The sequence below is a fragment of the Serratia sp. LSHTC3 genome (genome assembly GCF_057197125.1).
The window spans coordinates 1,186,554-1,242,882 of the sequence record NZ_JBXUNP010000001.1; the positions used below are offsets into that span (position 1 = coordinate 1,186,554).

Genomic DNA, 56,329 nt, shown 5'->3' on the forward strand with positions numbered 1-56,329 from the left:
GGGCAGACTGGCATCAACGTGATCACCCGTATCATGGGTCTGTTGTTGATGGCGCTCGGGATCGAGTTTATCGTTACCGGCATTAAGGCGATATTCCCCGGCCTGTTGTAATACCCTTTGTTTAGCCGCGCACCTTTCGCCTTGGCGCGGCTAAAATTAATTTTAAAGTTTAAATTATTTATTGGTTCGCATTATTATAGTGCACAGGATGAATAAAATTTATGCGGTTGCACTCTTATGTTGCATAAATCTCATGTTGCTGTGCAAAAAAAACGCTAAGCGTTATTTCAGACACTTTTCTTCCCCCATTTCCGCGCGTTTTGCCCCCGTTCAACGGTAAAGCTGTTGTTAAATTAATCACATCATTCTGTGGGGCTTGTCTCACTTTCATCCAGGTGTTATTAGTGATTAACCGACCATAGGCAGGTGTTTGTTCTTTGAATGTCCGGATTGTTAACTGAATGTTTCTTTGTGCGGTAATGAGATTGCGTTGATGGTTTCAAATGAAATGATTTCGTCTTTTTTTTCTTTAAAATCATAGCGATGATTTTGTTTCTCCGCGTCCTCGATCTTGGGGGCCGGATCGGGCTTCGTGCGATAAAAGAGAATTGCTTAACATTTTCGTAAAATTTATTGGCTATGGAATTTGGCTTCTGCTAATTTCCGAGCAACTTTCCCGTGGTCAATTAACTGAAATGCGCCATAAAAACGGGAATGATTTTTGCTGGTATCCGTTTATTTAGAATTCTTATAAACACTTCACAAACTTCGATAAGCGATGCTTGTCGGTGAAAAGGAGCCTCGATTATGCAGCAAACCCTGAAGCGCACTTCTTTGACCTTGTTGATTAGCGGCGCGCTGAGCGTCGGCGCCATAAATAGCAGTTTGGCGGCGGAAGTGCCGGCCGGCGTTCAGTTGGCGCAGCAGCAGAATATTGTGATCAACAACGGCAGCGAAGTGGCTTCATTGGATCCGCATAAGGTCGAGGGCGTACCGGAAAGCAATATCATTCTTAACCTGCTGGAAGGGCTGGTGAGCACCGACGCCAACGGGCATGTGGTGCCGGCGGCGGCGGCGAGCTGGGAAAACCAGAATTATCAGCAATGGACCTTCCACCTGCGCCCCGGCGCGGTGTGGAGCGACGGCAGCCCGGTGACCGCGCAAGACTTCGTCTACAGCTGGCAGCGCCTGGCCGATCCGAAAATCGCCTCGCCCTATGCCAGCTACCTGCAGTACACCAAAGTCGACAATATCGACGATATCCTGACCGGTAAGAAGCCTCCACAGGCCCTCGGCGTCAAGGCGCTGGACGACCAGACGCTGCAGGTGACGCTGAGCGAACCGGTGCCGTATTTCATCAGCATGCTGAGCCACACGTCGCTCAAACCGGTGAAACGCGCGGTAGTGGAGAAATTCGGCGACAAATGGACGCTGCCCGCCAACTATGTCGGCAATGGCGCTTACCGTCTGAAAGAGTGGGTGGTGAACGAGCGGATTGTGCTTGAGCGCAGCCCGAGCTACTGGAACAACAAGCAGACGGTGATCAATCAGGCGACCTTCCTGCCGATTGCTTCCGAAGTCAGCGACGTCAACCGCTTCCGCAGCGGCGAGATCGACATCACCAACAGCGCCATTCCGCCGTACCTGTATGTCAAAATGAAGCGCGAAGTGCCCGAGCAACTGCACGTTAACCCTTATCTGTGCACTTTCTATTACGAACTCAATAACCAGCGGGCGCCGTTCACCGATCCGCGGGTGCGTACGGCGGTGAAGATGACGCTGGATCGCGACATCATCGCCAACAAGATCATGGGCCAGGGGCAGATCCCGGCCTACAGTTTCACGCCAACCTTCACCGAAGGCGCCAACTTCACGCAACCCGCCTGGGCCGGCTGGAGCCAGGAACAGCGCAACGCCGAAGCCAAGAAACTGCTGGCGGAAGCGGGTTACAGCGACGCCAAGCCGCTGAAGTTCTCGCTGCTGTACAACACCTCCGATCAAAACAAACAGCAGGCGATCGCCGCCGCGTCGATGTGGAAGAAGAACCTCGGCGCCGACGTCACGCTGCGCAATCAGGAGTGGAAGACCTCGCTGGAAAGCCGCCATCAGGGGCAATACGACGTGGCGCGCGCCACCTGGTGCGGGGATTACAACGAACCCAGCGCCTTCCTGAACCTGGTGCTGTCCAACAGCAGCATCAATACCGTGTTTTATAAGAGCCCGGCGTTCGACGCCATCATGGCCGCCACCCTGAAGGCGCCGGATGAGGCCGCGCGCGCCGCGCTCTATCAGCAGGCAGAAGCGCAGCTGGACAAAGACTCCGCGTTGATCCCGGTGTATTACCGCGTCAGCGCGCGGTTGATTAAGCCGACGGTAGGCGGGTTCACCGGCAAAGATCCGCTGGACTATACCGACGTTAAAAATCTTTACATTATCAAGCAGTAAAGGGGTATTCCTCACGCCGAGGCGCTGGGGGATATAGGGAAGGCCGGCCGCCGCATTCGTTCCGCGGCGGCGGGAAAACAGAGTCCGCTTACGGGCAACGCAGGTTCCACGAAGAGCCTGTGATAATAAAAACTGGAGTCGATAAGTATGACCAACATCACGAAGAAAACCCTCATTGCCGCCGGCGTCATCGCCGCGCTCGGCATCACAGCAACCACCGGCGCTTTCGCCGCCGACGTTCCTGCGGGGGTGCAGCTGGCGGATAAGCAAGAAATCGTCAAAAACAACGGTTCCGAAGTGCAGTCGCTGGATCCGCATAAAATCGAGGGCGTGCCGGAAAACAACGTGACCCGCGATCTGATGGAAGGCCTGGCGAACAACAGCCCGGACGGTTCCATCGTGCCGGGCGTCGCGGAAAGCTGGGATAACAAGGATTTCAAAGTCTGGACCTTCCACCTGCGCAAAGACGCCAAATGGTCCAACGGCAAGCCGGTGACGGCGCAAGATTTCGTCTACAGCTGGCAGCGCGTAGTGGATCCGAAAACCGCGTCGCCTTACGCCAGCTACCTGCAGTACGCCCATGTGGAAAACGTCGATGACATCATCGCCGGTAAAAAAGACAAGTCGACGCTGGGCGTGAAGGCCATCGACGACCATACTTTCCAGGTGACCCTGAGCGAGCCGGTGCCTTATCTGGTTGAAATGACCCCGCACTACGCCATGAAGCCGGTTTATAAAGAGGCGGTGGAGAAATTCGGCGAGAAGTGGACGCTGCCGGCCAACTACGTCAGCAACGGCGCCTACAAACTGAAAGACTGGATTGTCAACGAACGCATCGTACTGGAACGCAACCCGGAATATTGGGATAACGCCAAAACCATCATCAATAAAGTGACGTTCCTGCCTATTTCGTCGGAAGTGACCGACGTTAACCGCTACCGCACCGGTGAAATCGACATGACCTACAACAACATGCCGATCGAACTGTTCCAGAAGTTGAAGAAAGAGATCCCGAAAGAGGTGCACGTCGATCCTTATCTGTGCACCTACTACTACGAAATCAACAACCAGAAGGCGCCGTTCACCGATGCGCGCGTGCGTGAAGCGCTGAAGCTGGGCATGGACCGCGACATTATCGTCAACAAGGTGAAAAACCAGGGCGATCTGCCGGCCTACAGCTTTACGCCGCCATACACCGACGGTGCCAAGCTGACCCCGCCGGAGTGGTTCGGCTGGACGCAGGAAAAACGCAACGAAGTGGCGAAGAAACTGCTGGCGGACGCCGGCTACGGCCCGGGTAAACCGCTGACCTTCTCCCTGCTGTACAACACGTCAGACCTGCACAAGAAGCTGGCGATCGCCGCCGCCTCCATCTGGAAGAAAAACCTGGGCGTGGACGTGAAGCTGGTGAACCAGGAGTGGAAAACCTTCCTGGATACCCGCCATCAGGGGACCTATGACGTGGCGCGCGCCGGCTGGTGCGCCGATTACAACGAGCCGAGCTCGTTCCTGAACATGATGCTGTCCGACAGCAGCAGTAACACCCCGCACTACAAGAGCGCCGAGTTCGACAAGCTGATGGCCAACGTGTTGACCGCGAAGACCAAAGACGAGCGCGCCGATCTGTATCAGAAAGCGGAAGTTCAGCTGGATAAAGATTCCGCCATCGTTCCGCTGTATTACTATGTGAACGCCCGTTTGGTGAAACCTTACGTCGGTGGCTACACCGGCAAAGACCCGCTTGATAACGTGTACGACAAAAACCTGTACATCATCAAGCATTGATACGGTAAGAGCCGGCGGCTTGGCCGCCGGCCCATGTTGAGAATAATAAGCCGTTATCAGGCTGTCGCACAGGGTTAGGGCAATGCTTAAATTTATACTTCGTCGCTTGTTGGAAGCGATCCCGACACTATTTATCCTTATCACCATCTCATTCTTCATGATGCGCCTGGCGCCCGGCAGTCCATTTACCGGGGAACGCGCATTGCCGCCGGAAGTCATGGCGAATATCGAAGCCAAATATCATTTGAACGACCCGATCTGGAAACAGTACGGTCATTATCTGGCGCAGCTTGCGCAGGGAGACTTCGGCCCGTCCTTTAAATACAAGGATTATTCGGTCAACGATTTGGTGGCCAGCTCTTTCCCGGTCTCCGCCAAACTCGGTCTGGCCGCGTTTCTGCTGGCGGTGGTGCTGGGCGTGAGCGCCGGTGTGATCGCCGCGCTGAACCAGAACACCAAATGGGACTATACGGTGATGGGGTTCGCCATGACCGGGGTGGTGATACCCAGTTTCGTGGTGGCGCCGCTGTTGGTGCTGATCTTCGCCATCACGTTGAAATGGCTGCCGGGCGGCGGCTGGAACGGCGGTGCGCCTAAGTTCATCATCTTGCCGATGGTGGCGTTGTCGCTGGCCTATATCGCCAGCATCGCCCGTATCACGCGCGGCTCGATGATTGAAGTGTTGCACTCCAACTTCATCCGCACCGCGCGCGCCAAAGGCTTGCCGATGCGTCGCATCATTTTCCGCCACGCGCTGAAGCCGGCGCTGTTGCCGGTGCTGTCCTACATGGGCCCGGCGTTCGTCGGGATCATCACCGGTTCAATGGTGATCGAAACCATCTACGGTCTGCCGGGGATCGGCCAGCTGTTCGTTAACGGCGCGCTGAACCGCGACTACTCCCTGGTGTTGAGCCTGACCATTCTGGTGGGCGCTCTGACCATTCTGTTCAACGCGATCGTCGATGTGCTGTATGCGGTCATCGATCCGAAAATCCGTTATTAATCTGGAGCACGCGAATGATGTTGACTAAAAAGAACAGCGAAGCTCTGGAACACTTCAGCGAGAAGCTGGAAGTGGAAGGGCGCAGCCTGTGGCAAGACGCGCGTCGGCGTTTTATGCACAACCGCGCGGCGGTCAGCAGCCTGTTCATACTGGCGCTGATCACACTGTTTGTGGTGCTGGCGCCGATGCTGTCGCAATTCGCCTACGACGATACCGATTGGGCGATGATGTCCGCCGCACCCAGCGTTGAATCGGGGCACTATTTCGGCACCGACTCCTCCGGGCGCGATCTGCTGGTGCGCGTGGCGATCGGCGGGCGCATCTCGCTGATGGTCGGCGTGGCGGCGGCGCTGGTGGCGGTGATCGTCGGCACCCTGTACGGCGCGATGTCCGGCTATCTGGGCGGCAAGATCGACTCGGTGATGATGCGCCTGCTGGAGATCCTCAACTCCTTCCCGTTCATGTTCTTCGTGATCCTGCTGGTGACCTTCTTCGGCCAGAATATCCTGCTGATCTTCGTGGCGATCGGCATGGTGTCGTGGCTGGACATGGCGCGTATCGTGCGCGGCCAAACCCTCGGTCTGAAGCGCAAGGAGTTTATCGAAGCGGCGCTGGTGTGCGGCGTCTCCACGCGCAACATCGTGCTGCGGCATATCGTGCCGAACGTGCTCGGCGTGGTGGTGGTGTATGCCTCGTTGCTGGTGCCGAGCATGATCCTGTTCGAATCCTTCCTCAGCTTCCTGGGGCTGGGTACGCAGGAGCCGCTGAGCAGCTGGGGCGCATTGCTCAGCGACGGCGCCAACTCAATGGAAGTTTCACCGTGGTTGCTGCTGTTCCCGGCGGGTTTCCTGGTTGTCACTCTGTTCTGTTTCAACTTCATCGGCGATGGCCTGCGTGACGCCCTCGACCCGAAAGATCGTTAAGGAGTGCCACCATGAGCACCATTGAACATCCTGAGCTGCAAACCGCCGTCGGCGTTAAAGCGTCGCCGCTGCTGGACGTGAAAGACCTGCGCGTCACGTTTTCCACCCCGGACGGCGATGTGACGGCGGTGAACGATCTGAACTTCGATCTGCGCGCCGGTGAAACGCTGGGCATCGTCGGCGAATCCGGCTCCGGCAAATCGCAGACCGCGTTCGCCCTGATGGGGTTGCTGGCCAGCAATGGCCGCATCGGCGGCTCGGCCAAATTCAACGGCCGCGAAATCCTCAACCTGCCGGAAAACCAGCTCAACAAGCTACGGGCCGAAGAGATCTCGATGATCTTCCAGGACCCGATGACTTCGCTCAACCCCTATATGCGCGTTGGCGAACAGCTGATGGAAGTGCTGATGCTGCATAAGAAAATGAGCAAAAGCGAAGCCTTCGAAGAGTCGGTGCGCATGCTCGACGCGGTGAAAATGCCGGAAGCGCGCAAGCGCATGCGCATGTATCCGCATGAGTTTTCCGGCGGCATGCGCCAGCGCGTGATGATCGCCATGGCGCTGCTGTGCCGGCCGAAGCTGCTGATCGCCGACGAGCCGACTACCGCGCTGGACGTGACCGTCCAGGCGCAGATCATGACGCTGCTCAACGAGCTCAAGCGCGAGTTCAACACTGCCATCATCATGATCACCCACGATCTGGGCGTGGTGGCCGGCATCTGCAACAAGGTGCTGGTGATGTACGCCGGCCGCACCATGGAATACGGCAGCGCGCGTGAGGTGTTCTACCAGCCGAGCCACCCGTACTCCATCGGGTTGTTGAACGCGGTGCCGCGCCTCGACGCCGAAGGCGAAGCGTTGCTGACCATTCCCGGCAACCCGCCGAACCTGCTGCGGCTGCCGAAAGGTTGCCCGTTCCAGCCGCGCTGCCCGTACGCCATGGAACAGTGCGCGAGCGCTCCGCCATTGGAGCAATTTGGGGAAGGGCGCCTGCGCGCCTGCTTTAAACCGGTGGAGGCGTTGGTATGACAGCGGTAACCGACAAGAAAGTACTGCTCGAAGTGGCCGATCTGAAAGTGCACTTCGACATTCATGACGACAAGCAGTGGTTCTGGCAGCCGCCGAAAACCCTGAAGGCGGTCGATGGCGTTACGCTGCGGCTGTTCGAGGGGGAAACCCTGGGCGTGGTCGGCGAATCCGGCTGCGGCAAATCCACCTTCGCGCGCGCCATCATCGGCCTGGTGAAGGCCACCAGCGGGCGCGTCGCCTGGCTGGGTAAAGATCTGCTGGGCATGAACGACGCCGACTGGCGCAAAACCCGCAGCGATATCCAGATGATCTTCCAGGATCCGCTGGCTTCGCTCAACCCGCGCATGACCATCGGCGAAATCATCGCCGAGCCGCTGCGCACTTACTACCCGAAAATGCCGCGTCAGGAAGTGAAGGACAAGGTCAAGGCGATGATGCTGAAGGTCGGCCTGCTGCCTAACCTGATCAACCGTTATCCGCATGAGTTCTCCGGCGGCCAATGCCAGCGCATCGGCATCGCGCGCGCGCTGATCCTCGAACCGAAGCTGGTGATCTGCGACGAGCCGGTTTCCGCGTTGGACGTGTCGATTCAGGCGCAGGTGGTAAACCTGCTGCAGCAGCTGCAGCGCGAGATGGGCCTGTCATTGATCTTTATCGCCCACGATTTGGCGGTGGTGAAGCACATTTCCGATCGCGTGCTGGTGATGTATCTGGGCCATGCGGTGGAGCTGGGCACCTATGACGAGGTGTACCACAATCCGCAGCACCCTTACACCAAGGCGCTGATGTCGGCGGTGCCTATTCCGGATCCGGACAAGGAGAAGGAAAAGCAGATCCAGCTGTTGGAAGGGGAGCTGCCTTCGCCGATCAACCCGCCGTCCGGCTGCGTGTTCCGCACCCGCTGCCCGATCGCCGGGCCGGAGTGCGCCAAGACGCGTCCGCTGCTGGAGGGCAGTTTCCGTCATGCGGTTTCATGCCTGAAGGTCGATCCGCTGTAATGCGCCGCTAGCCGGCAACAAAAAGCCCCGCTGACTCAGCGGGGCTTTTTTTATCCGAAATATGAGCGGCGAATCACTCTTTCCACAGAATGTGGCACAGCTTGTGGTCTTTCTCGCGGCAGATCAGCACGCGGGCGAACACGTCGTTGATCGGCTCGCCGTCGCTGTCCGCCAGACCGATCACCACTTCGGCGAAGAAGTCCGGATTCAGGTCGTAATCCACGTGCTCGCTCCAGTCTTCGGAGGGGTCGTACAGTTCTGCGCCGCCGCGCTCTTCAAACTGCAGATTGAACAGCAGAATATCCGCCGGATCCAGATTGTCGCCGGCCAATTCGAGGAAGATGTCGTAGGCCTGTTCCAGCGTTTCGTCTTCGGTAAGGCGGTTATTCAAATCCATAAAAAAATCCTGATAACAAATGATTTGGCGTTATTAAAGCACGCTCGCTGCGGCTTTTACAGCAGCGGGCTGAAAAAGTAGAACAGGCGTTCGACCAGGCGATGCCAGAACGGCCGCTTCAACCACTCTTTGGCGTTCAGCAGCTTGGAGCGGGCGATGTAATCTTCCTGCACGCAGGCCAGATCGCTGCCGAAGCCGTCGTCGTCGATCACCAGGGTGATCTCGAAGTTGAGCCACAGGCTGCGCATATCCAGATTGACGGTGCCGACCAGGCTGAGCTGGCCGTCGACCAGCACGCTCTTGGTGTGCAGCAGGCCGCCTTCGAACTGATAGATTTTCACGCCGGCTTCCAGCAGCTCGGAGAAGAACGCCCGGCTGGCCCAGCGCACCATCATCGAATCGTTGTCGCGCGGCACGATGATGCTGACCTCAACGCCGCGCAGAGCGGCGGTGCAGATGGCGTGCAGCAGATCGTCGCTCGGCACGAAGTACGGCGTGGTCATGATCAGCTGCTCGCGCGCGGAATAGACCGCGGTCAACAGCGCCTGGTGGATCATCTCCTCGGGGAAGCCGGGGCCGGAGGCGATCACCTGAATGGTATGGCCGCTTTCCTGCTCGAACGGCATGATGTTGACGTCCGGCGGCGGCGGCAGAATGCGCTTGCCGGTTTCAATCTCCCAGTCGCAGGCATAGACGATGCCCATCGTAGTGGCCACCGGGCCTTCCATGCGCGCCATCAGATCGATCCATTGGCCGACGCCCGCATCCTGCTTGAAATAGCGCGGGTCGACCATGTTCATGCTGCCGGTATAGGCGATGTAGTTGTCGATCAGCACCACCTTGCGGTGCTGGCGCAGATCCATGCGGCGCAGGAATACGCGCAGCAGGTTGACCTTCAGCGCTTCGATTACTTCGATGCCTGCGTTGCGCATCATCGCCGGGTAGGGGCTGCGGAAAAATGGCAGGCTGCCGGCGGAGTCCAGCATCAGGCGGCAGTGTACGCCGCGCCGCGCGGCGGCCATCAGCGATTCGGCCACCTGATCGACCAGGCCGCCGGGTTGCCAGATATAGAACACCATTTCGATGTTGTGGCGCGCCAGCTCGATGTCGCGGATCAGCGCTTTCAACGTGTCGTCGGTAGTGGTGAGCAGCTGCAGCTGGTTGCCCTTGACGCCGTCGATGCCCTGGCGGCGGTTGCACAGCTGGAACAGCGGTTCGGCGACTTCGCTGTATTCGGTGGCGAAGATGCGGCGGCTCTCTTTCAATTCCTTCAGCCAGCGCGCGGTCGACGGCCACATGGCCTTGGCGCGCTCGGCACGGCGCTTGCCCAGATGCAGTTCGCCGAACGATAAATAGGCGACGATGCCGAACAGCGGCAGAATATAGATAACCAGCAACCAGGCCATGGCAGAGGGAACCGCACGGCGTTTCATCAAAATGCGCATCGTCACGCCGGCGATCAGCAGCCAGTAGCCGAACACCATGAGCCAACTGATTACGGTATAAAATGTTGTCATAAAGGCGAAAAATCCCGTTCGCAAACCACCAATGATGAGTGTACGCACAGATCGGGCAAGGCGAAACCTTTTATCGGCGCTTATGTTGCATAAATATGATGAAGTTAAGGCACTTGCCGAAATTGAAAGGGCGGCTTTTGCCCGCGTGGCGTCCGCTGTGCCGCCGATAACGGCGGCTTGGATCGCGGGCGGAAAGGGCTATAATGCCCGCGGTTGGCATTAGACGAACGAGTGACGGAATTATGAGACGCAGTAGAAATGAAGTGGGCCGCTGGCGCATGTTGCGGCAGAGCCAACGTCGGCGGCATCGCTGGCTGGAACGCCAGTCGTGCAGCAATCGCCATATTATCCGGGTGCGGCGCCGCCTGGACGATCAGCATCGGCGCGCGCTGCTGTTTGCGGTATCCTGCGAGTGGTAAAAACGAAAACAGTCCCGTAAGGGACTGTTTTGTTATGGCATCTGAGTTATTTGCCCAAATAGGCGTTGAGCATCCAGACCTGTTTTTCCTGCTCTTTGATGTAATCGCTCATCAGCGACGCGGTGCCTTCGTCGCCGGCGTCTGCCGCCACCGTCAGCAGCTCACGCTGCTGTTGCAGCAAGATTGAATACCCTTCCAACAGGCCGCGCAGCGTACCCTTATCATCGGTCACGTTGGTGTGTTCCTTGATGTCGGCGGTTTTCAGATAATCGCTGAAAGCGTGACGCGGCTGCGAGCCCAACGTCAGAATACGTTCCGCCAGCTCATCTACCTTGGTCAGCAGATCGTTATATGTCTCTTCGAATTTCGCGTGCAGTTCAAAGAACTGCGGGCCGGTAATGTTCCAATGATAGCCGCGCACGTTCATATACAGCACCTGATAGTTTGCCAACAGCGCATTGAGCGCCTCGGCGAGTTTTGCCGATTGTTTACTGTCAAGGCCGATATGGGTTTTCGCTGCTTTCTTTGCCGTTGCCATAATAATCTTCTCCTGATTATTTGTTCCGATAGTAGACAGAATCAATTTCCATAGCTGTTACAGTAACCGGATTTATCGCAGGGTTAAATACGATAACAGGCATTATTGCCATCGCTCAAACCGATGACGATAAATCCGCCGAGCAAATTGCCGAATCAGTTTACGCAGGTTCCGCAGGCGAAAAAAGCCGCTTTTCTCGGTTACTTGCGCAGCGCCAGTTTTACCACACCTGCGCCCAGCGCCATTAACAGCGCGGCGGCGATCAGTACCGAAATAAAGGCGCGATCAAAGGCCAGACGCGCCAGTTGCGTCAACTGCTGCGCGCGATCGGCCGCCATTCCGGCCGCCAGGCGCAACGCTTCGTCGATGCTGTCGTAGGCTAAATCGCTGACCGGCAGCTCCGCCGGCAGCGCCAGAGTGTGGCTGTAAACCGCCGTCATCAGCCCGCCGAGCAGCGTCACGCCCAGCACGCCGCCCAGCTCGTAGGAGACGTCTTCGATGGACGCCGCCATGCCGGATTTCTCCTCCGGCGCGTTCAGCATGATGGCGGTGGAAGCGGCGGTGATCACGCCGCCGAGGCCGAAGCCCACCAGCGCCAGGCTCACCAGCTGCGGCGCTATGCCGCTCTGAGACAACAGGGCGAGGGCGGCAATGCCGAAGGCGGTCAGGGCGAAACCGCCGAGGATAATGCTGCGTTCGCCGTAGCGCGGCAGCAGCAAACCGGCCATCGGCCCCGCCAACGCCGAGGCCAGCGGGATCGGCAAGATGAACAGCGCCGCCTGCAGCGGACTGAGGCCGAGCACCAGTTGCAAGCGTTGGCTGAGCACCAGCTCGACGCCGATCAGCGCCACCATCGACAGCAATGCCACGCCGATGCCGCCAGCGAACAGCCGGTTGCGGAACAGAGAGAAATCGATCATCGGGTGGGCGCTGCGCTGCTGACGACGCACGAACAGCGCCAGGAACAGGATGCCGATCAGGGCCGCCGCGAGCAAGGCGCTGACGTCAGGCGCCGGCTTGCTCAATTCTTTCAGCGCATAGATAGCGCCGACCAGGCCTATCATGATCTGTATCGAGCCGACGATGTCGGCGGGGCGCGGGTTATCGCCGCCGCAGCGCGGGATCAGTTTCCATGCCAACGGCCAGACCAGCAACACCACCGGCACATTGATCAGGAACACCGAGCCCCACCAGAAATATTCCAACAGCAGGCCGCCGACCACCGGGCCGATGGCCGCGCCGCCGGAGGCCACCGACGCCCAGATGCCGATCGCCAGCGCGCGTTCGCGTTCGTCGGTAAAGACGTGGCGTACGATGGACAGCGTGGCGGGCATCATCATTGCCGCGCCAACGGCGAGGAATACCCGCGCGGCGATCAGCCACTCGGCGGTAGGCGAGAAAGCGGCGCACAGCGACGCGACGGCAAACACCGGCAGCCCGGCGAGAAACAGCCGTTTATGGCCGATGCGATCGCTCAGCATGCCGGCGCCAGGCAACAGACCGGCCACCACCAACGGGTAGGCGTTGACGATCCAGAGTTTTTGCGAGGCGCTGGCGTCCAGCGCCTGGGTTAAACGCGGCAGAGCGGTATAGAGCACCGTCATATCGATGACGATCAGGAACAGGGCGCTGGCGACCATCGTCAGGATCAACCAGCGGTTCTTGGCGTACATAAGTCATAATCCAGTTAAAGTAGGCGGCGCGAAGGCGCCGCCATTCGGGTAACCCATCCGGCGATGCCGGATGATATACTGGTGATAATATATATCCATACGTTCGTATTGAAAAGAAGGGTTTCTTAATGGGACGTCAACGCAGCATCGATCGCGACAAGGTTTTGGACGCCGCCGAAGAGATCGTCGCCACTCAGGGGGCCGCCGGTTTGACCATCGACGCCGTCGCCAAAGCGATGGGGATCTCCAAGGGCGGGGTGCAGTACTGTTTCGGCAGCAAAGACGCCCTGATTGACGCCATGTTCGATCGCTGGGGCAGTGCCTACGAGACGCTGTTCGCCGCTATCGCCGGTGACGATCCTTCACCGCAGACCGGCGTGCGGGCGCATATGCTGGCGACGCAAAGCTCGGATCAGACCGCCAGCGCCAAGGCCGCCGGGCTGATGGCGACGCTGATTCAAACGCCGGAGCATCTGGCGAGCACGCGCGAATGGTATCGCAGCCGCATCGCCGGTTTGGATTTGACGACGGAAGAAGGCAAGCGCGCGCGCCTGGCGTTTCTCGCCACCGAAGGCGCCTTTATGCTGCGTTACTTTGGTTTGATGGATATCGATCAGGCGGAATGGGAAGCGATGTTCACCGATATGCAGGCGTTGATTTTAACTGAGGGTGCCTATCGCACTGATAGCTAGTAAAGCCCGCAGTGAAAGGCGTATGTTTATCGCACAAGATATTCCCTCGAAGAACTTTTTAGCCAGCCACTCCGTGCTGGCTTTTTTTTGTTTGCAGGCAAGCGCCCCAGCGGGGCCCCCTGAAGGCAGGGGGCGGGGGAAATTATTTACGGGCGTCCAACAGCGACTGGGCGTTCTCTGCGGTAACGACGGTCCACGGGATGTAGTAATGCTTTTGCGTGCCGCCCTCCCATTTCAGATCCTTGGCATATTGCTTCCAGATCTCCGACTGCGGTTGATAGCTTTCCCCTTTCACGGCGCGCAGCGCGACGTCGATGGAACCCTGCATCTGGCCTTTGGCATCTTGCAGAATAGAGACCATTTCACCGGCCTGCACCGCATGAATCGCGTCGGAAACGCCGTCAACGCCGGCAATCGCGAAGTCCTTCACATTCAGGCCGGCGCCTTTGATCGCCTCGATAGCGCCCAGCGCCATCTCGTCGTTTTGGCCGATCACGCCGTTGATTTTGCCCCGGTGTTTCTGCAGCCAGTTTTCCATCAGCGGCTGCGCTTCCGCGCGTGACCAGTTGGCCGTTTTACGTTCAAGTACCGTGACCTGGCCGACGCCGCACTCGGCAATCGCTTTATCATTGCCCTTGCCGCGCTGGATCTCGCCGCTGCCGCCTTTCGGGCCTTCGATAATCACCACGTTCACCTTTCGGTTCTTGCAGTCGAGTTTGTCCAGGACGGCTTTGGCTTCCAGGTATCCCCCCAACTCGTCATTAGACACTACTTCAGACGTCATCGCGTCCGTGTTCAGGCGCGCGTTGGTGACCACCACCGGAATTTTGGCTTCGTTGGCATTAGTGACGATATCGATATTGGCCTCAAAATCCATCGGGTTGACGATAATGGCATCGGCGCGCGTCTGGATAGCGGTGGCGGCCTGATCGTTTTGCACCGAGGCATCATAACGCCCATCGTAGAAGGTCAGCACGGCTTCGCCGCTTTTCACCGCCGGGTGCTCCTTGCCGAACCTTTCCATCAATTGCACGAACTCGGCTTTGTTGCCGTACATCAATACCGCGATTTTTACCGGGGCGGCCTGAGCTGCCGACAGGCTACCGAGCATCATGGCAGAGGCAAACAACGCTATCTTGGTCTTATTCATGGTTTTCTCCTGGTAGAGTTGGGTCTGATGTTATTAATCGCGCTGTTGCTTACGCGATGGGTCGAGCAAGACGGCAAGAACGATCAATGCGCCTTTGATAATTTGTTGGTAATACGATTGCACGCCGAGCAGATCGAGGCCGTTATTCATCACCCCGATAATCAGCACGCCGAAGAAGGTGCCGACCAGCGTACCGACGCCGCCGGCCATGCTGGTGCCACCGATCACCACCGCTGCGATGGCGTCCAGCTCATACCCTGCGCCGGCGTTGGTCTGCGCCGAACCGGTGCGTGCGGTGAGGATCAGGCCGGCGATGCCGGCCAGCGCGCCGCACAGCGTATACACCAGTATTTTGATGCGCGTGACGTTAATCCCCGAGGTGCGCGCGCTTTTCGGGTTGCCGCCGACGGCGTAGATGTAGCGCCCGAAGAGGGTTTTATTCAGCACCAGCCAGGCGAGGGCGAACAGCACGATGAAGATAATGACCGGCACCGGAACGCCGCCGACATAACCATTGCCCAACCAGCGGAAATCGCTGTTCAATTGCGAAACCGGATTGCCGTTGGTGGTCAACATGGTTAAACCGCGCGCCGCAGAGAGCATGCCCATGGTGACGATAAAGGGTTGCAGCCGGTAGCGAGCCAACACGGTGCCGTTCACCAGGCCGCAGACGATCCCGATGCCCAGCGCCACGATCAGCGGCACCATGACGGCGGTCGCGGTGTCGCCGATAGCCAATCCGCTGTTGTTGGTGGCGAAGCGGGCGGCGACGATCCCGCTTAGCGCCAGCACCGAGCCCACGGAGAGATCGACGCCGGCCGTAATGATGACGAAGGTCATGCCGATCGCCAGAATGCCGTTGATCGAGACCTGGCGCAGGACGATCAGGGTGTTTTCATTGCTGAGAAAATAATTGCTGCTCCAGGCCCCCTGGGCGACCTGATATTCGCCAATCAGCGCCACGATCAGGCACAGCGCGAAGAAGGCGATGATAATGCCGTATTTGTGCATACGGCGCTTATTGCGGGTGAAAAATGAAATTCCTGGTGATAAGGAGTGGGCGCTGCTCATTTTTTTTCTCTCTCTGTTAAACCGCAAGTTTCATCAGTGCTGCCTGGGTCGCATCGGCTGCCGAAAGCTCACCGGCCAACTGCCCGTCACGAAACACCAATATGCGATCGCTCATGCCGATAATTTCCGAAAGCTCGGAGGAAACCATGATGATCCCCTTGTTTTGCAAGGCGAACTCCGACATAAATCGATAGATCTCTTTCTTGGCGCCGACGTCGATGCCGCGCGTCGGCTCGTCGAGCAACAACACCTCCGGATCCAGCAGCGCCCAGCGGCCCAGCACCACTTTTTGCTGGTTGCCGCCGCTCAGGTTGCCCACGGGCTGTTCGCCATCGTGGGTTTTAACGTTGAAGCGCTGGATCATGTCGCGGGTTCGCGCTTGCTCCCGTTTCTCGCTGACGAACCCCATTCGGCTGATGCCGGCAAAAGAGGCGATATTGATGTTTTCACTGACGGAACGGCACAGCACCAGGCCGGTTTCCTTGCGATCTTCCGTCACGTAGGCAATGCCGCTGTCGATGGCCTCTCGCGGGGAATGGCGGTTCAGCGTCTTGTCGCCCAAACGGATCGTGCCGCTGTCGGCATGCTGAATGCCGAAGATAAGATCGAGAAATTCGCTGCGGCCCGATCCCACCAGCCCGTAGATGCCCAGGATTTCACCGTGCTTAAGCTGCAGGCTGATATCCTTTATCTTGCTGCGCCAACACAGGCCGTTGACCTCCAGCAAGACCTCTTCGCCGGGCTGATTGAATTTGGCGAACTCGCTGTCGTACTCGCCGCCGATAATGTGTTCGATCAACTGTTCACGGGTAATGTCGGCGATATAGCCTTCATGGATATAGGCGCCGTCGCGGAAAATGGTGTAGCTGTCTGCAATTTGAAATATCTCTGACAAACGGTGAGAGACGTAAATAATGCCTTTACCTTTCGCCGCCAATTGCTGAAGCGTCTGAAAGATTTTTTGCGCATCCTCCTCGCCAATCGCCGAGGTGGGTTCATCCATGATGATGATGTCGGCATTGGCATGCGACAGCGCTTTGGCGATCTCGACCAGCTGCTGCTCGGCGACGCTCAGGTTGCGCATTTTCTCTCGGGCGTCGATCTTGAAATCGAGTTCCTTGAGCAGGCTGGTGGTGCGTTGATTGAGCGTGGCGAAATCGACGAACCCCAGGCGTCTCGGCTCACGGCCCAGCCAAATGTTTTCGGCCACCGTCAGATCCGGGATCGCGCTCAGTTCCTGCTGCACGATGGCGATGCCGGCGTTGAGGGCTTCCCGGGGATGATGAAATTCACAGCGTTGGCCATTGATAAAAATGTCGCCGCCATCGGGTTGAATAAAGCCCATCAGAATGCTGAGAAAGGTGGATTTACCCGCGCCGTTGCCGCCGCACAGGGCATGGATGGAACCACGCCGCAGGCAAAACTCCGCATTCTTGAGCGCCACGACCGGGCCAAAGGCTTTTCTGACGCCGCTGACCTCCAGCAGGTAGGCGGGCGCTTGCGTATGGGGATCTCGCGTCACAGTTGCACCTCCGGGTAGGTCTGCTGCAAGCGTTGCAGGTACCGTTGATAAAGCGTCTCGTATTGCGCCCGTCTGCCGGCATGTGGCCGTGCGCGTGTGGCCTCATCCAGCGCAACGAAACGTTGGCACAGTTCGGACAGCAACGCGCCGGCATTCCGCAGCGGATCGTCGGCCAACGTCGTCGCCCACATCGCCTGAATGGCGCCGCCCAGCGCAGCGGTCTCTTTGGCTTTCAGACAGACCACCGGGCACCCCATCACGTCCGCGACGATTTGTCGCCAGGCGGCGCTGCGAGCGCCGCCGCCGGTGAGGCGGATCTCGCGCGCTTCAATGCCCTGACGGCGAAACAGCTCGATGCCATAGCGCAGGCCATAGGTAGCGCTTTCGACCACCGCCAGGCAGAGATTGGCGCGGGTAAAATTGTCGCTATCGAGGTTATGCAGACTGGCGCGCGCGTGAGGCAACGGCGGAACACGCTCGCCATTGAAGAACGGCAGCATCTCGACACCGCCTGCGCCGGGTGAGGCCTGCGCCAATAAACCGTTAAAGCCGGCAAGGTCTTCGTCCAGCAGCGTTTGTACCGCGGTGGTGGCCGAGGTGACATTCATGGTGCAAATCAATGGCAGCCACCCGTTGGTGCTGGAGCAGAAGCCGGCAATCATGTCTGATTCCGCCGCGACGGGGGCGGCAGACCAGGCGAATAGCGTGCCGGAGGTGCCCAGGCTCAGGGTGAGGGTGCCGGCCTCGATGTTGCCGGAACCGATGGCCGCCATCATGTTGTCGCCGCCGCCGGTCGATACCCGCACCGTTGGGCTGAGGCCGAGTTTTTCCGCCGCGGCGGGGCGCACCGTGCCGATGCAGCACTCCGCATTTTTGAGCGGCGGCAGGGCTTGCCACAGACGGCCGCTGTCGTCGATGAGATCGACGGCGGCTTTGCTCCAGCTACGGGTGCGCACATCGAACAACCCGGTGCCGGAAGCGTCACCGTATTCCGCTACGCGCTCTCCGGTCAGCCAGAAGTTCAAATAATCATGAGGCAACAATACGGTGTGCAGTTTTGCCCACAACGCCGGATGGTGTGTCTTGAACCAAAGGATTTTTGACGCGGTATAACCGGTGGCGATCCGCAGGCCGAGTGTTTCCAGCGAGCCGTTGGCACCGCCGAGCTGCTGCAGGAGCCGTTCGTTTTCCTCTGCGGTTTCGGTATCGCACCACAGCTTGACGCTGTGCAGCACGTTGCCGTCTGCGTCCAGAGGTACAAACCCATGTTGTTGGCCCGAGACCCCCAGAGCATGAATCTCCCGTGCATCAACGCCGGCGTTAGTCACGGCTTGGCGAAAAGCGATGACCAGCGCCTCAATCCACCAGTCGGCCTCCTGTTCGCGCCGGCCATTGGCTTGGCTGATGAGACGGTGAGGGGCGTTGCCCTCACCGAGGATCACGCCCTGTGTGCTGTCGACAATCACGACTTTCGTGCCTTGCGTACCGCAGTCTATGCCAGCATAGAGCGCCATAGGATCACTCCATTTCCAGCATGATTTTGATGTCCGAGGCATGTCCCGCCGCCGCGCGCTCGAAGGCGGCCACGCTGTCGGAGAACTTGTAGGTTTGGCTTATCAACGGCTGGACGCGCAATTTGCCGCTGCTCAACAGCCGCAGCGTGCGCGGGTACATGTTGGCGTAGCGGAAAATGGTCTTGAAGGTGATTTCCTTGGCCTGCGCGGCGACGATATCCATCGGCGCGGCATCGATCGGCATGCCGACCAGCACGGCGGTCGCTCCTGGCGCCGCATGTTCGGCCAGCGTAGCGATGGCCGGTTTTGCGCCGCTGCATTCAAACACGACATCGGCGCCATTGCCGCTGGTGAGCGCGGCCACTTTCCCCGCCAGGTCGCCGGTTTTGATATTGACGGCGTGCAGCCCCTCATAACTGGCCGCAACGGCGAGTTTTTCGTCAAACAGGTCGCAAATAATGACGTCCGAGCAGCCGCCCGCCAGCGCCGCGAGAGCGGTGACCACGCCGATCGGCCCGGCGCCGATCACCAGCGCGATATCGCCGGGTTTGATCCCGGCTTTGGTGGCTGCTTGCATGCCGATGGCTAAGGGTTCCACCATGGCGCCTTCGGCGAAACTGACGTTGTCCGGCAATTTGAACGTGAAGGCGGCGGGGTGGATGACGGTTTCGCGCAGGCAGCCGTGCACCGGCGGCGTCGCCCAGAAGCGCACGGCCGGGTCAAGGTTGTAAATGCCGGCGCGCGTCTGCGCCGAGTTGAGATCCGGAATGCCGGGTTCCATGCAAACGCGATCGCCGATACTGAGGTGAGTGACGTTTTTACCTGTCGCGAGCACCACGCCAGAAGCTTCATGGCCGAGCACCATCGGGGCGTTAACCACGAACGGGCCAATGCGGCCATGTTGGTAATAGTGCACATCACTGCCGCAGATGCCCACGGAATGAATTTTTATCTGCACATCATCGGGCCCCAGCGTTTCGGCAAGCTGGACGTCCTCGATAGCGATTTCCCCCGCCTTGGCCAACACTAATGCTTTCATATTGCCTCCTGGTGAATCATTTTTATGGTAACGATATCATTTCAATGCGGCGATAGTGGGCTAAAGCGGGTGGTTAAACTGTGATCGATGTTGGAATTACTCGATGGGAGTTAATTTTGCTGGTGGGTTGTTATTCAATATGGGGATGAAGATCACAAAATCGGCGATGTAATGACGGTTTTAATATCAGCATTCTGATATCGATACCGTTACCTTGCAGGGGAAATGATGAACAAACAACAACGTGCCATAGCCGCTACGCTGGAATATTTGCGCGAGGCGGACATCGTTCTGACCGAAGAAGAGCAGCAACGTATTGAAATTGCGACGTTTGGCTTGGCCGACTATCCTGTCTCAGGGCTGCAGCTGCTGACCTATGTCAACTCGCCTCGGTATTGTGCGAAAGAGTTGGTGCTGTTTCCTGAGCAGACTTGCCCAGAGCATTTGCATCCTCCTTTTGCCGGCACGCCCGGCAAGCAAGAGACGTTTCGCTGCCGTTGGGGCGAGGTGTTTCTGTTTATCGACGATGAAAACCTGACGCTTAATGACGCCGGCGGTGAACCGGTATGCCGGGTGCCGGAAGGCGCGGAGCAGTGGTATACCTGCAATCGCTATATCCTCTTGCGGCCTGGCGAACAATACACCATCGCGCCCAATACCCGGCACTGGTTTCAGGCTGGAAAGCGGGGGGCGGTGGTGTCCGAGTTCTCTTCCGAGAGCCGTGACGAGCTGGATATCTTTACCGATCCCCGGATTAACCGGCTGGCAGGCGTAAACCATTAGCGCCACGATGAAAGTTCTGTCATGATGTTGTTAATGGTACAAAATGATAACCTTAAGCTAAGGAGCTGCATTTGGCGGTGGGGCGAGGACGGAAAGCGACGCTGGCTAGCGTGGCCGCACAGGCAAACGTCAGTAAAATCACCGCGTCGCGGGCATTTTCACAGCCGGACAAGGTTCATCCGGAAACGCTGCGCCGCATTCGGGAGACCGCTGCCGAACTCGGTTATGTGGTCAATGCTGCGGCGCGCAACCTGCGGGCGAAAAGCAGCAGAACCATCGGCATCGTCAACCCTGATATGGCCAACCCGTTCTTTGGCGGCCTGACGCGGTTGATGACGCTTGAAGCGCAAAAAATGGGATATGACACCCTGGTGTTCGATTCCTATGAGTCTCAGGAAAGCGAAGACAGAATCATCGACAAACTGATTGGCTACAACGTCGATGCGATCATTCTCTCGGTCATTTCCAACGATCATCTGTACCAGCCTTCCTATCTAAAGCGGTTGGAAACATTGAATATCCCGGTGGTATTGATCGACCGTGAGCTGGACAATCGCCACTGCAGCGGGGTGTATATCGATAACTTGGACTGCGGCCTTCAGGCGGGGCGCTGGCTGCTGGAACAGAAAGCGCAGCGGGTGGTGGTGGTGTCCGGGCCGGAGAACTCCAACGTCGCACGGGACAGGGTTACAGGGCTGCAGGCGGCGCTGCAAGGGAAAGTGGCGTCGTTTGAAGTGCTGTATGCCGATTTCTTTATGGATGTCGCCTGGCAAGAGACGAGCCGTTGGCTGGCCAATCACCGCGCCCCGGACTTTTTCGTTGGCTGCAATAACCAGATCTCCCTGGGCATTATCAAAGCCTGCATCGAACACCGGCTGCCGTTGATGCAGGAGGTGTCGCTGTTCAGCATCGATGAGGTTTCACATGCCGAGATCTACGGTTTTCATTTCCCGTGCGTGTCACACGACTTGCAAGAGATCGCCTGGCAAGCGTTGAATCTGGCGATCCGTCGTATTGCCGACCCCGAGATCAAGCCGGGCAAGGTGGTGGTGCGGGGAAAACTCGTCGCATAACGGCGCCGCCTTTCGCCTTATCCGTCATTTTTCAGCGCGTTGCGCTGTTTTGGGCTCATCCCGCCCGGCGGGACGGATTAGCAGCCATAAACCGCTTCCCGCCACCGCCGCGCCTAGCAGCATGGGCCAGGAAAGGGGTTCATTGAACATTAACCCTGCCCAGCAGAAGGTGACGAAGGGGCTGAGAAACAGCAGGCTCGTCACGCGCAGCGCAGAAGTGAGCCTTAGACAAAACCAGTACAGACCGTAGCCGGCCAGCGTCGCCAGTAGCGCGGTCCAAAGCACGCCGATCACAAACCCCGTCGTTACCGTTGGCAGCAGCGGGCCTTCCGCGCCGGCCATGGCGGCGAAAGCCAGCGCGGAAACCGCGCTTTGTATCCCCAGCGAGGATGGCAAACTCATTGCTTGCGTCTGCGGCAGCCGTTCCTGCCACAGCGTTGCCAGCGCCAGCGCCAACATCCCCGCCAGCGGCAACAGGTAACTCCACAATGGGGCATCTCCCCATGAGATGGCGCTGCCGGTCGCCAGCGTTACCCCGCTAACCCCCAGGGCTAACCCGGACCAAACGCGGCCATCGGGCAAGCGGCGTTGCAACAGCATGCTCAGCAGCGCGGTGCCGAGCGGGAGCAAATCGGCGATGAGCGCGGCCAACCCGGCCGGCACGCCATATTCGATGCCTTTGCTGACGCCGGTCAGGTAACCGGTCATGGCGAGCAACCCAATCCCGGCGTGAACAGCTATCGTCAGCGGAGATGCGCGCCTGATGGCGCGCACACTAAGCGGCAGCAACGCGAACGCGACCACCACGCAGCGCCAGAACGCCACCAGCAACACCGGCGCGTAATCGGCGGCGAAGCGGATGCCGACGAAGCCGGAGCTCCAGGCCACGATCAGCAGGACCTCGGCCGCAGCCAGCCAGAGGGCGGCTTTGCCTCGGTGGGAAGAGGGGCGAAATGGTGGCAGGGACATGATGGTCACCTCCTTTCCGCCCGATGGTAGTGAGTGGCTATAATTTAATAAATCGAATAATTTTCGTTCAGTTGTTTAATGGAGTTAAATCATGCGGCCGACATTGGATATCGATCTCTTGCGCACTTTTCACGCTATTGCGCGTTTGGGGCAATTTCGCGCGGCGGCGGCATTTGTCAATCGCAGCCCCGCCGCCGTGAGCGTGCATATCCGGCGCCTGGAACAGGTGGCGGGCGGCCGCTTGCTGGAGCGTGACAATCAGTCCGTGGCGTTGACGCCGCTGGGCAACAAGCTGCTGGCTTCGACGCTCGGGCTGTTGAGCGCCCATGACGATATTCTGCGGGAACTGCGGGGCGCGCCGCTAAGCGGCCATATCAAATTGGGGTTGCCTGATGAGTACGCTTCCCATGTGATACGCCATATTTTGCCGCGGTTTGCCGACAGTTTTCCCGCGGTGGAACTGGAGGTCTCTACCGCTGCCAGTCAGGCGCTGGCGGAACAAGTTGGCCGTAATCGGCTGCATCTCGCGCTGGTGGTTCAACCCTCGGGGAAACCGTGCCAGACACCGCTCGCGGTGACTGCGCCGGTGTGGGCCGGAGGCCGTTCGCTGGCGCTGCAGGCTAACCGGCCACTGCCGCTGGCGTTGCATGCCGCCGATTGCCCTTATCGTGAGGCTATGATCGATGCATTGACCAGGGCGGGAAGGCGTTGGCGAGTGGTTGTGAGCAGCCCTTCGGCCAGCGTGGTGGCGGCTGCCATCGAGGCAGGATTGGCCGTCACGCTGCTCGACCGCGCACGGGTTTCGGCGGCGATGCGGATACTCGACGAATTGCCGTCGGTCGCACCACATGAAGTGCAACTGCTCCGTTCTGCCACGGCCGCCAGCCAACCGGCGGTGGCGGTGCTGGAAAGCGTCATCGGCGAGTATTTTCAGAGCGGTGAACACATCGTGCCGTAAACGCGGCCAAACCTATGTGGGCCGCTTCACATTCTGCAACCCAAACAGCACAGCCGCATTGCGATCCAAAATGGCATTCACGTCTTCCTCCGGCAAACCCGCTCGCCGGATGTCGTCGACCGTGGTTTGAAACAGTTCGCCCGGCTGGAATGGAAAATCGGTGACGAACAACAGTTTCTTTATGGGCGTCGCCTGGCAAGAGACGAGCCGTTAGCTGGCCAATCACCGCGCCCCGGACTTTTTTGTTGGCTGCAATAACCAGATCTCTCTGGGCATCATCAAGGCCTGCATCGAATATCGGCTGCCGTTGATGCAGGAGGTGTCGCTGTTCAGCATCGATGAGGTTTCACATGCTGAGATCTACGGTTTTCATTTCCCGTGCGTGTCACACGACTTGCAAGAGATCGCCCGGCAAGCGTTGAATCTGGCGATCCGTCGTATTGCCGACCCCGAGATCAAGCCGGGCAAGGTGGTGGTGCGAGGAAAACTCGTCGCGTAACGGCATGTCTCTGCCTTTGTATGGAGGGGATAAAAGGAGCAGAAGAAGGCCATCCAATAGACCGGTATGTTCGGTGGGCAATAGAACAACACTCCCGCTATTGATGCACGGTTCATTCGTTCATAGAGTTATATGGCTGTATATAAATACAGTAACTCTATGAGGATAATATGATGAATACCTGCCCTGATATCGCTACGTTACGAAACACTCTTCCTGGCGCAGTCGGCGAATTGATCGCTGTGACCGCATATTACGGCGATTGGAATGCCGGCAATCGTCAGCCTCTCGGCGGCGGTATCTTCGTCGCCAAAGCACAATCGACACCGATGGATGATGGCGGGATGTTCATCCGCCCCAACGCCGCTTGGTTGTGGGTGCGCGTCCTGGACGTTGCCGGCACGGTGTCGCCTTATATGTTCGGTGCGAAAGGTGACGGTATTTCAGAGGATGCCGCTGCCATTCAAGCTGCTCACGATTACGCCAGTTCGCAGGCTGTATCCAGCGGTTCACGCGTATTGAAAAACGGGAATCTGCAGTTCGGGAGCGGGCAATTTAAATGTACGGAAACGCTGAAGCTGGATTTGAAAACCGTCGATTACGATTTCTCCGGCGCCTTGCTGGATTTTAGCGCCATGACACAGGGCAACGCCACCGAACGTAAAATCGCGATTCAATGGCAGAACAACGCCGGTTATACCCAGGGCAATCTCAGCGTGAAAAATTTGCGTATGATTGGCCCTGGTGCCAATTCATTTGTCGATGGCATGACGTTTTCTACTTCGCTCTCGGCTAGCTATGGTCGCAATTCGTTGACCTTTATCGGGGGTGGGATCGAAGGTTTTGCCTATGGCATAACCGGCACTACCGATTTCTACTTCCTGCGCATGTATGGCTTTAGTTTCAATCACTGCGACATTTGCTATTACTTCCCCGACAATACTTCCAACTCCGGTGAAGAAATGAATTTCCACAGCTGCATTTTCGCTCAGAGCAATTGCGGTGTGAAATTACAGGGGGGCTACAGCTATTTCTTCAACTGTTCCTTCGATTACATTTATGGTAAAAACGGGCCGCAAACCTCCTCCAGCCATGTCGGAAAGTATATGCATATCGAGGGGGGGCAACATATTTTCCGCGATTGTCACGTTGAAGGCTATGGCCCGCAAAATTATATCCTGAACATCCCGGATGCCAAAAGTTGCAAAGTCAACGTTATCGGCGGTCTGTTTACCTTCAAAGCCGGCGGTAGCCCAACGGCCTATCCGACAACCTCTAACCCATTCTATGTGGGTGATTTGGCGCGAGTGGTCTTTGATAAGGTCAATATTGGTCAGATGCAACAAGGTGGTGACTCCAACGTCAGTGGTTGGATTGATGGCACGGGCTCTGTCTCTTTGCGTAATACGCAATTGCCTATCGCCTGGCCTTATCTGTTAACTCAGGTGCGAACCGATACCGCCGTACAGGACAATTGGCTGGATGGCACGACGTATAGCAACGGTAGCGACAAATGGACTGAGGAAGTTTGGGTTCTGCCGCCGGGAGGCGTTAATACGGTGCGCAAATCTCGCTACGGGTGGGGTACGACTAACAGCACCAATTTCAGCCTTATTCGCCAGGCCGGTTTCGTTTCATTGGGGCGCAACGCGGCCGCTGGTAATGGTGTGTTCCAGGCGGTGCTGGGAACCATCAGCCTGAAAGGTTACGGCAGCGTTATTCACCATGTTCGCGCCAACACTTACGCGGGTGATGGGCAACGCTGCCAGGTCAAAATCCTATGGGCGAAGCTGCGCGAATATGGTCCGCAACAAGACGTGGAACCCCAAATTCTCAAGCAGCAAACCGGTCACGTTTACACCTATCAATTTAGCGGCAATGAATCCGATCTGAAGAGCGTTATCATCCCAGGCCAAATGCAGGGTTATCCTACGCAGCCTCCCGCCTTCGAGCGAGCGCCGGACTGGGCTACGCACGCTTTCTTGCTTATTGACGTCACCGAAATGAAAAGCAACTTTGACCTGCGCATTACGGATGTTTACCTGCGACAGGTCTGACGCAGTTTCCCAACATTGACCGGTTCACGACATGTCGCACATCCCGTTATTACGGGGGATGTGCGACATTGAGGACGCAGCGTTTTGCGCGGCTGTCGCTGTCCTGCGTGAAGCACAACGTGAAAGAACCGTATAAAGCCCACTTGAGCTAACCGAAATCCGGGGCCGGAATGGAGTCTCCTGCCCGTTACTGAATGAGGACGGATCTTCAGTCCGCACCCAGCCCAAACAGCGCAGCCGCATTGCGATCCAAAATGGCGTTCACGTCTTCCTCCGGCAATCCCGCGCGCCGGACGTAGTCCACCGTGGTTTGAAACAGTTCGCCCGGCTGGAACGGGAAATCGGTGCCGAACAACAGCCGCTCTGTGCCGAACGTCGCTGCCGCCGCTTGCAACGCGGGCACCTGATCGTGGCCTACCGTGTCGTACCACATGCGCAGGGCGGCGCGGCTCGGGGGTTCCGGCGTATTCGGCGCTTCCCACGCGACGGTTTGGTCGAGGCGTTCCAGTGTCATCGGCAGCAGGCCGCCCAGGTGTGGCACAATGATTTTCATTTCCGCAAAGCGTTGGGGGATGCCGTTGAGGATAAAGTGCATGGCGGCGACCGTGTCTTCGATCGGCGCGCTGATCGACCAGGTTAAAGCGTAATCGGCGATGAGCGGCGAGTGCACGCCGCGGCCAGCGGGATGAATGGCCAGCACGCTGCGGCGATGGTTGAGTTCCTGATAGAGTGGCTCGAACAGTGGGTTGGCGATAGACAGCCCGAGCACCGAGGTGGTGATACACGCGCCCAGCATGCCGAGCTGGGTCAAGGCTCTGTCCAGCTCGCGTAACGCAGCGTCGATATGCGGCAGCGGCAAGGAAGCGATGGCCCGGAAGCGGGCGGGATAACGCGCTGCCAGCTCCGCATATTCATCGTTGATCCGGCGCGCGGCATCAACGGCCGCCTGCTCGTCTTCCAGGTGCGGCGACAGCGGCGTCGCCGACAAGATTTGCATGTCGATGCCGGCGCTGTCCAGCAGAGCGAAGCGGGCTGCCAGCTCGCGATCGCTGCGGCCGGCGCCCAATTGCCGATAGGCGGCGACTTCGTGCAGGCCATGAGATTGCAAAAGATCCAGATACTCAGTGCTCCACAGGTGAGCGTGAACATCGAGTCGCATCGGTCGATCTCCCGGAGTACGCGGCGATGCCGCTGGTTCAGGAGAGTATAGGCGGGCGGTGCGACAGCCCCTGGAGGGAAGGCATTTTTTCTACCGACGGGAGCGGGCGAGAGCACGCATTGATCCGGGAACGGTGCGCTGCTCCCGGTCAGCTAATGAGGTCAGAATACCTGTTTGAACGGTTTCACCGTCACGTCGGCGTAGACGCCGGCGGCGATATAGGGATCCTGCTGCGCCCAGGCCTGGGCTTCCGCCAACGAGGCGAATTCGGCGATCACCGTCGAACCGGTAAAGCCGGCGGCGCCGGGATCGTTGCTGTCGATGGCCGGGTTAGGGCCGGCGACCACCAGACGGCCGGCGTCGCGCAGCGCCTGCAGGCGCGCCAGGTGTGCCGGGCGCACCGCCAGACGGTTTTCCAGCGAATTGGGGACGTCTTGCGCGTAGATCAGATAAAGCATGTTTCACCTTTAAAATCATGGCTATAAAACGGTGCTACCAAGGTAGCGCAAAAGGCGCGGCAGGGGAACGGCATAGGGCGAATTTCCCGGCGGATTGGCGCTTATGCCTTGAAGCCGCTACTTTTTATTCGTATAGTGCGGCGCGCTTAAACTGATATGCCATTGAGGTGAGGACATGACGGAACTGGTAAGGGAAAAACTCGATTTGCCGGCGGGCAAAAACAAACTGCTGCTGCATTCGTGCTGCGCGCCCTGTTCCGGCGAGGTGATGGAAGCGATTCAGGCCTCCGGGATCGAGTATGCCATTTTCTTCTATAACCCCAACATTCACCCGCAAAAAGAGTATCTGCTGCGTAAAGAAGAGAACATCCGTTTCGCTGAGCAGCACGGGGTGCCGATTATCGATGCCGATTACGACACCGACAACTGGTTCGCCCGCGCCAAGGGGATGGAGAATGAGCCGGAGCGCGGCATTCGTTGCACCATGTGTTTTGATATGCGTTTCGAGCGCACGGCGCTGTATGCGCATGAGCATGGTTACGACACTATCTCCAGCTCGCTGGGCATCTCGCGCTGGAAGAACATGCAGCAGATCACCGACTGCGGCATCCGTGCGGCGGAAAAGTACCCCGATCTGGTGTACTGGGATTACAACTGGCGCAAGAAGGGCGGTTCGTCGCGCATGATAGAGATCAGCAAGCGCGAACGCTTCTATCAGCAGGAATACTGCGGCTGCGTCTATTCGCTGCGCGACACCAACCTGCACCGTAAGGCGCAAGGGCGGCCGCTGATCAAGCTGGGCGTGCTTTACTATGGCGATGAAGAATAACGCTGACTCACCGAAATTAACCCGCTCCGGCGGGTTTTTTACTTTTTGACGCCTGGCCAGTCGTTAATAAAGCGTGTCGCCCCGGCGGTAAAAAAGCAACGGCCAGGTTAATATCCTTATGAGTTTGCTGGTTTTCGCCGCGCATACTGACGATTAAAGCGATAGTTTGCCTTTCGTTATTGAATATGATTGCTATTTGCATTTAAACTTGGCGAACCAGAGGAAACAGAATCATTATGCCGCTAAAAAAGATGTTCCTTAATCGCCGTATATCCGTGCCTTTCGTCTTGTCCGTAGGCCTGCACAGCGCCCTGGTGGCGGGATTGCTTTACGCTTCGGTAAAAGAAGTGGTGGAGCTGCCGAAGCCAGAGGACGCGCCGATCAGCGTCATGATGGTCAATACCGCCGCGATGGCCGAACCGCCGCCGCCGGCACCGGCCGAGCCGGAGCCGCCGCAGGTCGAACCTGAGCCGGAGCCAGAACCGGAACCTATTGTGGAGCCGCCGCCGAAGGCGATTGTGAAGCCGGAGCCGGTCAAGCCGAAACCGAAACCCAAGCCGAAGCCGAAGGTCGAAAAACCGGTGAAACCGGAGCCGAAAAAAGTCGAGCCGCGCGAACCGTCGCCGTTCAACAACGACTCGCCGGCCAAGCCGATCGACAAAGCGCCGGTGAAACAGGCGCCTGCCGCGCCGGTGCAGGGCAACTCGCGCGAGCTCGGTCCAAGGCCGATCAGCCGCGCCAATCCGCTCTATCCGCCGCGGGCCCAGGCTTTACAGATCGAAGGCAGCGTGCGGGTGCAGTTTGATATCGACAGCGACGGGCGCGTCAGCAACGTGCGCATCTTGTCGGCCGAACCGCGCAACATGTTTGAGCGTGAAGTGAAGCAGGCGATGCGCAAATGGCGCTATGAAGCCAAAGAAGCGAAAGATCGCACCGTCACTATCCGCTTCAAGTTGAACGGCACCACCGAATTGAACTGAGTTTGGTCATACCAAAAAGAAAGGGTCGCCTCGGCGACCCTTTTTGCATTTGCAGTGTAGCGTCAGTTTATTCTTCGAAGCCGACGCGGAAATTCATTTTGCCCTCAGGCAGCGCGCGCGAGTTGCCTTCCGCATCGACCGCCACATAGGTGAACACCGCTTCGGTCGCCCGGTAGCGCTGGCCGATCGGGGCGGAAGAGACTTTTTTGACCCACACTTCGATATTGATGGTGATCGAGCTGCGTCCGGTGCGGATGCAGTGCGCATAGCAGCAAACCACGTCGCCTACCGCCACCGGTTTCAGGAAGGTCATGCCGTCTACGCGTACCGTCACTACGCGCCCTTCGGCGATCTCTTTTGCCTGGATGGCGCCGCCGATGTCCATTTGCGACATCAGCCAGCCGCCGAAGATATCACCGTTGGCATTGGTATCGGCCGGCATCGCCAGCGTGCGCAGCACCAGCTCGCCGCTGGGTAAAGGTCGTTGTTGTGTCATAGCAGTCTGCTTTTAAAAGGAGGGAATAACATCATACTGCCCGCGGCAAGCGCCGCAGGCATTAACAATTTTGTAACTATTTTTTCTGTTCTTCCGGCATGTGCCGGTAAATATAGATACCGCTGAGGAGGGTGAAGACCAATGTCAGCACCGTCAGGCCAAAGACTTTGAAATTGACCCAGACGCTTTGCGGCAGCCAGAAGGCGACATAGATATTCGCCAGGCCGCAGGCCAGGAAGAAGACCGCCCAGGCCAGGTTAAGGTTGCTCCACACTTTGTCCGGCAGCGTCAGCTCTTTACCCAGCATGCGCTGAACCAGCGGTTTTTTGAGCACCCATTGGCTGATCAGCAGCGCCAGCGCGAACAGCGCGTAAATCACCGTGACCTTCCATTTGATGAACAAATCGTTGTGGAACACCAGCGTCAGGGTGCCGAACACCAGCACCATCAGGAAGGTGATCAGCGTCATCTTCTCGACCTTGCGGTATTTCACCCAGGTGAACACCAGCGCCAGCGCGGTGGCGACAATCAACGCGCCGGAAGCGACGTAAATGTCGTACAGCTTGTAAAAAGCGAAAAAGACAATTAGCGGGAGGAAATCAAGAAACTGCTTCATAAATCAATCCATCATCTGTTCATCGGCCGACTATACCGGATTCGGCGAGCTCTGTGTACCGCCGGGCGCTGCCGATTATCGGCGTTTGGCCGGCGGATTTCTGCCGCGAAAGCAGGAATTTGCATAAACTTACGCAAGAAAGCGCGGGCGCATTGCCAGCGCGGGCCGCAGGCCGCATAGTAAGCGTCATAATAACCAGATAATTTACCGCGGAAAACAGCATGCAGTGGAAATCTCTCCAGGCCCTGACGCCTGGTTTGACGCATTTATTGGGCTATCAACGCAGCTGGCTCAAGCCGGATATTCGCGCCGGTCTTTCCGTCGCCGCCGTGGCGTTGCCGGTGGCTATCGCCTACGCAGAGTTGGCCGGGGTCAGCCCGGTGGTGGGGCTCTATTCCTGCGTCTTGCCGATGGTGGCCTATGCGCTGTTCGGCTCGTCACGGCAGCTGATCGTCGGGCCCGATGCCGCCACCTGTGCGGTGATCGCCGCGGTGGTGACGCCGCTGGCGGCGGGCAATATGGAACGCCATTGGCAATTGACCATCATGATGACCGCCATGATGGGCGGTTGGTGCCTGCTGGCCAGCCGGTTCAAGCTGGGGGCGCTGGCGGATCTGCTGTCGCGGCCGATCCTCAGCGGGCTGCTGAACGGGGTGGCGATCACCATTATCGTCGATCAGATCGGCAAGGTGTTGGGGTTTACGATGCGCCCGGCACAGTTGATCGAGCGCATCTACGCGCTGCCCGGTAACCTGCTGCACAGCGACTGGCTGACGATGGCGGTGTCGTTGCTGACGCTGGTGACGCTGCTTGGATTTAAAAAATGGCGGCCTAATTGGCCAGCGCCGCTGTTCGCTATCGTGCTGGCGGCGTTCGTGACCTGGGCGGGCGGCCTGCAGCAGCATGGCGTGGTGACGGTGGGCGGTTTCAGCGGCGTGCTGCCGATCGTCCAGTGGCCGGACTTCCAGCCCGGTTTACTGCGCGATATGGTGATCCCGGCGCTTAACCTGGCGGTCGTGAGCTTTGTCAGCATGATGCTCACCGCCCGCAGCTTCGCCGCCAAAAACGGTTATGAGGTGAACGCCGACGCTGAGTTTCGCGCGCTGGGACTGGTGAATATCGTCTCTGCGCTGTCGCAAGGTTTCGCCATCAGCGGCGCAGATTCTCGCACCGCGGTGAATGACGCCAACGGCGGCAAGAGCCAGTTGGTGTCGATCATCGCCGCCGCTGTCATCGCCTTTGTCTTGCTGTTCCTGATGGCGCCGCTGCAGTTTATTCCTGTGGCGGGATTGGGTGTGGTGCTGATGTATGCGGCCTGGTCGCTGCTGGACATCCGCGGTATCTGGATCTTGCGCCGTCGCAACGCGCAGGCGTTCCGCCTGGCGCTGTTTACCTTCCTCAGCGTGCTGCTGGTGGGCGTGATCAGCGGCATCGGGCTGGCGGTGTTGCTGGGGCTGATGCAGTTTCTGCGCACCGTCTTCCGGCCGACGGAACAACTGCTGGGCGTCAACGATGAAGGTATGATCCATTCCATGGGCAATAACAATGGGGTGAAGGCGGTACCTGGCGTCATGATGTATCGCTTCAATTCGCCGCTGACCTATTTCAACGTGGCGTATTTCAAACGCCGTATCCTCAATTTGGTCGACGGCACGCCGTTCCAGCCACGTTGGGTGGTGGTGGATGCGGTGGCCAGTTTTACCCATGCCGATATCAGCGTGCTGGCGGCCATCGATGAACTGAAACGCGATCTGTTACAGCGTAACGTAAGGCTGGTGCTGGCGGGGCGTCGCACCGAACTGACGCGTTGGTTCCGCATCAACCGCTTAGGGCGCGATAAAGAGTTGATTTTGGTGCCGGATCTGTACCTGGCGCTGAAGCTGATTCAGAGTAAGGAGCAGGCGGAAGCCGCCGTGGTGGGGTAAACAAAAAAGGGGCACGCCGAAGCGTGCCCCTTGGTTTTTGCTTACGCCGGCGTTAGCCGCGCAGCAGCATATACAGCCGGAACAGGTAGATCAGCAGCAGGGCGGAGACCAGGTTGCTCAACGCGGTCAGCACCACGCTGGCGACGTTCGGCGTCAGCACCGACAGATGGCTCACCAGGAACAGCACCAGCAGCTTAGCCGCCAGCCACAGCATCATCGCCGGCACAATCACGCGCGCATTGGCGAAGGCCAATTTGCTGCTCAGCTTGAGCGAAGCGAACACGCCTTTTTTATCGACGGAGGCGATCACCGGCGCCAGCGCGAAGGCGATAGCCATCAGCACGCCCGGCACCACAAACAGCGTCAGGCCGAGCTGGATCAGCAGGGTGCAGATAAACAGCAGCAGCAGCAGGCGCGGCAAGTCGGGCGCCGAGGCGCCGAGCGCGCGCAGGGCGCTGGTGCGTTGCCCTTGCGACACCAGACGGATCAGCGTCAGCATCCCGCCGACCAGCAGCACGTTGCCGACCAGCGCAGAGAAGGTGGCGGCCGCCGACACTTTCAGCAACACCATCTGCTGTTCCGGCGTCATCTGCTGGATCACTTCCTGAATGCCCATGCCGGTAGACGAGGCGAAATCGCTGGTGGTGGCAGCGAGCGTCGCCAACTGTTCGGCATCAGGGCTGAAGGCCTGATTCAGCAGCACGGAGATAAACGCCGTCAACAGCGCCAGCATCAGGATGCTGGCCAGTTGGTTGCGTAAAAAGTTAAAACTGTCACGGTACAAAGCGTTGGCCGTGATAGGCATGCAGACTCCTTGGCGTCGGGAAAACAGAGATAAATCAGTGGGTGATTGTACCCTGTTCCACGCCGCTGTGGCACCCCGCGAATTGCACTACGCCTATTTCTTCAACGATCGTCGTCTCAGGCAGCGAAAGCGGCAAGGGCACCGGCAACGGCGGCAGGCCGTAGCGTTCCCGGGCGCGATCGCAGGCTTCGTTGCGCAGGCCGTTTTCACCGGACTGATCGAACTCCCTGCACGGGCTGGGCCGATTAAGGTAGATCGAGCAGGAAACGGCTTTACCTATTTCACCTTCCAGCGCGCTGCAGCGGGGGGACTTGCTGTTGGTCCCCTGCATGCAGCGCAGGAACGGGGTCAAAGGCTCTGTTAAGGAAAGGGGAACGGTGCCGCCGCCGTCTTCGGCTTCGGCCCAATAGAATGACACTCGAAAATAACCGCAGCATGCGCCGCAGCTGACACAGGGATTAAGGATTTCGCTCATCTTGATTGCCCACCGACTCCTCACGGCACCAACCAAAACCAACACGGAAAATGAAATTACCTCAGCCGCATTTTTCTCCGCAACAGAAATTTGAACATGTAGATAATTTGCAACAAAATCGATTTTTTGATGCAGATCAATCCTTGATTTATTAGACGGTTAGGTAACCTTGTTTTTAGTGGGATTTTAAATTTTTACACATAAGATGTGATCTCGATGGGATCACAAATACCCGAAAGTAGGTATATTCCCCCCTCGAGTGATTAACCACACAAATGGAATGGATAATGAAAAAGACAACTCTGATGGTATTGGCGACGATGATGGCGCCTATGTTGGCAAGTGCGCATCAGGCCGGTGATTTCCTGTTCCGCGCGGGCACCGCGACGGTGCGTCCAAATGCAGGTTCGGACAACGTGCTGGGGTTGGGTTCGCTGGATGCGAAAAACAACACCCAGCTCGGTCTGACCTTCGGTTACATGGTGACGGACAACATCGGCGTTGAGTTGTTGGCCGCGACGCCATTCCGCCACAAGGTTACGCTGGGCGGCACTGATTTGGCGACCGTTCACCAACTGCCGCCTACGCTGATGGCGCAATACTATTTCGGCGACAAGCAGGATAAGCTGCGTCCTTACCTGGGCGTCGGCGTTAACTACACCACTTTCTTTGACGAGAAATTCAACGACTACGGCAAAAGCGCCGGGTTGAGCAACCTCGATCTGAAAGATTCCTGGGGCGTGGCGGCGCAGGCTGGCCTGGATTACAACCTGGATGAGCACTGGATGCTGAACATGTCGGTGTGGTGGATGAACATCGAAACCAAAACTCGCTTCAACGATGCGAACGGTGGGCACCACAGCTTCGATACGCGTCTGGATCCGTGGGTGTTCATGTTCGGGGCGGGTTACCGCTTCTGATGAAGGCCACAAACAGGGAGGCGTTGCGCCTCCCTGTGTCGGTATTATTTAAGTTGCATCACGTTTTCAACAGATTTCACGCCGGCAACGCCGCGAGTGACCTGCACCGCACGATTGGCGTCATCGCTGGACGTCACGAAACCGCTCAGCTGAACGCGCCCTTTAAAGGTTTCCACGCTGATCTCACGTGACTTGATGTTTTTATCCGCCAGCAGTGCCGATTTCACTTTGGTGGTGATCACCGTGTCATCGATATAACCGCCCGTTCCCTCAGATTTCGCCGTCGGCGCGCAAGCGCTCACCGCGACCGCCACAACGGCGGCCATGCACAAGGCCGAAAGGGTTTTAAAAAGCTTCATAAATTACTCTCCATGCAATGTTATGGTTGAAACTCGTACGGTTTTTCGCCGCAGCGAGCGCATTCCCCAAATCAAACGAAGAAATGCATAGCGAACAAAGTTCATTGTGAGACAAGACCTGCGTTTGTTCAAATTTTTGCTGTAAATAAATGGAACAAACTTTGAGGGGAAACAAGCTGTTAAAGCGAGCGCCGGCGGGGCGCTCGCTGGAGAGGATCACGCCCGGGTGGCGCGCTTCATATTGCTGACGAAGGCCGCCAGCCTGGTCAGCATCTCCGCCGGGTTGGCATGGTGCTGTTCGATGATTTTGACGATGGCCGAGCCGGAGATCGCGCCGGCGGCCCCGGCCTGCAGCGCGGCCTTCACCTGCTCGGGCTCGGAGATGCCGAAGCCCTGCAGCGGCGGCGCGGCGTGATACTCGCGCAGCTTGTTCACCAGGTGATGCAGCGGCAGCTGCGCCCGGCTTTCGGTGCCGGTGACGCCGGCGCGCGACAGCAGGTAGGTATAGCCGCGGCCGTGCGAAGCGATTTCGCGCAGCAGATCGTCATCGGCGTTCGGCGGGCAGATGAAGATTGGTGCGATACCGTGACGAGCGGCGGCGGCGCGGAACGGCGCAGACTCTTCAAACGGCACGTCGGCGACCAGCACCGAATCCACGCCCACTTCGGCGCAGCGTTGGTAAAACCCATCGATGCCTTTATGGAACACCAGATTAGCGTACATCAGCAGGCCGATGGGAATGTTCGGGTGCTTCTTGCGGATGGCCGCCAGCATCTCGAAGCATTGAGTCGGCGTGACGCCGGCGGCGAAAGCGCGCAGCGTCGCGCTCTGGATGGTTGGGCCATCCGCCAGCGGATCGGAGAAGGGGATGCCCAGCTCCAGCGCGTCCGCGCCGGCTTCGATCAGGGTGTCGATAATCTGCAGCGACAGCGTCGGATTAGGATCGCCCAGCGTCACGAACGGGACGAAGGCGCCTTCCTTGTTGCTTTCCAGGCGTTTGAACAGTTGCTGATAACGTTCCATCAGATTTCTCCCCGTGCTTTCAAAATGTCGTGAACGGTAAATATGTCTTTGTCGCCGCGGCCGGACAGGTTGACCACCAGGATCTGTTCTTTCTGCGGCGTTTCACGGATCATTTTCAGCGCGTGCGCCAGGGCGTGTGAGGATTCCAGCGCCGGGATGATGCCTTCATGGCGCGACAGCGCCTTGAACGCTTCCAGCGCTTCGTCGTCGGTGATCGACACGTATTCGGCGCGGCCGATACTGTTCAGGAAGGCGTGCTGCGGCCCGACGGACGGGAAGTCCAACCCGGCGGAGATTGAATAGGATTCTTCAATCTGGCCTTCGGCGGTCTGCATCATCGGCGCTTTCATGCCGAAGTAGATGCCGACGTGGCCATGCTTGAGCGGCGCGCCGTGCTGACCGGTTTCGATGCCCAGACCGGCGGGTTCCACGCCGATCAGACCCACTTCGGCGTCATCGATAAAATCGGCGAACATGCCGATGGCGTTGGAGCCGCCGCCGACGCAGGCGATGACGGCATCCGGCAGGCGGCCTTCGCGCTCCAGCACCTGCGCTTTGGTTTCTTCGCCGATCATGCGCTGGAATTCACGCACGATGGTGGGGTACGGGTGCGGGCCGGCGGCGGTGCCGAGCATATAGTGGGCGGTTTCATAGCTGCCGGACCAGTCGCGCAGCGCTTCGTTGCAGGCGTCTTTCAGCGTAGCGGAGCCGCTGTGCACCGGGATCACTTCCGCGCCCATCAGCCGCATGCGGAAGACGTTCGGCGACTGGCGCTCAACGTCTTTGGCGCCCATATAGATGCGGCATTTCAGGCCGAGCAGCGCGCAGGCCAGCGCCGACGCGACGCCGTGTTGGCCAGCGCCGGTTTCCGCGATGATCTCGGTTTTGCCCATGCGCTTGGCCAGCAAGGCCTGACCCAGCACCTGGTTGGTCTTGTGTGCGCCGCCGTGCAGCAGGTCTTCACGCTTCAGATAAAGCTTGGTGTTGCTGCCGGCGGTGAGGTTTTTGCACAGCGTCAGCGCCGTCGGGCGGCCCGCGTAGTTCTTCAACAGATCGATAAATTCCGCCTGAAACGCCGGATCGCGCTGGGCGCTGACAAAGGCTTCTTCCAGTTGTTTCAGGGCCGGCATCAGAATTTGCGGCACGTATTGGCCACCAAATTCGCCGAAGTAGGGGTTAAGCAGCGTCATGAGAGTTCCCGTTATTATCCGTTATTAATATAGAGCCGTATTCAGTAGGCGCGCAGGGTCTGGAAGACCGAGGCCAGGCGCGCGGGATCTTTGATGCCCGGTTCGCTTTCCACGCCGGAGTTGAAGTCCAGCCCGGCGCAGCCGAGCTTGGCCGCTTCGACGCAGTTGTCGGCGCGCAGGCCGCCCGCCAGCATCACGTTGGTCAGATCTTCGCCTTGCAATACCGACCAGTCGAAGCGTTGGCCGGTGCCGCCGGCGCCGTTGTCGAGCAGGTAGCGATCGACATGCTGCAGATCGCGCGCCGGCACCCGATCTTTCACGCTCAGCACTTTCCAGATGCGGCAATCGGCCGGCAAACGGGCGCGCAGGGCGCTGATATAGGCCTGGTCCTCCGCGCCGTGCAGTTGCACCGCATGCAGCCCGAGGCGCTCAACGGTCAACGCCACGGTATCGAGCTGGGCGTCGCAGAACACGCCGACATACTTCAGCGGCGCGCCGGAGATCACTTCGCGGGCGCGGGTGATGTCCACATAGCGCGGCGAACGGCCGACGAAGATTAGCCCGCCGTAGATGGCGCCGGTCTGATAGGCGGCGGCGGCGTCCTGCGGACGGGTCAGGCCGCACACTTTGTTGTCGCCGAGGATCACGCGGCGCACGGCGGCGCGCAGATCGGGTTCCGACATCAGCGCGCTGCCGATCAGGAAGCCGTTGGCGTAATGGCTCAGTTCGCGGATCTGCCCATAGCTGTTGATGCCTGACTCGCTGATCACCGTCACGCCATGCGGCACGCGCGGCGCCAGCTGGCGGGTGCGGTTCAGATCGATGCTCAGATCGCGCAGATCGCGGTTGTTGATGCCGACCACGCGCGCTTCCAGCGCGATCGCGCGCTGCAGTTCTTCTTCACTGATCACTTCGGTCAGCACGCCCATATTCAGGCTGTGGGCTACCGCCGCCAGTTGGCGATACTGGTCGTCGGTCAACACCGACAGCATCAGCAGGATGGCATCGGCCTGATAGTAGCGCGCCAGGTAAATCTGATATGGATCGATGATAAAGTCTTTGCACAACACCGGTTGGCTGACGGCTTTACTGACCAGCGGCAGGAAATCGAAGCTGCCCTGGAAGTATTTCTCGTCGGTCAGCACCGAGATCGCCGAGGCGAAATCTTTATACACCGTGGCGATCTCTACCGGATCAAAGTTCTCGCGAATCAGCCCTTTGGAAGGCGAGGCCTTCTTGCATTCGAGAATGAAAGCCGTCCGGGTGCCCTGCAGCGCGTGATAGAAACTGCGTTCACTCGGCACGATGTCGTTCTGAAAGCCGGCCAGGGGCTGTTGCTGTTGTCGCGCCGCGATCCATTGCGCTTTGTCGCGGACAATCTTGTGTAGCACGGTTTCCTGCATCATTTATCCTCTTGCCGCCAGTGCGATGACACGCTCATAGGCCTGCCCGCTGTTGATCATATCCAGTGCCTGCCGCGCATTTTGGCGCAGGTCTTCATGTCCGAATAACTTCAGAAGCAACGCGACGTTGGCCGCGACCGCCGCGGCGTGCGCCGGCTCGCCTTTACCTTGTAACAGCCGCGCCAAAATGTCACGGTTTTCTTCCGGCGTACCGCCCAGCAAGGCTTCCAGCGGATAGGTTTCCAATCCGAAGGACTGCGGCGTGAGCTGGTAGCTGCTGATTTCGCCGTTGTTCAATTCCGCCACGTGCGTCGGGGCGTGGATCGCCACCTCGTCCATGCCGCCGCCGTGAACCACCGCCGCACGCTGATAACCCAGCACGCGCAGGGTTTCGGCAATCGGCAGCACCAGTTCCGGGCTGTAAACGCCGATCAGCGCCAGCGGCGGGCGCGCCGGGTTGATCAGCGGGCCCAGCACGTTGAACAGTGTGCGGGTCTTCAGCTGCTGGCGCACCGGCATGGCGTGACGAAAACCGGTGTGGTACTGCGGCGCGAACAGGAAGCACACGCCAAGATCGTCCAACGCCTTGCGCGCCTCTTCCGCCGGCAGATCCAGACGGATACCGAACGCCGCCAGCAGATCCGAAGAGCCGGAACGGCTAGAGACGCTGCGGTTGCCGTGTTTGGCGATCTTCGCGCCGCACGCCGCCGCCACGAAGGCGCTGGCGGTGGAAATATTGATGCTGTTGGTGCCGTCGCCGCCGGTGCCGACGATATCGGCGAACAGATAGTCAGGGCGCGGGAACGGCTGAGCGTCGTCCAGCAGCGCTTTGGCGGCGCCGGCGATCTCTTCCGGGCGCTCGCCGCGGACTTTCATGCTGATCAACGCCGCCGCCAGTTGGCTCGGCTCCAGCTCGCCGCGCACGATGGCGCTGAACAGCTGTTGGCTTTCCTGCTGGCTCATCGACTCGGCGCGGTACAGTTTCTCAAGAATAGGTTGCATCGTCGTGTTCCTTATATTACTTCGCCAGCGCCCAGGCCAGGGTCTGCTCAAGCAGGCGCGCGCCGTGGGTGGTCAGAATCGATTCCGGGTGGAACTGGAAGCCGCACACGCGGCGGCGGTCGTCGCGCACCGCCATCACCATTTCGCCGAAACGGGCGTTGACGGTGAGATCGGCCGGGATATTGCTGCCGACCAGCGAGTGGTAGCGCGCCACTGGCAGCGGATTGGCCATGCCGGCGAACATGCCTTCGCCATCGTGAGCGATCGCCGAGGCTTTGCCGTGCAGGATCTCGCCCGCCTGGCCGACCTGGCCGCCATAGGCTTCGACGATCGCCTGGTGGCCGAGGCAGATGCCGATGATCGGCAGTTGGCCGCGCAGACGCTGCAGCAGTTCCGGCATACAGCCCGCTTCGGAAGGGGCGCCAGGGCCGGGCGACAGCATCAGCACCGGCTGTTCCATCTGTTGCAGACGCTCGATGATCACCTCGGCGGCGATCTGATTACGGTAAATCACCACCTGGTGGCCGCTGGCGCGCAGCTGATCGACCAGGTTGTAGGTAAAGGAGTCGACGTTGTCGAGCAGCAGGATATCGGCCATCAGAACACCTCCTTGGCATGGTGCGCAGTGGCGATGGCGCGCAGCACGGCACGGGCTTTATTACGGGTTTCGTCGGCTTCCGCCTGCGGGACGGAATCCAGCACCACGCCGGCACCGGCTTGCACGGTGGCGATGCCATCTTCAACGTAGGCGGAGCGAATGACGATGCAGGTATCCAGATCGCCGGTGGCGGTGAAGTAGCCCACTGCGCCGCCGTAGCTGCCGCGGCGCGTGCCTTCGGAGGCGGCGATCAGCTGCATCGCCCGCACTTTCGGCGCGCCGCTGAGGGTGCCCATGTTCATGCAGGCCTGGTAGGCGTGCAGCACGTCGAGATCGGCGCGCAGGGTGCCCACCACGCGGGAAACCAGGTGCATGACGAATGAATAGCGATCCACTTTGGTCAGGTCGGCCACGTAGCGGCTGCCGGCCTGGCAGATGCGCGCCAGATCGTTGCGCGCCAGATCGACCAGCATCAAGTGCTCGGCCAGCTCTTTGTGGTCGGTGCGCATTTCCAGCTCGATGCGGCTGTCGAGATCCAAATCCAGCGACCCATCGGCGCGGCGGCCGCGTGGGCGAGTGCCGGCGATCGGGTAGATTTCGATTTGGCGATTGCCCGCGTCGTATTTCAGCGCGCTCTCCGGCGAAGCGCCGAACAGGGTGAAGTCATCATCCTGCATGAAGAACATGTACGGGCTGGGGTTGTTGTCTTTCAACGTTTGGTAGGCCGCCAGCGGCGCCGGGCACGGCAGGGTGAAGCGGCGCGACGGCACCACCTGGAAAATCTCGCCCTGGCGGATCGCTTCCTGCAGCTCGCTGACCACCGCGCCGTACTCTTCGTCGCTCTGGTTACAGCTCAGCTGCATGTTTTCCAGCGTTTGGTGCGGGATTGGCTGCGGGGGTTGTTGCAACTCAGCCTGCAGCTGTTCCAGGCGGTGCTGCAAACGCTGCGCTTCACTCGCCTGCTCACTGAAAACGCTGGCCTGCAGACGGGCCGAGCCGCGTTGATGATCCAGCACCAGCAGGGTTTCCGCCAGATAGAAGCAGAAGTCCGGGCAGCGTTGATCCTGGCGCAGCGCCGGCAGGTTTTCAAAACCGGCGACCAAATCATAGGCGAACAGGCCGCCCAGCATCACGGCTTCGCGCTCGTCCGCCGGGGAGTCCACCAGCGTCAGCAGTGTGCGCAGTGCGTCGAACACCGACAGGGAGCGCAGGCGCGCGTCTTCGTCCTGCACCTCGTCGATCGCCGGGAAGGTCAGCTCGCGGCCGTTAGGGCGTGCCTGATTGCGCACCTCGGGCGGCAGCGCTTCGTCCAGCAGCGGCAGCAGCGCCGCGCCGTTGGCGGTGAGCGCCTGCACGCTGACGGTGTGGCCCAGTGCGGTAATGCGCAGCGCGCTGTCGATCACCAGCAGGCTCTGCAGATTCTGTTTGCTGTTGATTTCCGCCGACTCCAGCAGCAGGGTGGCCGGCCGCGCGCCGCACAGCTGGTGGAAAAGGGTGGTGGGGTCGCCCCGGTAGCTGGCTTGCGCCTTCAGCAGTGTCAGTTGTGGTTTGGTGTTCATCATCGGTGGTTCCAGTGAATTCTGTCCATAAAAAAGCCCGCATCAGGTGCGGGCTCAGGAAATCTGCATTGTCAGATGACAGCTATGCGTGATTACACCGCCCGCAAGAGGGAGGTACGCCACCAACCGTGAAGAGAAATGTTTGTGTTCATTTGCAGACTCTCTTTGTTAACTCTCATCCGACACGGCCGTTGCCGTGAACTTGTGTACTAGTTAACTGGTTCGAGAAGGCAAAGTCAACCCTCTTTTTGCACAATGTTTTAGCGGTCAGCGTGAATTCTATTCATCGTCTGCCTGGCGCAGAATAGATTTCCGTCCGGCCGCCGATCGCGGGTATGATAGAAAGCCAAGCCATTGCCGGATAGCCGTTTTGACAGACAGTAACCCCCCATCCACCGCTTTTACTCTGTACGATCTCCACAGCCACACGACCGCCTCTGATGGCTACCTGACGCCAACGCAGCTGGTGCTGCGGGCGGTAGAGATGCGCGTGGGTGTGCTGGCGATCACCGATCACGACACCACCGCAGGCTTGGCTGAGGCCGCCGCCGCTATTGCGGAGCAGGCGTTGCCGCTGCGGCTGGTCAACGGGGTGGAAATCTCGACGCTGTGGGAAAACCATGAAATTCATATCGTTGGGTTGGGCATGGACGTCGCGCACCCGGCGCTGGTGGCGCTATTGGCGGAACAAACCGAACGTCGCAACCGGCGGGCGCAGGAGATCGGCGCGCGTCTGGGTAAAGCGCGCATTCCCGACGCCTATGCCGGCGCCCAGCGGTTGGCGGGGGCCGGTGCGGTGACCCGCGGCCATTTCGCCCGTTACCTGGTGGAGATTGGCGTGGCGGACAACATGGCGCAGGTGTTCAAGAAATATCTGGCCAAAGGCAAAACCGGCTACGTGCCGCCGCAGTGGTGTACAATAGAACAAGCCATTGATGCGATTCATCAATCGGGCGGCCAGGCGGTGATAGCGCATCCCGGCCGTTACGATCTGACCGCGAAGTGGTTGAAACGTTTGCTGGCGCATTTCGCCGAACACGGCGGCGACGCCATGGAAGTGGCGCAGTGTCAGCAGGCGCCGCATGAGCGCTCGCAGTTGGCGAAATACGCCCAGGACTACCGCCTGTTGGCCTCGCAAGGATCTGATTTTCATCAGCCTTGTTCGTGGATCGAACTGGGCCGCAAACTGTGGCTGCCGGGCGGGGTCGAGCCGGTGTGGCGCGATTGGCCGCAGCCTGGCGAGGCGGTCTGATTTTTCGCGCGTGGCAACGCGCGCGGGCATCATTTTAGGAGCAAGTCATGAGTCAGCTTTTTTATATTCACCCGGACAACCCACAGCCGCGTTTGATTAACCAGGCGGTTGAGGTGCTGCGCAAGGGCGGGGTGATCGTTTATCCCACCGATTCCGGCTACGCGCTGGGCTGTATGCTGGAAGAAAAGGCGGCGATGGAACGCATTTGCCGCATCCGTCAGTTGGACGGCAACCACAATTTCACCCTGATGTGCCGCGATCTGTCCGAGTTGTCGACTTATGCGCACGTCGATAATACGGCGTTCCGCCTGATTAAAAACAATACGCCGGGCAACTACACCTTCATTCTGAAAGCGACCAAAGAAGTGCCGCGCCGCCTGATGAATGAAAAGCGCAAAACCATCGGCCTGCGTGTGCCGTCGAACCCGATCGCATTGGCGCTGCTGGAGGCGCTGAACGAACCGATGATGTCCACCACCCTGATGCTGCCGGGCAATGATTTTGCCGAGTCCGATCCGGAAGAGATCAACGATCATTTGGGCAAGGTGGTCGATCTGGTGATCCACGGCGGCTTCCTTGGCCAACAGCCGACCACGGTGATCGATCTGACCGAATCCTCGCCGGAAGTGGTGCGTGAGGGGGCGGGCGACGCGGCGCCTTTCCGTTGATGTCAATTGTTGCCACCTTGCCCATTGTCTGAAAATCGGCTGAAGCGACGCTATTTCGCGTGAAAGCCGCTATTCTTGAAGACTTCAGAATTGATAATGGGCAGGATGCGCAGCAATGATTAAACAGGTTTCTTTTTTAGCGGCCTTATTATTTTCCTCAATGGCAAATGCGGGGTTTTATTCGGGCAGTGGTCTGCTGGCGGAATCCAGCGGTTACGTAAAAAATAAAAGCGGTGAAGCCACCGTGGCCGAAGCGCTGAATGGCGGCATGTTCATGGGATACGTCGCCGGCGTATTCGATACTTATTCCATGCAGGGCAATCGCAATATCTGCCCGGAAGCCGGGATGAGCATCGGCGTAGCCGCCGACGCGGTGATGCAGTATTTGAACGAGCATCCTGAGCAACTGCATTATTCCGCACCGTCGGTGATCATGCTGGCGTTAAGTGCCGCCTATCCTTGCGTGCGCCATTAAGTTCCCATTCCAATTAGTGCGCATTTTTTCATAAGGTGCGCCCAGGGGGCTTTCCGCACGAACTTCAATAGATCAATACCTGCTGCGCTGTCACCTTATCCCCGTCGGTATTCCCCGAACGGGTCGGGGAGAGACGCGCAGGAGGTAATATGACCGCATTTCACAGTGCCAACATGATACTCGACTATCAGGATGTCGGCTCAGGGCCGCTCACGTTGGTGTTGCTGCCCGGCTGGTGCGAACCGAAAACCGTGTTTGAGCCGTTCATCGCTCTGGCGGCCGAACGCTATCGGGTGATCAGCATCGACTGGCGTGGCCATGGCCTGTCGTCAAAAGCCACGGAGATGTCGCTGACGGCGGACGACTTGCTGGAGGATGTGCGCCAACTGCTGACGGCGCTGCGTTTGGATAACGCGGTCACTCTGTCGGTGGCGCACGCCAGCTGGCTGGCGGTAGCGTTGGCCGAAGCGTTGCCGCAACGGGTACGGGGCATGGTGTTTCTCGACTGGATCATGACGCAGCCGGAGCCGGCGTTCTTTACGGCGGTGAGCCGCATGCAGCAGCCGCAGCAGTGGCTGGCGGCACGCGACGCCTTGTTCGACTTTTGGCAGGGCGGCATCCGCCACGATCGGGTCAAACGCCATCTGGAGGTCGAGATGGCGCAGGAGGATTACCGGCTTTGGCGTGCCGCCGGGGTGGCCATCGAACAGGCCTACCGGCAATTCGGCTCGCCGCTGCAACGCCTGGCGGGCATGAGCGCGCCGCCGCTGTGCCGGCACATCTACTCGTTGGATCGCCGCGACGACTATTTGCGGCAACAGCAGACATTTGCCGCCGAGCAGCCGTTTTTCTCCGTGGTGCGTCTAGGGGAGGCCCGCACTCACCTCGGTATTCTGGAACGGCCTGACGCGGTGCTATGGGCGGTGGAGGATTTTTTGGCGCCGTGAACGCCGCCTGTGGGGGCCACCGCCGATAAAGTGGGTTTCAACACCTTAGAAAGCCTGTATAATACGCGGTTCGATCCTGATAAACGTATTATGACCGTGGTGGCGGTTGGCCACGGCGGTATCCCCCCGACGCCTGTGAAGGCGACATTAGAGGTTGCTCAATGAGCGAAAAGTTACAGAAAGTTTTAGCGCGCGCCGGGCATGGCTCGCGTCGTGAAATCGAAACCATGATTGAAGCCGGGCGCGTCAGCGTCGACGGCAAGGTCGCCAAGCTGGGCGATCGCGTTGAAGTGACGCCGGCGATGAAAATTCGTCTGGACGGTCATGTCCTGTCGATCAAAGAGTCCGAAGAGGTGGTTTGCCGGGTGCTGGCTTACTACAAACCGGAAGGCGAGCTGTGTACCCGCAGCGATCCTGAAGGCCGCCCGACGGTGTTCGATCGCCTGCCGAAGCTGCGCGGTTCGCGCTGGGTGGCGGTAGGGCGCCTGGACGTCAACACCTCTGGTCTGCTGCTGTTCACTACCGATGGTGAACTGGCCAACCGTCTGATGCACCCGAGCCGTGAAGTGGAGCGCGAATACGCGGTGCGCGTGTTCGGCCAGGTCGACGATGCGAAAGTGAAGCAGCTGAGCAAAGGCGTGCAATTGGAAGACGGCCCGGCCGCCTTCCGCACCATCAGCTTCCAGGGCGGTGAAGGCCTCAATCAGTGGTACAACGTGACCCTGACTGAAGGCCGCAACCGTGAAGTGCGTCGCCTGTGGGAAGCGGTGGGCGTGCAGGTGAGCCGCCTGATCCGCGTGCGTTACGGCGACATCGATCTGCCGAAAGGCCTGCCGCGCGGCGGCTGGGCCGAACTGGATCTGCCGGCGATCAACTACCTGCGCGAGCTGGTGGAGTTGAAACCGGAAACGGTCAGCAAAATGCCGGTGGAGCGTGAGCGCCGCCGCGTGAAGGCCAACCAGATCCGCCGGGCGGTCAAGCGCCACTCGCAGGTGGCCGGCAGCGGCCGCCGCAGTGCGCCAGGCAGCAAACCAGGCAAGCCAAGCAAACGCAGCTAATCCCGCCGTTCTGGCCCCGTTCGGGGCCAGAACGTTTTGTTACCAATCGATCCCTTGTTGCGCCTTCACGCCCGCGTCGAACGCGTGTTTCACCGGCCGCATCTCCGTGACCGTATCCGCCAGTTCCAACAGATCGCGATGGCAGCCGCGCCCGGTCAGGATCACCGTCTGATGCGCAGGGCGTTGCAGGAGTGCTTCCTTCAGCTCTTCCAGTTCCAGATAGCCGTAGGTCAGCATGTAGGTCACTTCGTCCAGCAGCACCAGATCCAGGCTGCTGTCGGCCAGCATGCGTTTGCCGTGCTGCCACACCGCCTGGCAGGCGGCGGTGTCGCCGGCCTTGTTTTGCGTTTCCCAGGTGAAACCGGTGGCCATCACCTGAAATTCAACGCCGTGTTGCTGCAGCAGATTCTTTTCGCCATTGGGCCATTCGCCCTTGATGAACTGGATCACTCCGGCGCGCATGCCGTGGCCGACCGCGCGGGTGACGGTGCCGAAGGCGGCGGTGGTTTTGCCTTTGCCGTTGCCGGTAAACACCAGCAGCAGGCCGCGGGTGTCCTGCGCCGCAGCGATGCGCGCATCGACCTGTTCTTTCAGGCGCTGCTGGCGCTGTTGATGACGATCTTCCGCCATGAAACGCTCCTGATTATTCGGCTGCGCCGGGTTTGCGGTTCGGCTGCGCGTCGAAGCTCATGCCGGTTTTGCGGCGGCTGTCTTCGCCCATCAAATACAGATACAGCGGCATGATATCGGCCGGGGTTTTCAGCTTGTTCTTGTCTTCGTGCGGGAAGGCAGATGCGCGCATTTTGGTGCGAGTGCCGCCCGGATTGATGCAGTTCACCCGCAGATTGCGGTTTTTGTACTCGTCGGCCAACACCTGCATCATGCCCTCGGTGGCGAACTTCGACACCGCATAGGCACCCCAATCTGCGCGGCCGGTACGCCCGACGCTGGAGCTGGTGAACACCAGCGACCCGGCGTGGGATTTCAGCAGCAGCGGCAGCAGTGCCTGAGTCAGCATAAAGGTGGCGTTGACGTTAACCTGCATCACTTCTTGCCACATGGTCATCGACAGGTCGGCCATCGGCGCGATGTCGCCGAGCAGGCCGGCGTTGTGCAGCACGCCATCAAGGCGGGGGATCTGGTGCGCCAGATCGTCGGCTATCTGCCGGCATTGCTCCTGAGTGGCGTGCAGCAAGTCCAGCGTCACCACCAGGGCCGGGGCACCGCCCTGGGCTGCGATCTCTTGTTGTACCGCCAGCAGTTTGCTCTCGGTGCGCCCCAGCAGCACCAACTGGGCGCCGAAGCGCGCGTAGGTCAGCGCCGCTTCACGGCCGATGCCGTCGCCGGCGCCGGTGACCAAAATGATACGTTGTTCGAGCAGATCTTGTTTGGGTTGGTAATGCACGATAAATCCTCGCCTTGGTGGCTGTTCTCCCGCAGATATCGGGGAGCAAGGGTGAAACGCGCGGCCGGGGCGGGAGCGAAGGCTCGACCATCTGCGGGCCGCGCAGCGAATCCGTCTCATCATATTGATGAATAATGGGTGTTATATGCCTTAATCCGCGGGCATTTTCAATGCGTAGCAGGCTGAAATGGCATTCTTTTGTAACAAAAGCGCGGCGGTGGCGGCTTGGTTCGGCCGTAAATCGTCCCCATAGTGATGCTCTGTGCGCAATGAATTTTCATTTAGCCGCGACAGCAGCCGCTGCGGTTGGCTAAAATGGAAATAAGCATACTAACAACCTGTAAATAAAGGCGGAATCTGTGGAGTTTATATCTGTTTATGGCCTGTTTCTGGCCAAGGTCGCCACGGTGGTGCTCGCCATCGCCGCGTTGGCCATCCTGGCGGTCAGTTTGGGGCAACGCAAGAGCCGCCAGAAAGGGGAGCTGCAGCTGACCGATCTCGGCGAACAGTATCGCGAGATGCAGCGCGATATGCGCCTGGCGCGCATGGATGCCGCCGAGCAGAAGGTTTGGCTGAAACAGTTCAAAAAGCAGACTAAATCTGATGACAAATTGAAGAAACAGCGCGCCAAGTCCGGCGCGGTGGAAGTGGCCAAGCCGTGCCTGTATGTGCTGGACTTCAAGGGCAGCATGGACGCGCACGAGGTCACCTCGCTGCGCGAAGAGATCTCGGCGGTGCTGGCGGTGGCGTCGGCGCAGGATGAAGTTCTGTTGCGCCTGGAAAGCCCTGGCGGGGTGGTGCACGGCTACGGCCTGGCGGCTTCGCAGTTGGAGCGCCTGCGCAAAGGCGGCATTCGTCTGACGGTCGCGGTGGATAAAGTGGCGGCCAGCGGCGGCTACATGATGGCTTGCGTTGCGGATCGCATCGTGGCGGCGCCGTTCGCCATCATCGGTTCCATCGGCGTGGTGGCGCAGATCCCGAACTTCCACCGCCTGTTGAAAAAGAACGATATCGACGTGGAGTTGCACACCGCCGGGCAATTTAAACGCACGCTGACGCTGTTTGGCGAAAACACCGAACAAGGGCGCGAGAAGTTCCGAGAAGATCTGAACGAAACGCACGAGCTGTTCAAGCGCTTTGTGCATGAGCAGCGTCCGTCGCTCGACATCGACAGCGTCGCCACCGGTGAGCACTGGTTCGGTTCACAGGCGAAAGAGAAGGGCCTGATCGACGCCATCGGCACCAGCGATGATTTGCTGATCGCCGAGCTGGATAACCACGAAGTGATCGCCGTGCGCTATACGCGCCGCAAACGCCTGATGGATCGCTTCACCGGCAGCGCGGCGGAAAGCGTCGATCGTTTGCTGCTGCGCTGGTGGCAGCGTGGGGAAAAGCCGTTGTTGTAACGGCAACGAGAGCGGGAATCAACGGGGGCCAGGCGCCCCCGTTTTCTTGTCTTAATCGACCAGGTGGTATTTTTCCGAAAGCAGGTGAGCCAAATGTTTAAACATATTAAATACCGCGGTGGTTTTGGCGGTGGGCAATCCATCGGCATCCAAAAAGTATTCGCCGCGAAAAACTAAAACGCCGCTTTTTTGTTCAACGTCGGTGGCGATCATGCCGTGCAGATAATCTTCGTGTTGGCGGATGATGTTATTTGCTTCCGCCAGCAGGGCCTCGCGGCCGATAGGTGCAGTATTCGTGCGCATTTATTAGACTCCAAACTAAAAACTCTGCGCATATTCTAACGCCGGTTCGCTTTTATCCGCAAACCGACTAAGGTTTATTTGCCGTCTGGATGGCCATGGGCGGCCGCCGGTTGGCGAAATCGGACTTTCCATGCTAATTAGGTTGCGTGACGCTTTTTATCAGGTACAGTGTGGGATTTTGCGGCGTCGGGTGGAAGGTTTTGTTTACGCCATGAATAAAACTCACACAGCCATACTTCTGGGGCATGGGTGAATAGCAGGCAGGATCAACAACTTGCGTTCAGGTTGAGCAGTTGGGCAACCAAAAGAAAAAAATCTGTTGATCTCTTGCCAGACTGCCGCAATATAAAAAAAGAGACACGAATTGCCGCGGCACGGCGAGATAAAAGACTTCTTTTTAGAAGAAATAAATTAGGTAAAGGTAAATATGGGTAAAGCTCTCGTAATAGTTGAGTCCCCGGCAAAAGCCAAAACTATTAATAAATATTTAGGAAGTGACTACGTGGTGAAGTCCAGCGTCGGTCACATCCGTGATTTGCCGACCAGTGGCTCAGCCAGCAAAAAGAGCGCTGACTCAACCGAAGACAAAGCCAAGAAAAAAGTTAAAAAAGATGAGAAGGCGGCGCTGGTAAATCGCATGGGCGTCGACCCTTACCACGGCTGGAAAGCGCATTATGAAATCCTGCCGGGTAAAGAAAAAGTGGTCGCCGAGTTAAAATCGTTGGCGGAAAACGCCGACCACATTTATCTCGCAACTGACCTTGACCGCGAAGGGGAAGCCATTGCCTGGCACCTGCGGGAAGTGATCGGTGGCGATGACAAACGCTTTAGCCGCGTGGTGTTTAACGAAATCACCAAAAACGCGATCCAACAGGCGTTCAAACAGCCGGGCGAGCTGAACATTGATCGCGTCAACGCGCAGCAGGCGCGCCGGTTTATGGACCGCGTGGTGGGTTATATGGTCTCGCCGCTGCTGTGGAAGAAAATCGCCCGCGGCCTGTCCGCCGGCCGTGTGCAGTCGGTGGCGGTGCGTCTGGTGGTGGAGCGCGAACGCGACATCAAGGCGTTCGTGCCGGAAGAGTACTGGGAGCTGCATGCCGATCTGCTGGCGAAGGGTGAAACCGCGCTGCAGATGGAAGTGACCCATGCGCACGACAAACCGTTCAAGCCGGTTAACCGCGAGCAGACTCACGCCGCGGTCAAGTTGCTGGAAAAAGCCCGCTACACGGTGCTGGATCGCGAAGACAAACCGACCAGCAGCAAGCCGGGCGCGCCTTTCATTACCTCCACGCTGCAACAGGCCGCCAGCACCCGCCTGAGCTTCGGCGTGAAGAAAACCATGATGATGGCGCAACGGCTGTATGAAGCCGGCCACATCACCTATATGCGTACCGATTCCACCAACCTGAGCCAGGATGCGCTCAACATGGTGCGTGGCTATATCGGCGACAACTTCGGCGATAAATACCTGCCGAAGGCGCCGAATCAGTACAGCAGCAAAGAGAATTCGCAGGAAGCGCACGAAGCGATCCGTCCTTCGGACGTGAACGTGCTCGCCGAGCAGCTCAAAGACATGGAAGCGGACGCGCAGAAGCTGTATCAGCTGATCTGGCGCCAGTTCGTTGCCTGCCAGATGACGCCGGCGCAATACGATTCCACCACGCTGACGGTAAAAGCCGGCGATTATCAGCTGCGCGCCAAGGGCCGTACGCTGCGCTTTGACGGCTGGACCAAGGTGATGCCGGCGTTGCGCAAGGGCGATGAAGATCGCACGTTGCCGTTCGTCGAAATCGGCAGCGAGCTGGATCTGCAGAAACTGATCCCGAGCCAGCACTTCACCAAGCCGCCGGCGCGTTACAGCGAAGCTTCGCTGGTGAAAGAGTTGGAGAAACGCGGCATCGGCCGTCCGTCCACCTACGCCTCCATCATCTCGACCATTCAGGATCGCGGTTATGTGCGGGTGGAAAGCCGCCGTTTCTATGCCGAGAAAATGGGCGAGATCGTCACCGATCGTCTGGAAGAGAACTTCCGCGAGCTGATGAACTATGACTTCACCGCACGCATGGAAGACGGCCTCGATGAGGTCGCCAACAATCAGGCTGAGTGGAAAGCGGTGCTGGACGAGTTCTTTGTCGATTTCAGCGAGCAGCTTGAAACGGCGGAGAAGGATCCGGAAGAAGGCGGCATGCGGCCTAACCAGATGGTGATGACCAGCATCGACTGCCCGACCTGCGGCCGCAAGATGGGCATCCGTACCGCCAGCACCGGCGTGTTCCTCGGCTGTTCCGGCTACGCGTTGCCGCCGAAGGAGCGTTGCAAAACCACCATCAACCTGGTGCCGGAAGCGGAAGTGCTCAACATCCTCGAAGGCGACGACGCGGAAACCAACGCGCTGCGCGCCCGCCGCCGCTGCCAGAAATGCGGTACGGCGATGGACAGCTATCTGATCGATAACCAGCGCAAGCTGCACGTCTGCGGCAACAACCCGGCGTGTGACGGCTATGAGATCGAAGAGGGCGAGTTCCGCCTGAAAGGCTATGACGGCCCGGTGGTGGAGTGCGACAAGTGCGGTTCGGAAATGCACCTGAAAATGGGGCGTTTCGGCAAGTACATGGGCTGCACCAACGAGAACTGCAAAAACACCCGCAAGATCCTGCGTAACGGCGATGTCGCGCCGCCGAAGGAAGATCCGGTGCCGTTGCCGGAGCTGCCGTGCGAGAAGTCCGACGCCTATTTCGTGCTGCGTGACGGCGCTGCCGGCGTGTTCCTGGCGGCCAACACCTTCCCTAAATCGCGCGAGACCCGCGCGCCGTTGGTGGAAGAGCTGGCTCGCTTCAAGGATCGTCTGCCGGAGAAACTGCGCTATCTGGCTGATGCGCCGGTGGCGGATGCCGAAGGCAACAAAACGCTGGTGCGTTTCAGCCGTAAAACCAAGCAGCAGTACGTCTCCTCTGAAAAAGACGGCAAGGCGACCGGTTGGTCCGCGTTCTACGTGGACGGCAAGTGGGTCGAAGGCAAGAAGTAAGGCCGATGTCCTGCCCGCAAGATGAAAAACCAGCCCTGGCGGCTGGTTTTTTTATTGGTGAAAAGGGGCAAACGGATCTATCCTTTGCTGTTTTTATCCCTCCGACACCGCCGTTTCACGTTGATACCCATGCAAAATAATCGTTATCATAGTGTGACGCGGATCTATACTTGAAGCTGCATCGTGGTATAGTGGTTATATAAAAAGTTTTTTTATTATTAAAGCTTATTAACAACGGCGTTTTCTTCACCATCAGGGTAGAACACGGGGTTTATGGCTTGTGAGTTTCAGCATACCGGGGCGACACCGATATACCTGGCTGCGGGTAAGCCGCAGTGTTTAACCTAGGATGGTATAAGATATGAAATTGCAGCAGCTTCGTTACATTGTGGAAGTGGTTAACCACAACCTGAATGTCTCCTCGACGGCAGAAGGGCTCTATACCTCTCAACCCGGCATCAGCAAACAGGTGCGCATGCTCGAAGATGAGCTGGGCATCCAGATTTTCGCCCGCAGCGGCAAGCACCTGACCCAGGTCACCCCCGCCGGCCAGGAAATCATTCGCATCGCGCGTGAAGTGTTGTCCAAAGTAGACGCCATCAAAGCCGTTGCCGGTGAACACACCTACCCGGACAAAGGCTCGCTGTACGTCGCCACCACGCATACGCAGGCTCGCTACGCCTTGCCAAACGTGATCAAGGGCTTTATCGAGCGTTACCCGCGCGTCTCGCTGCACATGCATCAGGGATCGCCGACGCAGATCGCCGAAGCGGTCTCCAAGGGCACCGCCGATTTTGCCATCGCCACCGAGGCGCTGCACCTGTACGACGATCTCATCATGTTGCCGTGCTACCACTGGAACCGTGCGGTGGTGGTGAAGCCCGATCATCCTTTGGCGGGCAAAAGCAGCATCAGCATTGAAGAGCTGGCGGCTTACCCGATCGTCACTTACACCTTCGGCTTTACCGGCCGGTCGGAGCTGGACACCGCCTTCAACCGCGCCGGCCTGACGCCGCGCATCGTCTTCACCGCCACCGACGCCGACGTGATTAAAACCTATGTGCGTCTGGGATTGGGGGTGGGGGTGATCGCCAGCATGGCGGTGGATCCGGTGCAGGATCCGGATCTGGTGACGGTGGATGCGCGCGATATCTTCACATATAGCACCACTAAAATCGGCTTCCGCCGTAGCACCTTCCTGCGCAGCTACATGTACGACTTCATTCAGCGCTTCGCGCCGCACCTGACGCGCGACGTGGTCGACAGCGCAGTGGCGCTGCGCTCCAATGAAGAAATCGAAGCGATGTTCAAGGACATCAAGCTGCCGATTAAGTAATCGTTGACGATATCAAATCAAACCCGGTTAGGTGCCTGCCTAACCGGTTTTTTTAGCCCGGAAACCCGCACCTTCCTTGTTTCTCAGGATCATCCTGAAAAGCCGCCGTCCTTTCGACAGCTTCGTTTCCAACAACATTGAAATTAGCGGTGATGGTGAAATAGGGATGAATAATTTCGACTCGGCTGTCATTGCCATTAAATTGGGTGTCTCTGCCATCATTGCTGCAGTTGTGCTCACAGTCTGTCGCCGCCTGGTGCGCCAATCCCGCTAGAGCCGCGAGATTTTCCCTGCGAAAACGCCGCCTCGTTGCGGCGTTTTCGTTGACGTGTGGCCTAACTCCTTGGCTGCGCTCGCACTTCCTTCCTCTTGATTGTTCCCGCCTATCGTTGTGATCAAATCGTGTTGTTATCAAAACGTTAACTTATCTTTGTGGTATCTTTAAACAAGACCTCACTGATTACCCTGTTTTAATCACAATAAGAAATGGAGGAGCTATGTCGTCCGATCTTCGTGAAACAAGTCTGGATAAGCTGGTTGCGCTGAATAGCGAATATTACTACTACAGTCTGCCGCTGGCGGCGAAGCAGCTGGGTGATATCGACCGGTTGCCGAAATCAATGAAAGTGCTGTTGGAGAACCTGCTGCGCCATGTGGATGGCGACACCGTGCAGGTTGACGACCTCAAGGCCATCGTCGCCTGGTTGCAAACCGGCCATGCTGACCGTGAGATCGCCTACCGTCCAGCACGCGTGCTGATGCAGGATTTTACCGGCGTGCCGGCGGTGGTGGATCTGGCGGCGATGCGTGAAGCGGTGCGGCGGCTGGGCGGCAATGTCGACCAGGTGAACCCGCTGTCACCGGTGGATCTGGTGATTGACCACTCGGTCACCGTCGATGAATTTGGCGACGATAATGCCTTTGAAGACAACGTGCGCATCGAAATGCAGCGCAACCACGAGCGCTACACCTTTCTGCGCTGGGGGCAGAAGGCCTTCAACCGCTTCCGCGTGGTGCCGCCGGGCACCGGCATCTGCCACCAGGTTAACCTCGAATACCTTGGCCAAACGGTGTGGCACAGCGACGAAAGCGGCCGCCGCGTGGCCTATCCGGATACGCTGGTGGGCACCGATTCTCACACCACCATGATCAACGGCCTGGGCATTCTCGGCTGGGGCGTCGGCGGTATCGAAGCGGAAGCGGCGATGCTGGGCCAGCCGGTGTCGATGCTGATCCCGGACGTGGTCGGCTTCAAGCTGACCGGCAAGCTCCGCGAGGGCATTACCGCCACCGATCTGGTGCTGACCGTCACCCAAATGCTGCGCAAGCACGGCGTTGTCGGCAAGTTCGTCGAGTTTTACGGCGACGGCCTGGCCGATCTGCCGCTGGCGGACCGTGCGACCATCGCCAACATGTCGCCGGAGTTCGGCGCTACCTGCGGCTTCTTCCCGGTAGACGATGTCACGCTCGGCTACATGAAACTCAGCGGTCGCAGCGCCGAACAAATCGCGCTGGTGGAAGCCTACGCCAAGGCGCAGGGCATGTGGCGCAATCCGGGAGATGAGCCGGTATTCACCAGCTCGCTGGCGCTGGATATGTCGACGGTGGAGGCGAGCCTCGCCGGGCCGAAACGCCCGCAGGATCGCGTGGCGCTGCCGAATGTGCCGCAGGCGTTCAAGGCCGCTACCGAGTTGGATATCGGCGGCCACAAGGCCAAGACAGACAGCAAAACCTTTACGCTGGACGGGCAGCAGCACGAACTGCGCGACGGCGCAGTGGTGATCGCGGCGATCACCTCCTGCACCAACACCTCCAACCCGAGCGTGATGATGGCGGCCGGCCTGCTGGCGAAAAACGCCGTCAAGAAAGGGCTGCGCAGCAAACCCTGGGTAAAAACCTCGCTGGCGCCGGGTTCCAAAGTGGTGACCGACTACTTCGACAGCGCCAAACTCACCGCTTATCTGGAAGAGTTGGGGTTCAACCTGGTGGGGTATGGCTGTACCACCTGCATCGGTAACTCCGGCCCGCTGCCGGATCCGATCGAGCAGGCGATCAAAGAGGGCGATCTGACCGTGGGCGCGGTGCTGTCGGGCAACCGTAACTTCGAAGGGCGCATCCACCCGCTGGTGAAAACCAACTGGCTGGCCTCGCCGCCGCTGGTGGTGGCTTATGCGCTGGCGGGCAGCATGAAGATCGATCTGACCAAAGAGCCGCTGGGCGAGGGCAACGATGGCCAGCCGGTCTACCTGAAGGACATCTGGCCGAGCAGCCGGGACATCGCTCAGGCGGTGGAAGAAGTGCGCACCGAGATGTTCCACAAGGAGTACGGCGAAGTGTTCGACGGCGATGCCAACTGGCAGGCGATCCAGGTGACCGGTTCGGCGACCTATCAGTGGCAGGAGGATTCTACCTATATCCGCCATCCGCCGTTCTTCAGCACCATGAAGGTGAAGCCGGATCCGGTGCAGGACATCAAAGATGCGCGCATTCTGGCGATTCTGGCCGACTCGGTGACCACCGATCACATCTCGCCGGCGGGTAACATCAAGCGCGACAGCCCGGCGGGGCGTTACCTGAGCGAGCATGGCGTAGCACCGCAGGATT

52 protein-coding genes, 2 pseudogenes and 1 other annotated feature (2 of these 55 only partly in view) are annotated in these 56,329 nt (G+C 58.8%); of the genes and pseudogenes, 28 read left to right on the forward strand and 26 right to left on the reverse strand.

Annotated features, from left to right (window positions below):
- The 7 genes from AC2CGI_RS05705 to oppF form a co-directional block, all read left to right on the forward strand.
- On the forward strand, positions 1 to 111 hold the 3' portion of the coding sequence (locus tag AC2CGI_RS05705) for a YchE family NAAT transporter (RefSeq protein WP_015378089.1). 534 nt of this gene lie to the left of the window's left edge; the window shows 111 of its 645 coding nt (coding positions 535–645); its start codon lies off the left edge, out of view; its stop codon occupies positions 109 to 111.
- A gap of 696 nt (positions 112 to 807) precedes the next feature.
- Positions 808 to 2,445 carry an ABC transporter substrate-binding protein gene (locus tag AC2CGI_RS05710; protein ID WP_015378088.1) on the forward strand — a complete coding sequence of 546 codons (1,638 nt, stop codon included), beginning with the start codon at positions 808 to 810 and terminating at the stop codon, positions 2,443 to 2,445.
- A 147-nt stretch (positions 2,446 to 2,592) separates the two neighbouring features.
- Positions 2,593 to 4,230: an oligopeptide ABC transporter substrate-binding protein OppA gene (oppA, locus tag AC2CGI_RS05715; RefSeq protein WP_015378087.1), complete on the forward strand. Its 1,638-nt coding sequence runs from the start codon at positions 2,593 to 2,595 to the stop codon at positions 4,228 to 4,230.
- An 82-nt stretch (positions 4,231 to 4,312) separates the two neighbouring features.
- Positions 4,313 to 5,233 (forward strand): oligopeptide ABC transporter permease OppB, encoded by a 921-nt coding sequence (gene oppB / locus AC2CGI_RS05720; protein ID WP_004932150.1) that lies wholly within the window; start codon positions 4,313 to 4,315, stop codon positions 5,231 to 5,233.
- A 14-nt stretch (positions 5,234 to 5,247) separates the two neighbouring features.
- The gene (gene oppC / locus AC2CGI_RS05725) at positions 5,248 to 6,156 is read left to right on the forward strand and encodes an oligopeptide ABC transporter permease OppC (RefSeq protein WP_004932149.1); all 909 of its coding nucleotides are present in this window, start codon (positions 5,248 to 5,250) and stop codon (positions 6,154 to 6,156) included.
- 11 nt (positions 6,157 to 6,167) lie between these two features.
- Entirely contained in the window at positions 6,168 to 7,184 is a 1,017-nt protein-coding gene (gene oppD / locus AC2CGI_RS05730; protein WP_044031106.1) for an ABC transporter ATP-binding protein, read from the forward strand.
- Positions 7,181 to 8,182: a murein tripeptide/oligopeptide ABC transporter ATP binding protein OppF gene (gene oppF, locus AC2CGI_RS05735; RefSeq protein WP_004932143.1), complete on the forward strand. Its 1,002-nt coding sequence runs from the start codon at positions 7,181 to 7,183 to the stop codon at positions 8,180 to 8,182. Before oppD ends, oppF begins: the two co-directional genes overlap by 4 nt.
- 73 nt (positions 8,183 to 8,255) lie before the next feature.
- On the opposite strand, the gene AC2CGI_RS05740 is transcribed toward oppF, so the two are convergent.
- Positions 8,256 to 8,579 carry an HI1450 family dsDNA-mimic protein gene (locus AC2CGI_RS05740; protein ID WP_004932139.1) on the reverse strand — a complete coding sequence of 108 codons (324 nt, stop codon included), beginning with the start codon at positions 8,577 to 8,579 and terminating at the stop codon, positions 8,256 to 8,258.
- Positions 8,580 to 8,635: 56 nt separating this feature from the next.
- Entirely contained in the window at positions 8,636 to 10,096 is a 1,461-nt protein-coding gene (gene cls / locus AC2CGI_RS05745; RefSeq protein WP_076740770.1) for a cardiolipin synthase, read from the reverse strand.
- 242 nt (positions 10,097 to 10,338) lie between these two features.
- Between cls and AC2CGI_RS05750 the strand changes: the two genes are divergently transcribed.
- Entirely contained in the window at positions 10,339 to 10,515 is a 177-nt protein-coding gene (locus tag AC2CGI_RS05750) for a YciY family protein (RefSeq protein WP_025159792.1), read from the forward strand.
- Positions 10,516 to 10,561: 46 nt separating this feature from the next.
- Here the strand turns inward: AC2CGI_RS05750 and AC2CGI_RS05755 are convergent, their stop codons facing one another.
- Both AC2CGI_RS05755 and smfY read right to left on the reverse strand, forming a co-directional pair.
- Positions 10,562 to 11,053 (reverse strand): Dps family protein, encoded by a 492-nt coding sequence (locus AC2CGI_RS05755; protein WP_004932132.1) that lies wholly within the window; start codon positions 11,051 to 11,053, stop codon positions 10,562 to 10,564.
- 200 nt (positions 11,054 to 11,253) lie between these two features.
- Positions 11,254 to 12,726, reverse strand: coding sequence for a multidrug efflux MFS transporter SmfY (smfY, locus tag AC2CGI_RS05760; protein WP_076740771.1), 1,473 nt, complete (start codon positions 12,724 to 12,726; stop codon positions 11,254 to 11,256).
- A 128-nt stretch (positions 12,727 to 12,854) separates the two neighbouring features.
- On the opposite strand from smfY, the gene AC2CGI_RS05765 reads away from it, so the two are divergent.
- On the forward strand, positions 12,855 to 13,418 hold the full coding sequence (locus tag AC2CGI_RS05765) for a TetR/AcrR family transcriptional regulator (protein WP_015378084.1): 564 nt from the start codon (positions 12,855 to 12,857) through the stop codon (positions 13,416 to 13,418).
- A gap of 142 nt (positions 13,419 to 13,560) precedes the next feature.
- Here AC2CGI_RS05765 and AC2CGI_RS05770 read toward each other — a convergent pair whose 3' ends face one another.
- The 5 genes from AC2CGI_RS05770 to AC2CGI_RS05790 form a co-directional block, all read right to left on the reverse strand.
- On the reverse strand, positions 13,561 to 14,568 hold the full coding sequence (locus tag AC2CGI_RS05770) for a substrate-binding domain-containing protein (protein ID WP_004932124.1): 1,008 nt from the start codon (positions 14,566 to 14,568) through the stop codon (positions 13,561 to 13,563).
- A 33-nt stretch (positions 14,569 to 14,601) separates the two neighbouring features.
- Positions 14,602 to 15,579 carry an ABC transporter permease gene (locus tag AC2CGI_RS05775; RefSeq protein WP_370456197.1) on the reverse strand — a complete coding sequence of 326 codons (978 nt, stop codon included), beginning with the start codon at positions 15,577 to 15,579 and terminating at the stop codon, positions 14,602 to 14,604.
- 76 nt (positions 15,580 to 15,655) lie between these two features.
- Entirely contained in the window at positions 15,656 to 17,161 is a 1,506-nt protein-coding gene (locus tag AC2CGI_RS05780) for a sugar ABC transporter ATP-binding protein (RefSeq protein ID WP_004932117.1), read from the reverse strand.
- Complete coding sequence (xylB, locus tag AC2CGI_RS05785) at positions 17,158 to 18,675, reverse strand: xylulokinase (RefSeq protein WP_076740772.1); 1,518 nt, start codon at positions 18,673 to 18,675, stop codon at positions 17,158 to 17,160. Before xylB ends, AC2CGI_RS05780 begins: the two co-directional genes overlap by 4 nt.
- Positions 18,676 to 18,679: 4 nt before the next feature.
- Entirely contained in the window at positions 18,680 to 19,714 is a 1,035-nt protein-coding gene (locus tag AC2CGI_RS05790; RefSeq protein WP_004932112.1) for an NAD(P)-dependent alcohol dehydrogenase, read from the reverse strand.
- A 228-nt stretch (positions 19,715 to 19,942) separates the two neighbouring features.
- Here AC2CGI_RS05790 and AC2CGI_RS05795 point away from each other — a divergent pair, with 228 nt between their 5' ends.
- Positions 19,943 to 20,497 carry a D-lyxose/D-mannose family sugar isomerase gene (locus AC2CGI_RS05795; protein WP_076740796.1) on the forward strand — a complete coding sequence of 185 codons (555 nt, stop codon included), beginning with the start codon at positions 19,943 to 19,945 and terminating at the stop codon, positions 20,495 to 20,497.
- 71 nt (positions 20,498 to 20,568) lie between these two features.
- Positions 20,569 to 21,570: a LacI family DNA-binding transcriptional regulator gene (locus AC2CGI_RS05800; RefSeq protein ID WP_015378079.1), complete on the forward strand. Its 1,002-nt coding sequence runs from the start codon at positions 20,569 to 20,571 to the stop codon at positions 21,568 to 21,570.
- Between the two features lie 24 nt (positions 21,571 to 21,594).
- On the opposite strand, the gene AC2CGI_RS05805 is transcribed toward AC2CGI_RS05800, so the two are convergent.
- Positions 21,595 to 22,539: a DMT family transporter gene (locus tag AC2CGI_RS05805; protein WP_076740773.1), complete on the reverse strand. Its 945-nt coding sequence runs from the start codon at positions 22,537 to 22,539 to the stop codon at positions 21,595 to 21,597.
- Positions 22,540 to 22,630: 91 nt separating this feature from the next.
- Here AC2CGI_RS05805 and AC2CGI_RS05810 point away from each other — a divergent pair, with 91 nt between their 5' ends.
- On the forward strand, positions 22,631 to 23,497 hold the full coding sequence (locus tag AC2CGI_RS05810; RefSeq protein WP_076740774.1) for a LysR substrate-binding domain-containing protein: 867 nt from the start codon (positions 22,631 to 22,633) through the stop codon (positions 23,495 to 23,497).
- A gap of 12 nt (positions 23,498 to 23,509) precedes the next feature.
- Here AC2CGI_RS05810 and AC2CGI_RS05815 read toward each other — a convergent pair whose 3' ends face one another.
- Positions 23,510 to 23,668: a hypothetical protein gene (locus tag AC2CGI_RS05815; protein WP_165385131.1), complete on the reverse strand. Its 159-nt coding sequence runs from the start codon at positions 23,666 to 23,668 to the stop codon at positions 23,510 to 23,512.
- A 4-nt stretch (positions 23,669 to 23,672) separates the two neighbouring features.
- On the opposite strand from AC2CGI_RS05815, the pseudogene AC2CGI_RS05820 reads away from it, so the two are divergent.
- A pseudogene (locus AC2CGI_RS05820) lies at positions 23,673 to 23,996 on the forward strand (substrate-binding domain-containing protein); the annotation flags it as partial.
- A 170-nt stretch (positions 23,997 to 24,166) separates the two neighbouring features.
- Entirely contained in the window at positions 24,167 to 26,053 is a 1,887-nt protein-coding gene (locus AC2CGI_RS05825) for a hypothetical protein (RefSeq protein ID WP_015378075.1), read from the forward strand.
- Positions 26,054 to 26,261: 208 nt separating this feature from the next.
- On the opposite strand, the gene AC2CGI_RS05830 is transcribed toward AC2CGI_RS05825, so the two are convergent.
- On the reverse strand, positions 26,262 to 27,212 hold the full coding sequence (locus tag AC2CGI_RS05830; RefSeq protein ID WP_076740776.1) for an amidohydrolase family protein: 951 nt from the start codon (positions 27,210 to 27,212) through the stop codon (positions 26,262 to 26,264).
- Positions 27,213 to 27,373: 161 nt separating this feature from the next.
- On the reverse strand, positions 27,374 to 27,670 hold the full coding sequence (locus AC2CGI_RS05835; RefSeq protein ID WP_004932096.1) for a YciI family protein: 297 nt from the start codon (positions 27,668 to 27,670) through the stop codon (positions 27,374 to 27,376).
- 175 nt (positions 27,671 to 27,845) lie between these two features.
- Between AC2CGI_RS05835 and AC2CGI_RS05840 the strand changes: the two genes are divergently transcribed.
- Both AC2CGI_RS05840 and tonB read left to right on the forward strand, forming a co-directional pair.
- On the forward strand, positions 27,846 to 28,499 hold the full coding sequence (locus AC2CGI_RS05840; protein WP_015378073.1) for an epoxyqueuosine reductase QueH: 654 nt from the start codon (positions 27,846 to 27,848) through the stop codon (positions 28,497 to 28,499).
- 236 nt (positions 28,500 to 28,735) lie between these two features.
- Positions 28,736 to 29,479, forward strand: coding sequence for a TonB system transport protein TonB (gene tonB / locus AC2CGI_RS05845; RefSeq protein ID WP_021503828.1), 744 nt, complete (start codon positions 28,736 to 28,738; stop codon positions 29,477 to 29,479).
- Positions 29,480 to 29,546: 67 nt separating this feature from the next.
- Here the strand turns inward: tonB and yciA are convergent, their stop codons facing one another.
- Positions 29,547 to 29,975, reverse strand: a complete 429-nt coding sequence (gene yciA, locus AC2CGI_RS05850) for an acyl-CoA thioester hydrolase YciA (RefSeq protein ID WP_004932085.1) — start codon at positions 29,973 to 29,975, stop codon at positions 29,547 to 29,549.
- Positions 29,976 to 30,051: 76 nt separating this feature from the next.
- A complete protein-coding gene (locus AC2CGI_RS05855; protein WP_004932082.1) occupies positions 30,052 to 30,591 on the reverse strand; it encodes a septation protein A in 540 nt (179 codons plus the stop codon).
- Positions 30,592 to 30,812: 221 nt separating this feature from the next.
- On the opposite strand from AC2CGI_RS05855, the gene AC2CGI_RS05860 reads away from it, so the two are divergent.
- Positions 30,813 to 32,516: a SulP family inorganic anion transporter gene (locus AC2CGI_RS05860; protein WP_004932080.1), complete on the forward strand. Its 1,704-nt coding sequence runs from the start codon at positions 30,813 to 30,815 to the stop codon at positions 32,514 to 32,516.
- A 52-nt stretch (positions 32,517 to 32,568) separates the two neighbouring features.
- On the opposite strand, the gene AC2CGI_RS05865 is transcribed toward AC2CGI_RS05860, so the two are convergent.
- On the reverse strand, positions 32,569 to 33,321 hold the full coding sequence (locus AC2CGI_RS05865) for a YciC family protein (protein ID WP_004932079.1): 753 nt from the start codon (positions 33,319 to 33,321) through the stop codon (positions 32,569 to 32,571).
- A 34-nt stretch (positions 33,322 to 33,355) separates the two neighbouring features.
- Complete coding sequence (locus AC2CGI_RS05870; protein ID WP_049242966.1) at positions 33,356 to 33,796, reverse strand: YkgJ family cysteine cluster protein; 441 nt, start codon at positions 33,794 to 33,796, stop codon at positions 33,356 to 33,358.
- A gap of 287 nt (positions 33,797 to 34,083) precedes the next feature.
- On the opposite strand from AC2CGI_RS05870, the gene ompW reads away from it, so the two are divergent.
- Complete coding sequence (gene ompW / locus AC2CGI_RS05875; protein ID WP_004932076.1) at positions 34,084 to 34,716, forward strand: outer membrane protein OmpW; 633 nt, start codon at positions 34,084 to 34,086, stop codon at positions 34,714 to 34,716.
- 44 nt (positions 34,717 to 34,760) lie between these two features.
- Here the strand turns inward: ompW and AC2CGI_RS05880 are convergent, their stop codons facing one another.
- From AC2CGI_RS05880 to AC2CGI_RS05905, 6 genes and pseudogenes are all read right to left on the reverse strand, one after another.
- Positions 34,761 to 35,075: a BON domain-containing protein gene (locus AC2CGI_RS05880; protein ID WP_004932073.1), complete on the reverse strand. Its 315-nt coding sequence runs from the start codon at positions 35,073 to 35,075 to the stop codon at positions 34,761 to 34,763.
- Positions 35,076 to 35,291: 216 nt separating this feature from the next.
- Positions 35,292 to 36,098, reverse strand: a complete 807-nt coding sequence (gene trpA / locus AC2CGI_RS05885; RefSeq protein ID WP_076740777.1) for a tryptophan synthase subunit alpha — start codon at positions 36,096 to 36,098, stop codon at positions 35,292 to 35,294.
- Complete coding sequence (gene trpB, locus AC2CGI_RS05890; RefSeq protein WP_015378068.1) at positions 36,098 to 37,288, reverse strand: tryptophan synthase subunit beta; 1,191 nt, start codon at positions 37,286 to 37,288, stop codon at positions 36,098 to 36,100. Before trpB ends, trpA begins: the two co-directional genes overlap by 1 nt.
- A gap of 41 nt (positions 37,289 to 37,329) precedes the next feature.
- Positions 37,330 to 38,691, reverse strand: coding sequence for a bifunctional indole-3-glycerol-phosphate synthase TrpC/phosphoribosylanthranilate isomerase TrpF (gene trpCF, locus AC2CGI_RS05895; RefSeq protein WP_175628160.1), 1,362 nt, complete (start codon positions 38,689 to 38,691; stop codon positions 37,330 to 37,332).
- Positions 38,692 to 38,694: 3 nt separating this feature from the next.
- A pseudogene (gene trpD, locus AC2CGI_RS05900) lies at positions 38,695 to 40,291 on the reverse strand (bifunctional anthranilate synthase glutamate amidotransferase component TrpG/anthranilate phosphoribosyltransferase TrpD).
- Positions 40,291 to 41,853, reverse strand: a complete 1,563-nt coding sequence (locus tag AC2CGI_RS05905) for an anthranilate synthase component 1 (protein WP_015378065.1) — start codon at positions 41,851 to 41,853, stop codon at positions 40,291 to 40,293. Before AC2CGI_RS05905 ends, trpD begins: the two are co-directional and overlap by 1 nt.
- A 24-nt stretch (positions 41,854 to 41,877) precedes the next feature.
- Positions 41,878 to 41,981: a sequence feature (Trp leader region), on the reverse strand.
- A 239-nt stretch (positions 41,982 to 42,220) separates the two neighbouring features.
- Here AC2CGI_RS05905 and rnm point away from each other — a divergent pair.
- The 5 genes from rnm to rluB all read left to right on the forward strand — a co-directional run bounded on the left by rnm (position 42,221) and on the right by rluB (position 46,250).
- Positions 42,221 to 43,102, forward strand: a complete 882-nt coding sequence (rnm, locus tag AC2CGI_RS05910; protein ID WP_015378064.1) for an RNase RNM — start codon at positions 42,221 to 42,223, stop codon at positions 43,100 to 43,102.
- Between the two features lie 47 nt (positions 43,103 to 43,149).
- The gene (locus AC2CGI_RS05915) at positions 43,150 to 43,770 is read left to right on the forward strand and encodes an L-threonylcarbamoyladenylate synthase (protein WP_004932058.1); all 621 of its coding nucleotides are present in this window, start codon (positions 43,150 to 43,152) and stop codon (positions 43,768 to 43,770) included.
- Positions 43,771 to 43,885: 115 nt separating this feature from the next.
- Complete coding sequence (locus tag AC2CGI_RS05920; RefSeq protein ID WP_004932057.1) at positions 43,886 to 44,245, forward strand: Rap1a/Tai family immunity protein; 360 nt, start codon at positions 43,886 to 43,888, stop codon at positions 44,243 to 44,245.
- Between the two features lie 149 nt (positions 44,246 to 44,394).
- On the forward strand, positions 44,395 to 45,192 hold the full coding sequence (locus AC2CGI_RS05925) for an alpha/beta fold hydrolase (RefSeq protein ID WP_076740779.1): 798 nt from the start codon (positions 44,395 to 44,397) through the stop codon (positions 45,190 to 45,192).
- A 161-nt stretch (positions 45,193 to 45,353) separates the two neighbouring features.
- Positions 45,354 to 46,250, forward strand: a complete 897-nt coding sequence (gene rluB, locus AC2CGI_RS05930) for a 23S rRNA pseudouridine(2605) synthase RluB (protein WP_015378049.1) — start codon at positions 45,354 to 45,356, stop codon at positions 46,248 to 46,250.
- A gap of 39 nt (positions 46,251 to 46,289) precedes the next feature.
- On the opposite strand, the gene cobO is transcribed toward rluB, so the two are convergent.
- Positions 46,290 to 46,880, reverse strand: a complete 591-nt coding sequence (gene cobO / locus AC2CGI_RS05935) for a cob(I)yrinic acid a,c-diamide adenosyltransferase (RefSeq protein ID WP_004930707.1) — start codon at positions 46,878 to 46,880, stop codon at positions 46,290 to 46,292.
- Between the two features lie 13 nt (positions 46,881 to 46,893).
- Positions 46,894 to 47,655 carry a YciK family oxidoreductase gene (locus AC2CGI_RS05940; RefSeq protein WP_021503822.1) on the reverse strand — a complete coding sequence of 254 codons (762 nt, stop codon included), beginning with the start codon at positions 47,653 to 47,655 and terminating at the stop codon, positions 46,894 to 46,896.
- 359 nt (positions 47,656 to 48,014) lie between these two features.
- Between AC2CGI_RS05940 and sohB the strand changes: the two genes are divergently transcribed.
- The gene (gene sohB / locus AC2CGI_RS05945) at positions 48,015 to 49,061 is read left to right on the forward strand and encodes a protease SohB (RefSeq protein ID WP_004930703.1); all 1,047 of its coding nucleotides are present in this window, start codon (positions 48,015 to 48,017) and stop codon (positions 49,059 to 49,061) included.
- A 51-nt stretch (positions 49,062 to 49,112) separates the two neighbouring features.
- On the opposite strand, the gene AC2CGI_RS05950 is transcribed toward sohB, so the two are convergent.
- A complete protein-coding gene (locus AC2CGI_RS05950; protein WP_004930700.1) occupies positions 49,113 to 49,364 on the reverse strand; it encodes a YciN family protein in 252 nt (83 codons plus the stop codon).
- A 427-nt stretch (positions 49,365 to 49,791) separates the two neighbouring features.
- On the opposite strand from AC2CGI_RS05950, the gene topA reads away from it, so the two are divergent.
- The 4 genes from topA to acnA all read left to right on the forward strand — a co-directional run.
- On the forward strand, positions 49,792 to 52,389 hold the full coding sequence (topA, locus tag AC2CGI_RS05955) for a type I DNA topoisomerase (protein WP_015378045.1): 2,598 nt from the start codon (positions 49,792 to 49,794) through the stop codon (positions 52,387 to 52,389).
- 5 nt (positions 52,390 to 52,394) lie between these two features.
- Positions 52,395 to 52,529, forward strand: coding sequence for a hypothetical protein (locus AC2CGI_RS05960; RefSeq protein WP_255201708.1), 135 nt, complete (start codon positions 52,395 to 52,397; stop codon positions 52,527 to 52,529).
- Between the two features lie 221 nt (positions 52,530 to 52,750).
- Positions 52,751 to 53,725, forward strand: coding sequence for an HTH-type transcriptional regulator CysB (gene cysB, locus AC2CGI_RS05965; protein ID WP_004930690.1), 975 nt, complete (start codon positions 52,751 to 52,753; stop codon positions 53,723 to 53,725).
- A gap of 497 nt (positions 53,726 to 54,222) precedes the next feature.
- Positions 54,223 to 56,329 carry the 5' portion of an aconitate hydratase AcnA gene (gene acnA / locus AC2CGI_RS05970; protein ID WP_021503816.1) on the forward strand. Its footprint extends 566 nt past the window's final position, so 2,107 of the gene's 2,673 nt are visible here — the first part of the coding sequence; it begins with the start codon at positions 54,223 to 54,225; its stop codon lies off the right edge, out of view.

Coding starts and splice junctions, on each gene's coding strand:
- AC2CGI_RS05790 (WP_004932112.1), bottom strand. CDS start 19,714: ATGAAAGCATTAGTGTTGGCCAAGGCGGGGGAAATCGCTATCGAGGAC.
- AC2CGI_RS05740 (WP_004932139.1), bottom strand. CDS start 8,579: ATGGATTTGAATAACCGCCTTACCGAAGACGAAACGCTGGAACAGGCC.
- AC2CGI_RS05830 (WP_076740776.1), bottom strand. CDS start 27,212: ATGCGACTCGATGTTCACGCTCACCTGTGGAGCACTGAGTATCTGGAT.
- AC2CGI_RS05920 (WP_004932057.1), top strand. CDS start 43,886: ATGATTAAACAGGTTTCTTTTTTAGCGGCCTTATTATTTTCCTCAATG.
- AC2CGI_RS05770 (WP_004932124.1), bottom strand. CDS start 14,568: ATGAATAAGACCAAGATAGCGTTGTTTGCCTCTGCCATGATGCTCGGT.
- AC2CGI_RS05870 (WP_049242966.1), bottom strand. CDS start 33,796: ATGAGCGAAATCCTTAATCCCTGTGTCAGCTGCGGCGCATGCTGCGGT.
- topA (WP_015378045.1), top strand. CDS start 49,792: ATGGGTAAAGCTCTCGTAATAGTTGAGTCCCCGGCAAAAGCCAAAACT.
- cobO (WP_004930707.1), bottom strand. CDS start 46,880: ATGGCGGAAGATCGTCATCAACAGCGCCAGCAGCGCCTGAAAGAACAG.
- ompW (WP_004932076.1), top strand. CDS start 34,084: ATGAAAAAGACAACTCTGATGGTATTGGCGACGATGATGGCGCCTATG.
- AC2CGI_RS05915 (WP_004932058.1), top strand. CDS start 43,150: ATGAGTCAGCTTTTTTATATTCACCCGGACAACCCACAGCCGCGTTTG.
- xylB (WP_076740772.1), bottom strand. CDS start 18,675: ATGGCGCTCTATGCTGGCATAGACTGCGGTACGCAAGGCACGAAAGTC.
- yciA (WP_004932085.1), bottom strand. CDS start 29,975: ATGACACAACAACGACCTTTACCCAGCGGCGAGCTGGTGCTGCGCACG.
- AC2CGI_RS05810 (WP_076740774.1), top strand. CDS start 22,631: ATGCGGCCGACATTGGATATCGATCTCTTGCGCACTTTTCACGCTATT.
- AC2CGI_RS05765 (WP_015378084.1), top strand. CDS start 12,855: ATGGGACGTCAACGCAGCATCGATCGCGACAAGGTTTTGGACGCCGCC.
- AC2CGI_RS05835 (WP_004932096.1), bottom strand. CDS start 27,670: ATGCTTTATCTGATCTACGCGCAAGACGTCCCCAATTCGCTGGAAAAC.
- cysB (WP_004930690.1), top strand. CDS start 52,751: ATGAAATTGCAGCAGCTTCGTTACATTGTGGAAGTGGTTAACCACAAC.
- AC2CGI_RS05805 (WP_076740773.1), bottom strand. CDS start 22,539: ATGTCCCTGCCACCATTTCGCCCCTCTTCCCACCGAGGCAAAGCCGCC.
- AC2CGI_RS05925 (WP_076740779.1), top strand. CDS start 44,395: ATGACCGCATTTCACAGTGCCAACATGATACTCGACTATCAGGATGTC.
- trpA (WP_076740777.1), bottom strand. CDS start 36,098: ATGGAACGTTATCAGCAACTGTTCAAACGCCTGGAAAGCAACAAGGAA.
- AC2CGI_RS05795 (WP_076740796.1), top strand. CDS start 19,943: ATGAACAAACAACAACGTGCCATAGCCGCTACGCTGGAATATTTGCGC.
- AC2CGI_RS05755 (WP_004932132.1), bottom strand. CDS start 11,053: ATGGCAACGGCAAAGAAAGCAGCGAAAACCCATATCGGCCTTGACAGT.
- AC2CGI_RS05840 (WP_015378073.1), top strand. CDS start 27,846: ATGACGGAACTGGTAAGGGAAAAACTCGATTTGCCGGCGGGCAAAAAC.
- oppA (WP_015378087.1), top strand. CDS start 2,593: ATGACCAACATCACGAAGAAAACCCTCATTGCCGCCGGCGTCATCGCC.
- AC2CGI_RS05865 (WP_004932079.1), bottom strand. CDS start 33,321: ATGCCTATCACGGCCAACGCTTTGTACCGTGACAGTTTTAACTTTTTA.
- AC2CGI_RS05775 (WP_370456197.1), bottom strand. CDS start 15,579: ATGCACAAATACGGCATTATCATCGCCTTCTTCGCGCTGTGCCTGATC.
- AC2CGI_RS05860 (WP_004932080.1), top strand. CDS start 30,813: ATGCAGTGGAAATCTCTCCAGGCCCTGACGCCTGGTTTGACGCATTTA.
- AC2CGI_RS05825 (WP_015378075.1), top strand. CDS start 24,167: ATGATGAATACCTGCCCTGATATCGCTACGTTACGAAACACTCTTCCT.
- AC2CGI_RS05950 (WP_004930700.1), bottom strand. CDS start 49,364: ATGCGCACGAATACTGCACCTATCGGCCGCGAGGCCCTGCTGGCGGAA.
- cls (WP_076740770.1), bottom strand. CDS start 10,096: ATGACAACATTTTATACCGTAATCAGTTGGCTCATGGTGTTCGGCTAC.
- rluB (WP_015378049.1), top strand. CDS start 45,354: ATGAGCGAAAAGTTACAGAAAGTTTTAGCGCGCGCCGGGCATGGCTCG.
- trpB (WP_015378068.1), bottom strand. CDS start 37,288: ATGACGCTGCTTAACCCCTACTTCGGCGAATTTGGTGGCCAATACGTG.
- tonB (WP_021503828.1), top strand. CDS start 28,736: ATGCCGCTAAAAAAGATGTTCCTTAATCGCCGTATATCCGTGCCTTTC.
- AC2CGI_RS05710 (WP_015378088.1), top strand. CDS start 808: ATGCAGCAAACCCTGAAGCGCACTTCTTTGACCTTGTTGATTAGCGGC.
- oppF (WP_004932143.1), top strand. CDS start 7,181: ATGACAGCGGTAACCGACAAGAAAGTACTGCTCGAAGTGGCCGATCTG.
- oppB (WP_004932150.1), top strand. CDS start 4,313: ATGCTTAAATTTATACTTCGTCGCTTGTTGGAAGCGATCCCGACACTA.
- oppC (WP_004932149.1), top strand. CDS start 5,248: ATGATGTTGACTAAAAAGAACAGCGAAGCTCTGGAACACTTCAGCGAG.
- AC2CGI_RS05880 (WP_004932073.1), bottom strand. CDS start 35,075: ATGAAGCTTTTTAAAACCCTTTCGGCCTTGTGCATGGCCGCCGTTGTG.
- AC2CGI_RS05905 (WP_015378065.1), bottom strand. CDS start 41,853: ATGATGAACACCAAACCACAACTGACACTGCTGAAGGCGCAAGCCAGC.
- AC2CGI_RS05960 (WP_255201708.1), top strand. CDS start 52,395: ATGTCCTGCCCGCAAGATGAAAAACCAGCCCTGGCGGCTGGTTTTTTT.
- AC2CGI_RS05750 (WP_025159792.1), top strand. CDS start 10,339: ATGAGACGCAGTAGAAATGAAGTGGGCCGCTGGCGCATGTTGCGGCAG.
- AC2CGI_RS05855 (WP_004932082.1), bottom strand. CDS start 30,591: ATGAAGCAGTTTCTTGATTTCCTCCCGCTAATTGTCTTTTTCGCTTTT.
- smfY (WP_076740771.1), bottom strand. CDS start 12,726: ATGTACGCCAAGAACCGCTGGTTGATCCTGACGATGGTCGCCAGCGCC.
- trpCF (WP_175628160.1), bottom strand. CDS start 38,691: ATGCAGGAAACCGTGCTACACAAGATTGTCCGCGACAAAGCGCAATGG.
- oppD (WP_044031106.1), top strand. CDS start 6,168: ATGAGCACCATTGAACATCCTGAGCTGCAAACCGCCGTCGGCGTTAAA.